At 64.9% G+C, this 55,023-nt stretch carries 58 protein-coding genes (2 of these 58 only partly in view); 33 read left to right on the forward strand and 25 right to left on the reverse strand.

The window, feature by feature from the left end; genetic code table 11:
* On the forward strand, nt 1-560 hold the 3' end of the coding sequence (locus ACTEK7_RS31390) for a DUF1522 domain-containing protein (protein WP_036013121.1). Its footprint begins 1,732 nt before the window's first position; only the last 560 of its 2,292 coding nucleotides appear in the window; its start codon lies off the left edge, out of view; its stop codon occupies nt 558-560.
* A 294-nt stretch (nt 561-854) separates the two neighbouring features.
* Nucleotides 855-1,223, forward strand: coding sequence for a flagellar biosynthesis regulator FlaF (flaF, locus tag ACTEK7_RS31395; RefSeq protein WP_018642830.1), 369 nt, complete (start codon nt 855-857; stop codon nt 1,221-1,223).
* Between the two features lie 157 nt (nt 1,224-1,380).
* Here flaF and ACTEK7_RS31400 read toward each other — a convergent pair whose 3' ends face one another.
* The 4 genes from ACTEK7_RS31400 to ACTEK7_RS31415 all read right to left on the reverse strand — a co-directional run bounded on the left by ACTEK7_RS31400 (nt 1,381) and on the right by ACTEK7_RS31415 (nt 3,900).
* On the reverse strand, nt 1,381-1,740 hold the full coding sequence (locus ACTEK7_RS31400) for a hypothetical protein (RefSeq protein ID WP_036027927.1): 360 nt from the start codon (nt 1,738-1,740) through the stop codon (nt 1,381-1,383).
* 158 nt (nt 1,741-1,898) lie between these two features.
* A complete protein-coding gene (locus ACTEK7_RS31405) occupies nt 1,899-2,396 on the reverse strand; it encodes a hypothetical protein (RefSeq protein ID WP_036013118.1) in 498 nt (165 codons plus the stop codon).
* Between the two features lie 11 nt (nt 2,397-2,407).
* The gene (flgJ, locus tag ACTEK7_RS31410) at nt 2,408-2,776 is read right to left on the reverse strand and encodes a flagellar assembly peptidoglycan hydrolase FlgJ (protein WP_036013115.1); all 369 of its coding nucleotides are present in this window, start codon (nt 2,774-2,776) and stop codon (nt 2,408-2,410) included.
* Entirely contained in the window at nt 2,776-3,900 is a 1,125-nt protein-coding gene (locus tag ACTEK7_RS31415; RefSeq protein ID WP_036027924.1) for a flagellar basal body P-ring protein FlgI, read from the reverse strand. Before ACTEK7_RS31415 ends, flgJ begins: the two co-directional genes overlap by 1 nt.
* Before the next feature lie 283 nt (nt 3,901-4,183).
* On the opposite strand from ACTEK7_RS31415, the gene ACTEK7_RS31420 reads away from it, so the two are divergent.
* Nucleotides 4,184-4,597, forward strand: a complete 414-nt coding sequence (locus ACTEK7_RS31420; protein WP_036027923.1) for a flagellar assembly protein FliX — start codon at nt 4,184-4,186, stop codon at nt 4,595-4,597.
* 12 nt (nt 4,598-4,609) lie between these two features.
* Here ACTEK7_RS31420 and ACTEK7_RS31425 read toward each other — a convergent pair whose 3' ends face one another.
* Nucleotides 4,610-4,981, reverse strand: a complete 372-nt coding sequence (locus ACTEK7_RS31425) for a winged helix-turn-helix transcriptional regulator (protein ID WP_025037390.1) — start codon at nt 4,979-4,981, stop codon at nt 4,610-4,612.
* Between the two features lie 163 nt (nt 4,982-5,144).
* On the opposite strand from ACTEK7_RS31425, the gene ACTEK7_RS31430 reads away from it, so the two are divergent.
* The 5 genes from ACTEK7_RS31430 to ACTEK7_RS31450 all read left to right on the forward strand — a co-directional run bounded on the left by ACTEK7_RS31430 (nt 5,145) and on the right by ACTEK7_RS31450 (nt 10,196).
* A complete protein-coding gene (locus ACTEK7_RS31430; protein ID WP_036013109.1) occupies nt 5,145-5,756 on the forward strand; it encodes an NAD(P)-dependent oxidoreductase in 612 nt (203 codons plus the stop codon).
* Between the two features lie 217 nt (nt 5,757-5,973).
* Nucleotides 5,974-6,339, forward strand: a complete 366-nt coding sequence (dksA, locus tag ACTEK7_RS31435) for an RNA polymerase-binding protein DksA (protein WP_085966600.1) — start codon at nt 5,974-5,976, stop codon at nt 6,337-6,339.
* A gap of 456 nt (nt 6,340-6,795) precedes the next feature.
* The gene (locus ACTEK7_RS31440; RefSeq protein WP_225147601.1) at nt 6,796-7,821 is read left to right on the forward strand and encodes an SDR family oxidoreductase; all 1,026 of its coding nucleotides are present in this window, start codon (nt 6,796-6,798) and stop codon (nt 7,819-7,821) included.
* An 82-nt stretch (nt 7,822-7,903) separates the two neighbouring features.
* Nucleotides 7,904-8,683, forward strand: a complete 780-nt coding sequence (locus tag ACTEK7_RS31445; RefSeq protein ID WP_225147600.1) for a 2-keto-4-pentenoate hydratase — start codon at nt 7,904-7,906, stop codon at nt 8,681-8,683.
* 346 nt (nt 8,684-9,029) lie between these two features.
* Entirely contained in the window at nt 9,030-10,196 is a 1,167-nt protein-coding gene (locus ACTEK7_RS31450; RefSeq protein WP_225147599.1) for a PcfJ domain-containing protein, read from the forward strand.
* A gap of 134 nt (nt 10,197-10,330) precedes the next feature.
* Here ACTEK7_RS31450 and flgH read toward each other — a convergent pair whose 3' ends face one another.
* Genes flgH through flgF form a run of 4 tightly spaced genes read right to left on the reverse strand, consistent with a single transcriptional unit; the run spans nt 10,331 to nt 13,807 of the window.
* Entirely contained in the window at nt 10,331-11,095 is a 765-nt protein-coding gene (flgH, locus tag ACTEK7_RS31455; RefSeq protein WP_025037386.1) for a flagellar basal body L-ring protein FlgH, read from the reverse strand.
* Nucleotides 11,096-11,099: 4 nt separating this feature from the next.
* Complete coding sequence (gene flgA, locus ACTEK7_RS31460) at nt 11,100-12,230, reverse strand: flagellar basal body P-ring formation chaperone FlgA (RefSeq protein ID WP_225132775.1); 1,131 nt, start codon at nt 12,228-12,230, stop codon at nt 11,100-11,102.
* A 10-nt stretch (nt 12,231-12,240) separates the two neighbouring features.
* Nucleotides 12,241-13,029, reverse strand: a complete 789-nt coding sequence (gene flgG / locus ACTEK7_RS31465) for a flagellar basal-body rod protein FlgG (RefSeq protein ID WP_036013098.1) — start codon at nt 13,027-13,029, stop codon at nt 12,241-12,243.
* Nucleotides 13,030-13,045: 16 nt separating this feature from the next.
* A complete protein-coding gene (gene flgF / locus ACTEK7_RS31470; RefSeq protein WP_128264476.1) occupies nt 13,046-13,807 on the reverse strand; it encodes a flagellar basal-body rod protein FlgF in 762 nt (253 codons plus the stop codon).
* Between the two features lie 383 nt (nt 13,808-14,190).
* Between flgF and fliL the strand changes: the two genes are divergently transcribed.
* From fliL to ACTEK7_RS31495, 5 genes are all read left to right on the forward strand, one after another.
* Nucleotides 14,191-14,688 (forward strand): flagellar basal body-associated protein FliL, encoded by a 498-nt coding sequence (fliL, locus tag ACTEK7_RS31475; RefSeq protein WP_225147598.1) that lies wholly within the window; start codon nt 14,191-14,193, stop codon nt 14,686-14,688.
* A 19-nt stretch (nt 14,689-14,707) separates the two neighbouring features.
* A complete protein-coding gene (fliM, locus tag ACTEK7_RS31480; RefSeq protein ID WP_036027916.1) occupies nt 14,708-15,910 on the forward strand; it encodes a flagellar motor switch protein FliM in 1,203 nt (400 codons plus the stop codon).
* Complete coding sequence (locus tag ACTEK7_RS31485) at nt 15,907-16,353, forward strand: DUF6468 domain-containing protein (protein ID WP_074448249.1); 447 nt, start codon at nt 15,907-15,909, stop codon at nt 16,351-16,353. The genes fliM and ACTEK7_RS31485 overlap by 4 nt, the downstream gene beginning before the upstream one ends.
* 9 nt (nt 16,354-16,362) lie before the next feature.
* Nucleotides 16,363-17,124 (forward strand): MotE family protein, encoded by a 762-nt coding sequence (locus ACTEK7_RS31490; RefSeq protein ID WP_036043778.1) that lies wholly within the window; start codon nt 16,363-16,365, stop codon nt 17,122-17,124.
* A gap of 587 nt (nt 17,125-17,711) precedes the next feature.
* The gene (locus ACTEK7_RS31495) at nt 17,712-17,909 is read left to right on the forward strand and encodes a hypothetical protein (protein WP_074448248.1); all 198 of its coding nucleotides are present in this window, start codon (nt 17,712-17,714) and stop codon (nt 17,907-17,909) included.
* Between the two features lie 21 nt (nt 17,910-17,930).
* Here the strand turns inward: ACTEK7_RS31495 and ACTEK7_RS31500 are convergent, their stop codons facing one another.
* A complete protein-coding gene (locus ACTEK7_RS31500) occupies nt 17,931-22,022 on the reverse strand; it encodes a VCBS domain-containing protein (RefSeq protein WP_225147597.1) in 4,092 nt (1,363 codons plus the stop codon).
* Between the two features lie 409 nt (nt 22,023-22,431).
* Between ACTEK7_RS31500 and ACTEK7_RS31505 the strand changes: the two genes are divergently transcribed.
* The 3 genes from ACTEK7_RS31505 (at nt 22,432) to ACTEK7_RS31515 (ending at nt 27,960) form a co-directional block, all read left to right on the forward strand.
* A complete protein-coding gene (locus ACTEK7_RS31505; RefSeq protein WP_345944098.1) occupies nt 22,432-23,058 on the forward strand; it encodes a FecR family protein in 627 nt (208 codons plus the stop codon).
* 65 nt (nt 23,059-23,123) lie between these two features.
* The gene (locus tag ACTEK7_RS31510; protein WP_225147595.1) at nt 23,124-24,029 is read left to right on the forward strand and encodes a tetratricopeptide repeat protein; all 906 of its coding nucleotides are present in this window, start codon (nt 23,124-23,126) and stop codon (nt 24,027-24,029) included.
* A gap of 214 nt (nt 24,030-24,243) precedes the next feature.
* Entirely contained in the window at nt 24,244-27,960 is a 3,717-nt protein-coding gene (locus ACTEK7_RS31515; RefSeq protein WP_225147594.1) for a tetratricopeptide repeat protein, read from the forward strand.
* Between the two features lie 188 nt (nt 27,961-28,148).
* Here the strand turns inward: ACTEK7_RS31515 and fliP are convergent, their stop codons facing one another.
* Together fliP and ACTEK7_RS31525 are read right to left on the reverse strand one after the other, a co-directional pair.
* Complete coding sequence (gene fliP, locus ACTEK7_RS31520; protein ID WP_036027911.1) at nt 28,149-28,907, reverse strand: flagellar type III secretion system pore protein FliP; 759 nt, start codon at nt 28,905-28,907, stop codon at nt 28,149-28,151.
* Nucleotides 28,904-29,878 carry a flagellar biosynthetic protein FliO gene (locus ACTEK7_RS31525; protein WP_225147593.1) on the reverse strand — a complete coding sequence of 325 codons (975 nt, stop codon included), beginning with the start codon at nt 29,876-29,878 and terminating at the stop codon, nt 28,904-28,906. The genes fliP and ACTEK7_RS31525 overlap by 4 nt, the downstream gene beginning before the upstream one ends.
* Before the next feature lie 350 nt (nt 29,879-30,228).
* Here ACTEK7_RS31525 and flgB point away from each other — a divergent pair, with 350 nt between their 5' ends.
* The 10 genes from flgB to ACTEK7_RS31575 all read left to right on the forward strand — a co-directional run bounded on the left by flgB (nt 30,229) and on the right by ACTEK7_RS31575 (nt 39,388).
* A complete protein-coding gene (gene flgB / locus ACTEK7_RS31530; protein WP_036013075.1) occupies nt 30,229-30,633 on the forward strand; it encodes a flagellar basal body rod protein FlgB in 405 nt (134 codons plus the stop codon).
* 19 nt (nt 30,634-30,652) lie between these two features.
* Entirely contained in the window at nt 30,653-31,078 is a 426-nt protein-coding gene (gene flgC, locus ACTEK7_RS31535; RefSeq protein ID WP_036013073.1) for a flagellar basal body rod protein FlgC, read from the forward strand.
* 16 nt (nt 31,079-31,094) lie between these two features.
* Entirely contained in the window at nt 31,095-31,409 is a 315-nt protein-coding gene (fliE, locus tag ACTEK7_RS31540) for a flagellar hook-basal body complex protein FliE (RefSeq protein WP_157280796.1), read from the forward strand.
* Between the two features lie 107 nt (nt 31,410-31,516).
* Nucleotides 31,517-31,780, forward strand: a complete 264-nt coding sequence (gene fliQ, locus ACTEK7_RS31545) for a flagellar biosynthesis protein FliQ (protein ID WP_025037372.1) — start codon at nt 31,517-31,519, stop codon at nt 31,778-31,780.
* A gap of 17 nt (nt 31,781-31,797) precedes the next feature.
* Entirely contained in the window at nt 31,798-32,568 is a 771-nt protein-coding gene (gene fliR / locus ACTEK7_RS31550) for a flagellar biosynthetic protein FliR (protein ID WP_027575944.1), read from the forward strand.
* 13 nt (nt 32,569-32,581) lie between these two features.
* Nucleotides 32,582-33,661, forward strand: coding sequence for a flagellar biosynthesis protein FlhB (gene flhB, locus ACTEK7_RS31555; RefSeq protein ID WP_036013070.1), 1,080 nt, complete (start codon nt 32,582-32,584; stop codon nt 33,659-33,661).
* A gap of 155 nt (nt 33,662-33,816) precedes the next feature.
* On the forward strand, nt 33,817-36,405 hold the full coding sequence (gene cckA, locus ACTEK7_RS31560) for a cell cycle histidine kinase CckA (protein WP_036013067.1): 2,589 nt from the start codon (nt 33,817-33,819) through the stop codon (nt 36,403-36,405).
* A gap of 230 nt (nt 36,406-36,635) precedes the next feature.
* Entirely contained in the window at nt 36,636-37,649 is a 1,014-nt protein-coding gene (locus ACTEK7_RS31565; RefSeq protein ID WP_036013065.1) for a Tim44 domain-containing protein, read from the forward strand.
* Nucleotides 37,650-37,793: 144 nt separating this feature from the next.
* Nucleotides 37,794-38,474, forward strand: a complete 681-nt coding sequence (locus ACTEK7_RS31570; RefSeq protein ID WP_036013064.1) for a lectin — start codon at nt 37,794-37,796, stop codon at nt 38,472-38,474.
* Between the two features lie 206 nt (nt 38,475-38,680).
* On the forward strand, nt 38,681-39,388 hold the full coding sequence (locus ACTEK7_RS31575) for a glutathione S-transferase (RefSeq protein ID WP_036013061.1): 708 nt from the start codon (nt 38,681-38,683) through the stop codon (nt 39,386-39,388).
* 22 nt (nt 39,389-39,410) lie between these two features.
* On the opposite strand, the gene ACTEK7_RS31580 is transcribed toward ACTEK7_RS31575, so the two are convergent.
* From ACTEK7_RS31580 to ACTEK7_RS31590, 3 genes are all read right to left on the reverse strand, one after another.
* Complete coding sequence (locus ACTEK7_RS31580; protein ID WP_036013059.1) at nt 39,411-40,085, reverse strand: methyltransferase family protein; 675 nt, start codon at nt 40,083-40,085, stop codon at nt 39,411-39,413.
* A 116-nt stretch (nt 40,086-40,201) separates the two neighbouring features.
* Nucleotides 40,202-40,375, reverse strand: a complete 174-nt coding sequence (locus tag ACTEK7_RS31585; RefSeq protein WP_167361693.1) for a hypothetical protein — start codon at nt 40,373-40,375, stop codon at nt 40,202-40,204.
* Nucleotides 40,376-40,676: 301 nt separating this feature from the next.
* Nucleotides 40,677-41,150, reverse strand: a complete 474-nt coding sequence (locus ACTEK7_RS31590; RefSeq protein WP_036013057.1) for a hypothetical protein — start codon at nt 41,148-41,150, stop codon at nt 40,677-40,679.
* Nucleotides 41,151-41,362: 212 nt separating this feature from the next.
* Between ACTEK7_RS31590 and ACTEK7_RS31595 the strand changes: the two genes are divergently transcribed.
* Entirely contained in the window at nt 41,363-43,018 is a 1,656-nt protein-coding gene (locus ACTEK7_RS31595; RefSeq protein WP_225139741.1) for a fumarate hydratase, read from the forward strand.
* A gap of 196 nt (nt 43,019-43,214) precedes the next feature.
* Here ACTEK7_RS31595 and ACTEK7_RS31600 read toward each other — a convergent pair whose 3' ends face one another.
* The 5 genes from ACTEK7_RS31600 to ACTEK7_RS31620 all read right to left on the reverse strand — a co-directional run bounded on the left by ACTEK7_RS31600 (nt 43,215) and on the right by ACTEK7_RS31620 (nt 47,066).
* Nucleotides 43,215-44,135 carry an SH3 domain-containing protein gene (locus tag ACTEK7_RS31600; protein WP_225147592.1) on the reverse strand — a complete coding sequence of 307 codons (921 nt, stop codon included), beginning with the start codon at nt 44,133-44,135 and terminating at the stop codon, nt 43,215-43,217.
* A gap of 17 nt (nt 44,136-44,152) precedes the next feature.
* Nucleotides 44,153-44,449 (reverse strand): hypothetical protein, encoded by a 297-nt coding sequence (locus tag ACTEK7_RS31605; protein ID WP_036013050.1) that lies wholly within the window; start codon nt 44,447-44,449, stop codon nt 44,153-44,155.
* A 105-nt stretch (nt 44,450-44,554) separates the two neighbouring features.
* On the reverse strand, nt 44,555-45,109 hold the full coding sequence (locus tag ACTEK7_RS31610) for an inner membrane-spanning protein YciB (protein ID WP_225147591.1): 555 nt from the start codon (nt 45,107-45,109) through the stop codon (nt 44,555-44,557).
* 220 nt (nt 45,110-45,329) lie between these two features.
* The gene (locus ACTEK7_RS31615; RefSeq protein WP_225147590.1) at nt 45,330-45,593 is read right to left on the reverse strand and encodes a hypothetical protein; all 264 of its coding nucleotides are present in this window, start codon (nt 45,591-45,593) and stop codon (nt 45,330-45,332) included.
* 75 nt (nt 45,594-45,668) lie between these two features.
* Complete coding sequence (locus tag ACTEK7_RS31620; protein ID WP_225147589.1) at nt 45,669-47,066, reverse strand: carotenoid oxygenase family protein; 1,398 nt, start codon at nt 47,064-47,066, stop codon at nt 45,669-45,671.
* Between the two features lie 105 nt (nt 47,067-47,171).
* Here ACTEK7_RS31620 and ACTEK7_RS31625 point away from each other — a divergent pair, with 105 nt between their 5' ends.
* On the forward strand, nt 47,172-47,900 hold the full coding sequence (locus tag ACTEK7_RS31625) for a TetR/AcrR family transcriptional regulator (protein ID WP_225147588.1): 729 nt from the start codon (nt 47,172-47,174) through the stop codon (nt 47,898-47,900).
* A gap of 4 nt (nt 47,901-47,904) precedes the next feature.
* On the opposite strand, the gene ACTEK7_RS31630 is transcribed toward ACTEK7_RS31625, so the two are convergent.
* Nucleotides 47,905-48,510, reverse strand: a complete 606-nt coding sequence (locus tag ACTEK7_RS31630) for a hypothetical protein (protein WP_036013042.1) — start codon at nt 48,508-48,510, stop codon at nt 47,905-47,907.
* Between the two features lie 162 nt (nt 48,511-48,672).
* On the opposite strand from ACTEK7_RS31630, the gene ACTEK7_RS31635 reads away from it, so the two are divergent.
* Entirely contained in the window at nt 48,673-49,236 is a 564-nt protein-coding gene (locus tag ACTEK7_RS31635) for an SET domain-containing protein (protein WP_036013055.1), read from the forward strand.
* A 411-nt stretch (nt 49,237-49,647) separates the two neighbouring features.
* On the forward strand, nt 49,648-50,040 hold the full coding sequence (locus ACTEK7_RS31640; protein ID WP_225147587.1) for a hypothetical protein: 393 nt from the start codon (nt 49,648-49,650) through the stop codon (nt 50,038-50,040).
* A gap of 835 nt (nt 50,041-50,875) precedes the next feature.
* Here ACTEK7_RS31640 and ACTEK7_RS31645 read toward each other — a convergent pair.
* Entirely contained in the window at nt 50,876-51,274 is a 399-nt protein-coding gene (locus tag ACTEK7_RS31645) for a hypothetical protein (protein WP_036013040.1), read from the reverse strand.
* A 34-nt stretch (nt 51,275-51,308) separates the two neighbouring features.
* Nucleotides 51,309-51,539: a hypothetical protein gene (locus ACTEK7_RS31650; RefSeq protein ID WP_193374993.1), complete on the reverse strand. Its 231-nt coding sequence runs from the start codon at nt 51,537-51,539 to the stop codon at nt 51,309-51,311.
* A 100-nt stretch (nt 51,540-51,639) separates the two neighbouring features.
* Here ACTEK7_RS31650 and ACTEK7_RS31655 point away from each other — a divergent pair, with 100 nt between their 5' ends.
* Nucleotides 51,640-52,461, forward strand: a complete 822-nt coding sequence (locus ACTEK7_RS31655; RefSeq protein ID WP_225124715.1) for a helix-turn-helix domain-containing protein — start codon at nt 51,640-51,642, stop codon at nt 52,459-52,461.
* 40 nt (nt 52,462-52,501) lie between these two features.
* Entirely contained in the window at nt 52,502-53,323 is an 822-nt protein-coding gene (locus ACTEK7_RS31660; RefSeq protein WP_225147586.1) for a helix-turn-helix domain-containing protein, read from the forward strand.
* Here the strand turns inward: ACTEK7_RS31660 and ACTEK7_RS31665 are convergent.
* A complete protein-coding gene (locus tag ACTEK7_RS31665) occupies nt 53,311-54,111 on the reverse strand; it encodes a thioesterase family protein (RefSeq protein WP_225114246.1) in 801 nt (266 codons plus the stop codon). The genes ACTEK7_RS31660 and ACTEK7_RS31665 overlap by 13 nt on opposite strands.
* 186 nt (nt 54,112-54,297) lie before the next feature.
* Here ACTEK7_RS31665 and ACTEK7_RS31670 point away from each other — a divergent pair, with 186 nt between their 5' ends.
* Nucleotides 54,298-54,963 carry a DsbA family oxidoreductase gene (locus tag ACTEK7_RS31670; RefSeq protein ID WP_036027879.1) on the forward strand — a complete coding sequence of 222 codons (666 nt, stop codon included), beginning with the start codon at nt 54,298-54,300 and terminating at the stop codon, nt 54,961-54,963.
* 4 nt (nt 54,964-54,967) lie between these two features.
* Here the strand turns inward: ACTEK7_RS31670 and ACTEK7_RS31675 are convergent, their stop codons facing one another.
* A protein-coding gene (locus ACTEK7_RS31675; protein WP_225147585.1) for a GNAT family N-acetyltransferase crosses the window boundary here: on the reverse strand, nt 54,968-55,023 show its 3' portion. 1,114 nt of this gene lie beyond the right edge of the window; 56 of the gene's 1,170 nt are visible here — the last part of the coding sequence; its start codon lies off the right edge, out of view; its stop codon occupies nt 54,968-54,970.

The raw sequence follows: 55,023 nt of genomic DNA on the forward strand, positions 1-55,023 counted from the left end.
GCGTTCTCGCCTTCACCACCGCGCAGCCGCCGGTCCAGGATCCCGTGGCGCAGACCGCGCGCTCCAACCTGGTCAACCAGTTCAACAACATTCTGGCCCAGATCGACACGACCTCGCAGGACTCCTCCTTCAACGGCGTCAACCTGCTCAATGGCGACACGCTGAAGCTGGTCTTCAACGAGACCGGCAGCTCCACGCTGAGCATCAACGGCGTGGTGTTCAATGCGGCGGGCCTCGGTCTCAGCAATCTCGTCAACGGCGTCGATTTCATCGACAACGGTGCCACCAACAGGGTGCTGGCCAGCCTGAACGCAGCCTCGAGCACGTTGCGTTCGCAAGGCTCCACGCTCGGTTCGAACCTGTCGATCGTGCAGGTGCGTCAGGACTTCTCCAAGAACCTGATCAACGTGCTGCAGACCGGCTCAGCCAACCTGACGCTTGCCGACACCAATGAGGAAGCGGCGAACAGCCAGGCGCTGTCGACGCGCCAGTCGATCGCGGTCTCCGCGCTGTCGCTGGCCAACCAGTCGCAACAGAGCGTGCTGCAACTGCTCCGCTAATTCCGCAGCGCAACTTCGCTATTCGAGATTACGCGGCGGAGCTGATGCTCCGCCGTTCTTTTGAGGAAGATCGCTAAGACGAGATTAGCCGAGATCGACGCGGATCACGCCAGGCGAGTTTACATCGTGCGTGCGTAGATCTAGCGTTGCGCTGACGAAGGACTCCGTGCCCCGTAATTCTGCGGAGTACTTCCAAGCACGATACGTAAGCAAATCTTAAGCGGTGCTGCCTAGGGTTGGGAAAGAAATCCTTAAGCGCGTACAACGCGCTAGGTAACCTCCAGGGTGTGATTGATGTCGAATTCCGCTGCCTCGGCTTATGCGCGTGTTGCAACCACCACCGCATCTCCTCGCGACATCGAGGCGCAGACTCTGCTCAAGGCCGCCAACAAGCTCCAGGACGCGGTGAACAACGCCGATCCGCTCAGCGAGCAGACCATGCAGGCCCTGATGTTCAACCGCAAGCTCTGGACCATCTTCCTGAGCGAGGCGATGCGCGACAGCAATCCGCAGCCGATCGACGTCCGGCAGAAGATCGCCAACATCAGCGTGTTCGTGTTGAGCCAGACCGCCGCGCTGCAGATGAGCCCGCAGTTCGATCACTTCCGTCCGCTGATCGAGATCAACCGCAATATCGCGGCAGGGCTGTCCGGACGGCCGTGACGGAATTCGTGATGGTCGCATCACGAGCACATCGGCGAAACTCGCAATTTAGGCAGGAGCTGATCGCGGCCAGTGGTCTTGCCTCGGCACGCGAACTCCGCGCTGACCGATGACGGCCAGACGCAGAGCAGAAACATCGGCATCGATCGCGTGATCGTTAGGCGCTGAGATCCGTGCTGAGCGGACGCGAGGGCTCGGACTTCATGTCCAGTGCGTGGAAATAGGCACGCCGGCGGAGCATCGCCTCGTCAGGGAACTGGTTCACCACCGTGTCGGTCTTGTCGTTGACGACCTGAAAGACGAACGACGCGGCCGCCTGGTCGAACACGACCTGGCGCGAGATGTTCTCGTGGTTCGGCAAATCATTGCGCACCGGCGCGCTCGTATCGCTCGCGGCGACCGTTTGCCTCACCGGAAGATCAGTTTGCACAGCCTCGTTCGCCGCCGAATTCGACGTCGGTACAATCTGCACGGGGGCCGGGATCCCCACCGGCCTGATGCTGAAATCTGTACTCATGGCAGCCTCCTGGTTGCCTTACGTGAGTCAAATCCCAACCCCTCTAATCACGCAAGCATGGAACACCAGGACTGAACACCCGGTAAGGAAACGTGCCTAACCGCGCGACGCCATCGCCGCGCGGTTTTTCCTAAAATTGTCGGTTGTTCTCGTGCTGCTCAGAGCGAGCGGCTGACCGCAAGCGGCGTGATATGGCGCGGACCTGGCGCTGCGCTGCGCCCGGCGGCGGTATAGGTGTTCGGCACGTTGCGCTTCTGGATCTCGGCGTTGACGCCGCGCACGACGCTTTCGGAAACCGCGTGCGCGGTCGCGAGCACGGTGAGATTGACCTGGAGCATCGCGCGGAACGCATCGTGGTGGCGATGCAGCGTCGAGAGGAGCTCCGGCGCGGACTTCGCGAGCTGGTCCTGGTTTGCCTTCAGCTGGCCGACTGCGCTGACGTAGCTGCGCGACAATTCCTGCTTCTTGCCCTCGAGCGTCATCGCCTCGCGGACCTTGCCGGCGCGGACGAGCTCTGTCTCGCGCTCGATCAATCCGAGCAGGGCGCTCATCGCGTCCATTAGGCCTTCGGCGAGCTTGCGCGCCTCGCTGCTGACGGGCGCGCTGCCCGGGCGCTGGGCCTGCATCGGCTGACGTGAGGCGTTGAAATGGTTCATCTCGTTTGACCTTATGCCGTGCGGATCGTTTTCGCCTGCTGCAGGATGAGGGTACGGTAGACGTCGCTGGCGATGCCGACGCCGCCGGCCTGGGCGAAGTTCTTGGAATATTGCTCGGTCAGCATCGAGCGCCATACGCCGGTGCCGGGCGTGTCGCCGAACGGGCCTTCGCCTTTCAGGCCCGAGGTCATCTGCGCGAACATGCTGTTGAGGAACATTGCCTCGAAGTCGGTGGCGGTCTTCTGGGCCTTGGCCTGTTGCTGCGGCGAGACCTTTTGCAGCGCGGCGGCGAGCTCGAAGTCCGGCCGGCCGTTCCGGCTCTCGACCGAGAAGGCCGAACTGGTGGCGAGGCGCGGGGTGTTGATAGCGCTGGTCTGCATCACATCACCTCGATGTCGGCTTCGATGGCGCCGGCGGCCTTGATCGCCTGGAGGATGCTGATCATGTCGCGGGGGCCGATGCCGAGGCCGTTGAGGCCGTCGACGAGCTGCTGGAGCGAGACGCCGTCCTTGACGAGCGCCAGCTTCTTGCCGTCCTCGGTGACGGTGACGCTGCTGCGCGGCGCGACCACGGTGCGGCCGCGTGACAGCGGATTGGGCTGGCTCACTTGCGGGCTCTCGGAGATGGTGACCGTGAGGTTGCCCTGCGCCACCGCGACGGTGGCGACGCGGACGTCGCGGCCCATCACGATGATGCCGCTGCGTTCGTCGATGACGATCTTGGCGGCGAGATCAGGGTCGACCTGGAGCTGCTCGATCTCGGTGAGGAAAGCGACGACGTTGCCCTTGAACTCGGGCGGGATCGACAGCTGCACCGTCGAGGGATCGATCGGCTCGGCGGTCTTGACGCCGAGATAGTCGTTGATTGCGGCCGCGATGCGCTTGGCGGTGGTGAAGTCGGGGTTGCGCAGCGCCAGGCGGACGTTCGGCAGCCGGTTGAGCGCGAACTCGATCTCGCGCTCGATGATGGCGCCGTTGGCGATGCGTCCCACCGTCGGCACGCCGCGCACGATCTTGGCGGCCTCGCCCTCGGCCTGGAAGCCGGAGATCGCGAGCGAGCCCTGCGCCACCGCATAGACGTTGCCGTCGGCGCCGAGCAGGGGGGTGACCAGCAGGGTGCCGCCCTGGAGGTTCTTGGCGTCGCCGAGCGCGGACACCGTGACGTCCATGCGCGTGCCCTGAGTGGCGAAGGCCGGCAGGTTGCCCGTGACCATGACGGCGGCGACGTTGCCGGTGCGGATGGTGGCGCCGCGGATGTTGACGCCCATGCGCTCGAGCATCGCCTGCAGCGACTGCTTGGTGAAGGGGATGTTGTTGAGCGTGTCGCCGGTGCCGTTGAGGCCGACGACGAGGCCATAACCGATGAGCTGGTTCTGCCGCACGCCCTCGATATTGGCGAGGTCCTTGATGCGCGAGGTCGCCGCCGCCGAGGTGACCGACAGCGCCAGCGCCGACAGCGCGGCGCAGGCCAACCCAACAATCCTCACCCAACGAACGCCTGGCATCTCTGCTCCCCAAGGCCCCTAGAAAAGGCTCCTCAAATCGGACAGGACTTGCACGACACTCCCATGACGAGCTGGTCCGGCGCTTTCCTTGCGAGCGCTGTGCCAACGCCTGGTGGCGAGCTAGGTGGCTGAATAGCTTGAATAAATCTGTTGCGTCCGCTGTCAGCACTCGTTCGCCCTGGGGAGCGAAACTGCCGCCTGTCGGCAGATTTTGCCGGGCCGTTTACGCACCGTTAACCATAAGACAGCGAAGGTGAGGCATCGATCACCCGGATTCTTTCCGATGCGCATCTACGGACCGAACGGTACGACGCTTGGCACGCCGGCCAGCCAGGCCAAGCGGACGGGCTCCGGCAGTTTCGTGCTGCCCGACACCTCATCGGCGCAGGAGACGCGGAGCGCTGCCGCACCGAAGGCGGCCGCCAACATCGATGCGCTGCTAGCGTTGCAGGGTGTCGAGGAGGATCCGGTCGAGCGCCGCAAGCGCTCGGTCGCCCGCGGCAGGACTGCGCTCGACGTGCTCGACGATCTCAAGATGGGCCTGTTGTCCGGCAATCTCGACGCCTCGACCGTGATGCGGCTGCGTGATGCGGCGGCCCACCTGAAATCGTCCTCAGGCGATGCCGGTCTCGATGCGGTGCTCTCCGAGATCGAGCTGCGGGTCGAGGTCGAACTGGCGAAGGCCGGGCAGGCGTAGTCACGGAGGCTCTTACGCCGCTTCCTCCTTCAACTGCGCATCATAGCGGCGCTGGGCGGCGAGCACGTCTTTCAGATTTTGCTCGGCCCAATCGCGTAAGGGATCCACAGCCGCCGCCAGTGTCAGGCCGAGCTGGGTGATCGAATATTCCACCGTCACTGGCACGGTCGCGATGGCGCGGCGCCTGATCAGGCCGTCGCGTTCGAGCGACTTGAGCACCTGGCTCAGCATCTTCTGCGAGATGCCTTCAATCGTGCGGCGCAATTGATTGAAGCGCATCGGCTCCTCGCGCAGGAGCAAGAGGATCAGCACCGCCCATTTGTCGCCGACGCGATCGAGGATTTGGCGGGTGGGGCAGTTCGCTGCGTAGACGTCGGGTTTCATCGTCGGTTCTCGGAAATCCATACCGTTGCTTGGCATCCGCGTGCCGGTTGTACGCGATCAGTTACCTCAGCGTAATCAGGTAAGCACAAAGTGCTCTCTTAACACCAGCATTCTTTGCGATATCTAGTCTCTGTCAGTTACCATAGAAGCAAAGGAGCCTTCCATGAAAATCGCAGTCGCCGGCGCCTCGGGCCGGGCGGGGTCGGAGATCACCAGGGAACTGTCCCGCCGCGGCCACACGGTCACGGCCATCGCCCGGAACCCGGAAAAGATTGCGGCCCTGCCGAACGTCACGCCAACCAAGGGGGATGTGCTCGACCAGGCGGGCCTCGCCAAGCTGTGGGCCGGTCACGACGTCGCCGTGAGTTCCGTGCACTTCCTGGCCAGTGATCCGCTCAAGCTGATCGGTGCGGCGAAGGACTCTAAGGTCGGTCGCTACCTCGTGGTGGGCGGCGCCGGGAGCCTCGAGGTTGCCCCGGGCGTGAAGCTGGTCACGACTCCCAATTTTCCGGCCCAATACAAGGCCGAAGCGGAGGCGGGCTCGGCCTTCCTGGATCTGCTGCGGCAGGAAAAGGACCTGAACTGGACCTTCATCTCGCCCTCGGCGCTGTTCGAGGAGGGGGAGCGCACCGGCAAGTTCCGGCTCGGGACCGACCAGCTTCTCGCAGATGCGAACGGCAAGAGCTGGATCACCTTCGCCGACTACGCCATTGCGCTCGCCGACGAGATCGAAAAGCCGGCCCACCTGAAGCAGCGCTTCACGGTCGGCTATTAAGGGCGGCCAGCTGCCTCCAAGCCCTCAAGGATAAACCTTCCTGTGCAAGGGCTTGGGGGCGCGGATCGGGCGGTGAGGGAAATATTGTCTGTCACGGGAGGCCACTATATAAGGCCCGGCTCAACGGACCCCGGTCCGTCCGCGAGTCGTTGCTTAAGAAGATAGGCCTCCCTTGGAAAAGTTGAAAAACTACCGACCGACCGACAAAGAGCCTTTCATGAACGACCGGCAGAAGGAGTACTTCCGTTTGAAGCTCCTCGCCTGGAAGGATGAGATCCTCAAAGAATCCAAGCTCACCCTGCAGGCTCTGCAGGAGGAGAACGTGAACCACCCCGATCTCGCCGATCGGGCCTCGTCCGAAACCGACCGTGCCATCGAACTCCGCGCCCGCGACCGCCAGCGCAAATTGATCGCCAAGATCGATGCCGCGCTCCAGCGTATCGAGGACAACACCTACGGCTATTGCGAGGAAACCGGCGAGCCGATCTCGTTGAAGCGGCTCGAGGCCCGGCCCATCGCGACGCTCTCGGTGGAAGCGCAGGAGCGCCACGAGAAACGCGAGAAGGTCTATCGCGACGAATAAGGTCCGAGCCGCAGAGATGCGGCTCTTTGTTTTTGGACGCAGGGCGCCATTTCGCGCCATGCTCCGCATATTGCCCACAGCTTGCCGTCGCGCCCACCATGGCGACAGCGCGATCGCGAAAAGTGAATCGCGATCAACGGGCTAGACCGGATTGCTCCGAGCTCACGTGAGTTCGGATGAGAAACAGCCTTCACTTCAGGTGCGGGAGATTTTGCGAGTCGCATCAACGAGATCAACTCTGAAGTTGAGACGCTGATCCAGCTGCATCAAGCATCGCTGCAATCAGGCCTGCTGCGACGTCCCAAGCCGGGTATCCCCATTAAGCCTGGGCCAGCTCAATATTTCCTTAAACGCCGGCAGCAGGCCGTACGCCGATCGAGCGCCGCAAAGGCGCCAACACGAAGCGCGCCGTTCTTCAGCGCTAACAGAGTCTCCAGCTTGCGGGGAACGTGGGTCATGAGCACTGTTCTGGTCACCGGCGGGTCGGGCTTCGTCGGCATCCATGTCGTCCTGCAACTTCTGGCCGCCGGCCATGCCGTGCGGACGACGGTGCGCCGGCCAGAGCGCCAGGCCGATGTGCTCGCCATGCTGCGCGAGGGCGAGGCGGCGACGCCCGAGAGCGTGGCCTTCGTCACCGCCGATCTGACCCGGGACGACGGCTGGGCGGCGGCGGTCGCGGGCTGCGACTACGTTCTCCATGTGGCGTCCCCGCTCTCGACCACCGTCCCCACGGACGAGAACGAGATGATCATCCCCGCCCGCGACGGAACGATCCGGGTGCTCCGGGCCGCGCGCGCGGCCGGTGTCAAGAGAGTCGTCATCACCTCGTCGCTGGGCGCGATCGGCTATGGCCATCCGCCGCGCGACAAGCCGTTCGATGAGACCGAATGGACCAATCTCGCCGGTGTCGACGGCCAACCCTACGTCAAGTCCAAGACGCTGGCCGAGCGGGCGGCTTGGGATTTCGTCGCGCGCGAGGGCGATGGGCTGGAGCTGTCGGTGATCAACCCCGCCGGCATTTTCGGGCCCGTGCTGGGGCCGGACTTTTCCGGCTCGATCGAGATCGTCAGATCGCTGCTCGACGGCGCCATGCCGGCCGTGCCGCGGGTCTATTTCGGCGTGGTCGACGTCCGCGACGCCGAGCTGCACCTGCGGGCGATGACTGCGCCGGAGGCGAAAGGCGAGCGCTTCATCGCGGTCTCCGGCGAGACGATGTCGATCCTCGACATCGCCCGCGTGCTGCGGCGGGAACTCGGGCCGCGGGCGCGCCGGGTTCCGTGGCTCCAGGCGCCGGACTGGCTGGTGCGGCTGGCCGCGCGCCGGATTCCGCTGCTGCGTGCGGTCGTGCCGATGCTCGGAAAAGTCAGGCATTCCACCAGCGCCAAGGCCAAGTCGCTGCTCGGCTGGCAGGCCCGCTCCAACGAGGAGGCGATCCTTGCGACCGCCGAGAGCCTGATCCGGCTCGGCCTCGTCAAGGGGTGAGGGCATGCCGCCCGCGCTTGTCAGGCCGGAGCGGGGATGCTGAAGTGCCGCCTTGGACTGCGTAGCGTGGGAGGCGGCGCCGATGGACAAGATTCTCGAAGCCGCAAAGGCGATCGCGCTGGCGCGCCGCAACCACGCCCCGCTCGCGGCGCTGGAGCGGCCCCCTGCGGACGAAGCCGAGGGCTATCAGGTCCAGCGCACCCTGCACGATCTGCTGCTGCCGCATGTCGGCCCGCTCGTCGGCTACAAGATCGGCTGCACCAGCCAGGTGATGCAGGACTATATCGGCATCCCGCACCCTTGCGGCGGCGGCGTGTTCCAGAAGGGCGTCCATGACAGCGGCGCCAAGCTCGCCGCCTCCAATTATGTCCGCGTCGGCGTCGAATGCGAGATCGCGGTGCGGCTGAAGCGGGACCTTGCCGCCGGCGAAGCGCCCTTCACGGCCGAATGGGTCGGCGAGGCGGTCGAGTCCTATCATCCCGCCATCGAGATCGTCGACGACCGCTACGTGAAATGGGAGACGATGGGCGCGCCGACCTTGATCGCCGACGATTTCTTCGCCGCCGGCTGCGTGCTGGGTCCCTCGGTCCCGCGCTCGTTGGTGCCGGACCTCAAGGCGGTCAAGGGCCGCGCCATCGTCAACGGCGAGGAGGTCAGCCACGGCACCGGCGCCGACGTGCTCGGCCATCCCCACAACGCGCTCGCCTGGCTCGCCAACCATCTCGCCGCCGAAGGCAAGGGGCTGCACGCCGGGCAGCTCGTGCTCACCGGCAGCCTGGTGAAGACGCTGTGGCTGAAGGCCGGCGACAAGGTGCGGATGGAGCTGGACGGGCTCGGCGTGGTGGAGGCGGAGTTTACGTGAGGGGTATTGGTCCTCTCCGCAGTCATTCCCCGCGAAGGCGGGGAATCCGGTACGTCGCGCCTTCGCCAAGGCTTCGGCGGACAAGTCGCTGCGCTCGCAATGACGGAGTGTGTTGTCGCGGCGTTGCAATAATGTCGCGGACCTGCCTCGCAGTACGCAGTTTCTGACACATCCCGACAAAGGCATCTTGCGCCCGCCGGCAATCGGGTCTATGAGCCCCGTCCCATTCAACCTGCGCGTTCAAAATTGAGGAGACCAGCCGTGAGTACTTTGTGGCGATCGACACATTCCGTGCCGACGCTCTCAGTGCGTCCGGCTGACAGTCATCCAATCATGTTGAACGACAATGGCACAGTCATTGATTCAGCGCCGGCGGGAGGCCGAGCGCACGCGGGTTGAAGCCTACGAGCTGTCGCTGCGGCACGTGGCGCAGCGGACGCGTCCTCCACCGGATTTCGAGAACGCGATCAAAGAGGCCAGGCGTGGCTTCGAGGCGAACGTCCTTCGCGATGCTTCGGCATGGAAGCCGCAGCTGAAAACTCGCGACGCGGCGCGTCTTCGTCTTGGCGCCGCCCGCTATCTCTTTGCGCGCTATCCTGTCGCTGAGCATCTGGAGCAGATCTGGATCGACAGCGCGGGACTGAGCCGCGACGAGATCATGTTGCGCAAGCGATGGTATGTCGTGGCGGCCGGCGGCGGTTCGCTCTACGCTGCCGGTGCGGCCGAATGGCTGTCTCGCAAGGAGGTCCATGCCTTCCTCAATCCGTTGGGGAAGGTCGGCTTCGAGGCTGCGATCTGGCAGGCGATTGCGCGTTCCTATGCGACCGATCCCGCTGTTGCGATGCGGATCGCGCGCACCAGGATCACGCAGACGCAGCGCGCTGAGCATCGCTTCTGGCGTGAGGTGGTGCGTTTCTTCTGCGCGCATGCCACCACGGTCGAGGACATGGATGACTTCCATGACTACCTCGCCGATTGCCACCGGCGTGATCCAGAGTACACCCTCAAGGGGCGTTCACTGATCTCGCTTGGGCGGCAGATGCGCGAATGGCATCGCGATCTCGATGCGATTGCTCGTATCGAGGCCGCACGCCGTCGCGCCGAGGCGGCGCGAAACCGTGCGCGGGGGCTGGCAGCAGGCCCCGAGCAGAGCGAGGACCGTTGGCCCGGTGCAGCGATCGCGGACTGGTCATGGACCAAGTCGTCCAAGGACCGCGCCAAGCGCGAAGAATATGTCGTGGTCCAGTTGCGGACCGCAGCCGATCTCGTGGCTGAGACGCGGGGCATGCGTCACTGCGTCGCCACTTACGCGACAAAGTGCATTGCCGGGCATGCCTCGATCTGGTCGCTCCGTCGCCGTGCCTCGGGTGACGTCCAGCGGCTGCTGACCATCGAGCTTGATACCCGTTCCAGGGCGGTTCAGGTTCGCGGGTTTGCGAACCGTCCGCCGTTTGCCGAGGAGTGCAAGATCCTCCAGCGATGGGCGCAAGCACGCGGGATCATGCTGCTGTGAGAGAAGCCTGCGCCGCTTCGCCGGCGCAGGCAAAATACATGCGGCCCTCGCCAGGGGAGCTAGCGAGGGCCGCGTAGTACATCGTCGTTCGCGCCTTTAGTTCGCGAGCACGATGTGGGAGCTCTTGAAGGCGCTTAGAAGGGCAGCAGCACGTCCATGACCTGCTGGCCGTAGCGCGGCTGCTGCACGTCGGTGATCTGGCCGCGGCCGCCATAGGCGATGCGGGCCTGGGCGATCTTGGTGGAGTCGATGGTGTTGTCGCTCTGGATGTCTTCGGGGCGGACGATGCCGGCGACGATCAGCTCGCGAATTTCGAAGTTGACGCGGATCTCCTGCTTGCCTTCGACCACCAAATTGCCGTTCGGCAGCACCTGGGTCACCACCGCGGCGACGTTGGTCTGCAAAGCTTCCTTGCGGTCGACGCTGCCCTTGCCCTCGCTCGAGGAGGTCGAGTCGGCGGTCAGAATGCGGCCGGGGAGGATCTTGTTGGCCTGAGTGATCGTCTGGGAGCCGATGAAGTCCGTGATCCCGGAATCTTCCTTGTTGCTGCGGCTGCGCGAGGTGTCGTTCTCGATGTTGGCCTTGTCGGTGATGTTCACGGCCACCGTCAGGAGATCGCCGACCTGGCGGGCGCGCTGGTCCTTGAAGAAGGCGCGGCTGCCGTTGCGCCACAGCGAGTTCGGATTGTAGGAGGCGACCTCGGGCTTCGGCATGGGCATCTGCACCGGCTTGTAGCCGGGCTGCGTCGTCGGGTTGTCGATCGCCGACAGCTTCGGCTGCTCGCCGATCTGCGACAGGCGGTCGATCGAGGAGCAGCCGCTCGCCAATGCGCAAGTCGCCAGCAGCAGGGCAGAGATCGCGATGCGACGAAGGCGGGAGGCCGAACTGAACGTGGACATGAATCTACTCTGACTTGGCTGGAGCTTGCGAGAGGCGAACTTGCGGAATCTGGGCTTGGGCGATCTCGGCTGCGGACGCGGGTGCCTGGACCAGGCTCTGCGCCAGGGCAGCGGCCGCCGGCACGGGGTCGCGCTTGACCGACGAGGTCTGCTCGACCGCCGGTGCCATCGGTGCGGACTGGCTGGCGCCCTGCACCGTGATCTGGCCGCGGCCGGTCACGATGCCGGTCAGCGTGCGCTTGGAGTGCAGATTGAGCACGCTGACGGTATCGCCCTCGGCGCCGCTCTCGATCGCCTTGCCGCGCGTGGTGAGATAAAGGCCGGGCACCTGGTAGATGATGGTGACCGCCTGGTCGCGCACCACGAAGTCGGGCCTGACGAGGTCGGCTGCGCGGATCGGCGTGCCCGCGCGCATTGCTCGGCGCAGCTGCATGCCGATGCTGCGGTCGCGCGAGGCAGGCTCGCCGGTGACCTCGGCCTTCGGCCGGCGCTCCAACGACAGGTCGGAAGATTTCAGAAGCTCGGCGCGGTCGATGTCGCGGGTCAGCACGGCGACCTCCACCGTCTCGATCGCGGTGCCGGTGAAGCGCAGCTTGGTCGGCGCGGCATTGCCGTCGTTGGCAATCTCGAAGGCGATGTCGAAACGGCCGCTGCGGGCATCATAGCGGGTTGCGACCGGCTGCAGCGCGCCGCTGTTGGAGGCGTCCAGCCGCATCTCGGCGACGCTGCGGTCGAACGTGATGGTGATGTTGGCGGCGTCTCCGAGGCCGAAGCGGCGCTCGAGCGCCGCGGCGACGGCGTTCTCGATATCCTTGCTCGCGAGCGTGCGGGCGAGGCGGGTGACCTGGACCTCCTTGATGTCCCCGGTCATGACGCCGATCACCTGTTTGGCCCGCAGCACCGACAGCACCTGGCCGACCGTCAGCGTGCCGGTGGTGCCGAGATCGGGCGAGCGGTAGACCGGGATCAGCGCGGCCGATCCGGCGTTGTCGATGAGATCGCCGATCCGCACCACGTCCGAGGTCACGGTGACGCTCGCGCGCAGCGTCGGCGCGGCGATGAAATCGTTGGCGGCCGCTGCCGGCAAGGCCAGCGCGAGAAGGATGGAGATGGCGGCGAGGGTGGCGCGGATCATCGTCATCACCTCAGCGGAACAGCGCCGTGGTCGATTGCATCATCTGGTCGGCGGCGCTGATCACCTTGGCGTTCATCTCGTAGGCGCGCTGGGCGGCGATCAGGTCGCTCATCTCCGAGACGACGTCGACATTGGCCTGCTCCAGGCTGCCTTGCGTGAGCTTGCCGTAGCCTTCGGTGTTCGCGGTGCCGTCCTGCGGCGCGCCGGACGAGGGCGTCTCGGTGAACTGGTTGTTGCCGACCGGCTGCAGGCCCGCCTTGTTGATGAAGCGCGTGACGCCGATCTGGCCGACGATCGAGGAGGTGGTTGAGCCCGGCAACGTCACCGAGACCTGGCCCTGCTCGCTCACGGAGATGCCCGAGGCGTTGTTGGGAATGGTGATGGTGGGCTGCACCGGATTGCCCTGCGCGGTGACGACGCGGCCCTGATTGTCCATCTGGAAGGTGCCGTCGCGGGTGTACTGGAAGGTGCCGTCGGGCATCAGAATCTTGAAGAAGCCCTCGCCCGAGATGGCGAGGTCGAGGTCGTTGCCGGTCTGCGACAGCGTGCCTTGCGTCATGCTGCGCGGCGTGCCGACGGTCTTGACGCCGCCGCCGATGTCGACGCCGACCGGCAGGATGGTGCCCTGGTCCGACGACTGGGCGCCGACGCGGCGGACGTGCTCGTAGATCAGGTCCTGGAACGCCGCCGTCTGCTTCTTGAAGCCGGTGGTGCGGAGGTTGGCGATGTTGTTGGAGATCACCTGAACGTTGAGTTCCTGTGCCGCCATTCCGGTCGCTGCGGTGTGAAGCGCCTGCATCTCAGTTCTCCTTCAATCAGGCCGGAACGTCGGCGAGCTTCTCGATCGCCGATTTGTGGAGGTCGCTCTGCTGCTGCAGCAGGTTGGCGACCGCGGCGTAGCTGCGCATCACCTCGACCATGCGGGTCATCTCGCCGACCGCATTCACGTTCGACTTCTCGACATAGCCCTGCTGCAGGGTGGACTTGGTGTCGGGCTGCTGGTTCGCCGAGCCGGCGGCATAGAGATTGGCGCCGAGCTTGGTCAGCTTGGCCGGATCGTCGAACGAGACCATGCGGATCTTGCCGCGGATCGAGTCGGTCCGCGCCGTGCCCTCGAGCACCGTGACGGTGCCGTCGGGCGCGACGTTGATGTCGTGGTCGGTCGGCTGAAAGGTGATCGGGCCGGCATTGCCAAGCACGAGATTGCCGTCGGCGGTGACGAGCTGGCCGGTGCTGTTGAGCGAGAACTTGCCGTCGCGGGTATAGAACTCGCCGCCATTGGCCTGCACTGCGAAATAGGCGCCGCCGTTGATCGCCATGTCGAGCGGATTGTTGGTCGGCTCCAGCGGCCCCTGGCTGATGTTGCGGAAGGTGCCGCGGTCCTGGACATAGGAGACCCGGCGGTCGCGGCCGATGAAATTGTCCTCACGCGCGTTCGAGTTCAGATATTCCTCGAACAGCGAATGGTCGGACTTGAAGCCGTTGGTGTTGGCATTGGCGACGTTGTTGGCGATGACATCCATCTGCCGTTCCAACGTCATCTGCCGTGACAAGCCGATCAGACGCGCGTTCTGCATCGGAAATCTCCCCTGAGCGGATCTGCCATTTCGCTCTCCCAAGCGCCTTGGCGGACCCTGTGGCCGAGACCGTCGGGCTCTCCCAAGCCGTGAGGTCTCGGGCCTGTCTCAGCGAAAGCCGTGCCAATCAGGAAAATCACGTAACTTCAATGTGTTGGCGACTTTCGAGGGGCGCGAGCAGGCGGCAGAAAGGTTCTGTTAGCCATGTTTGCCCGGCAGATTTTTCCTAGCGGCGGCCCAATCGAAAGATTCCGTTAACCATTATTACCGTAGCGTTTGCGCATCAGAGGAGCGCATTGCGCTGGGGCATTCGTATCGCGTCATTGTCTGCCAGGAGGCTTCGCTCTTTCGACCCCTTTGAGAGATAACCGGGCGCGGCAACCATGGCAGAGAACGAGGAAGGCGGCACAGCCGCCGAGGGCGCGGAAGCCGCTCCGCCGAAGAACAAGCTCAAGCTCATCATCATGGTCATCGGCGTGCTTGCCGTGCTCGGCGGCGGTGCTGCGACCTGGTTCTTTTTCTTCCGTCATGGCGGCGATGAGCATCATGCCGAGGCCGCGCCGCCGCCGAAGCCGCCTGCCTTCGTCGACGTTCCCGACCTGATGGTCAACCTCGCCGGTTCGCCGGGCGAGCGCGTACAATATCTGCGGCTGAAGATCGTGCTGGAGCTGAAGGAAGAGAAGCAGATCGAGGCGATCAAGCCCACGATGCCGCGCGTCACCGACATCTTCCAGACCTATGTGCGCGAGCTGCGCCCGTCCGACCTCAACGGTTCGGCCGGCATCTTCCGCCTCAAGGAGGAGCTGACCAAGCGCGTCAACGCGGCGGTCGCCCCGATCCAGGTCAGCGCCGTGCTGTTCAAGGAAGTCGTGGTCCAGTGAGCATGACGGACTAGGGATCATGGCGGGCAACGACCAAGTCGACCAGGATGCAATTGCCGCCCAGTGGGAGGCCTCGCTCGATAGCGAGGATCCCGCCGAGGCGGCAAAGGCTGCCGCCGAGAACGAGCTATCGGAGACGATGGCCCTGCAATGGGCCGCCATGGTCGAGGACGGCAGCCGCGATCTCGGCACCGGCAAGAATTCCGGCGAGCGGGTGTTGTCCCAGGAGGAGATCGACAATCTCCTCGGCTTCACCGTCGGTGACGTCACGCTCGACGACCATTCCGGCATTCGCGCGATCATCGATTCGGCGATGGTCTCCTACGAGCGCCTGCCGATGCTCGAAATCGTCTTCGACCGCCTGGTGCGGTTGATGACGACCTCCTTGCGCAATTTCACCTCCGACAACGTCGAAGTCTCGCTCGACCGCATCACCTCGGTGCGCTTCGGCGACTACATGAACTCGATCCCGCTGCCCGCCGTCCTCACCGTCTTCAAGGCCGAGGAGTGGGAGAACTTCGGCATGGCGACGGTCGATTCCAACCTGATCTATTCGATGATCGACGTGCTGCTCGGCGGCCGCCGCGGCACCAGCCAGCTGCGCATCGAGGGCCGGCCCTACACCACGATCGAGACCGAGCTGGTCAAGCGGCTGGTCGAGGTGGTGCTGGCCGACGCCGAGCAGGCGTTCCGGCCGCTGTCGCCGGTGACCTTCTCGATCGATCGGCTCGAGACCAATCCGCGTTTCGCCGCGATCAGCCGTCCCGCCAACGCCGCGATCCTGGTGCGCCTGCGCATCGACATGGAAGACCGCGGCGGCAACATCGAGCTGCTGCTGCCTTACGCGACCATCGAGCCGATCCGGGGCGTCCTGCTCCAGATGTTCATGGGCGAAAAGTTCGGCCGCGACCCGGTCTGGGAGGGCCACTTCGCCACCGAGATCGTGCAGGCCGAGATCGCCGTCGACGCCGTGCTCTACGAGGCCGACATTCCGCTCAAGCAGCTGATGCGGCTCAAGGTGGGCGACACGCTGCCGCTCGACATGCGCGCCGACGCCAACGTCACCGTGCGTTGCGGCGACGTCACGCTGACCGAGGGGCGGATGGGCCGGGTCGGCGACCGCGTCGCGATCCGTGTGACGAAACCCTTGCGCAAGCCAAGTACGACACTTGCGATGTTCGAGAAGGTGGACGAGCAGAACAAGATGATGGAGGCCCCATGAACCACTCCCTGGGAATGGCGATCGAGACGTTGGTGGCTATCCTGCTGATGCTGACGATCGTCTACTGCGTCACGCTCAACAAGCGCTTGAGGCGGCTGAAGGCGGACGAGCATTCGCTGAAGGCCGTCATCGCCGAGCTGATCACCGCGACCGAGATCGCCGAGCGCGCGATCGGCGGGCTGAAGCTCGCCGTGCGCGACGTCAACGAGAACCTCGGCAGCCAGCTCGCCGCCGCGACGCAGATGTCGGATCAGCTCTACAAGCAGCTCGGCGAGGCCGACAACGTGGTGCGGCGCCTGTCCAAGATCGCGATCGCCGCGCGTCCCGTCACCAATCCGGAGACGGTCGCCGCGCCCGCGCCCAAGCCGTCGTCCGCGAAGGCGGTGGCGGCGGCCGCCGAAGCCTTCTCCGAGCGCCGACGATCCAACGGCCTTGCCGCATGAAGCCTGGGTATGAAGTCCTTTCGTAACATCCGCGTCATTCCGGTCGTCCTGGTCGCCGTTGCCGGCCTCGCCACGCTGAAGGTGGCGGGCCTTGCGATCAACGGCGGCTATGTCTTCGACTACAAGCCGAACCAGGGCAAGAAATCCTGGGCGGAAGAGAACCTGAATTTCCCGACCGGCCGCGAGGATCCCGACATCACCGGCTCGACCCCTGCGCCGAAGGAAGCACCCAAGCCGGCAGCGCCCGAGACCAAGATGGAGGGTGGCACCGTCGTCAAGATCGACGAGGGCCAGCCGCAGGTCTCGGCCGCGGAGCGCGCGATCCTGGAACGGTTGCAGGCGCGGCGGCAGGAGATCGAGGCGCGCCAGCGCGAGATCGACATCCGCGAAAGCCTGCTCAAGTCCGCCGAGAAGCGCATTGAGAACAAGGTCGAGGAGATGAAGGCGGTGGAAACCCGCATCTCCGCGACCCAGGCCGAGCAGAAGGCCGCCGAAGCCCAGCGCATGAAGGGCCTCGTGACCATGTACGAGGGCATGAAGCCCAAGGATGCCGCGCGGGTGTTCGACCGGCTCGAAATGGGCGTGCTGATCGAGATCGCCTCGGCGATCGCGCCGCGCAAGATGTCGGACATCCTGGGCCTGATGTCATCGGAAGCCGCCGAGCGGCTGACCGTCGAGATGGCCCGCCGCGCCAATGGCGGCGGCGATCAGTCCGCCTCGGCCGGCGAATTGCCCAAGATCGACGGCAAGCCGACGCAAAAGCCGAATTGAGGGCTCGAGGAGAAGCGCGCTTTCAATCCGCGCGCTGTCGACTGAAGCCCAGAGAAATGCCTCGTGCGCCTAATTCGCGAAGGCCTGTTGCACCCTGCGAACAGGCGGGCGCAACTGCTGCTCCATCTGGGCGAGGATATTGACCTGCTGCTTGATCAGCGCCGCCTTTGAGACGCGGGTCACGAGCTGCAGGGTGCTGTGGCAACAGGCACATTCATATGTCTTCAGGGCATATCCTCTTGCAATCGGGACGATCGCGACGACCGCTCTTGCTCTGCTACACACAATGCAACCGGCTTCTCCGCTCATTGATTACCCCCAGAGCTAACCAATGCGATTTGCATCGCCGAGATTCACATCTGATTCAGAGTCGCGCGCGAACCGCAACGAGCCGAAGGTTGTGAGTGCGCGCGCTCAGCAACCCGTCAAGGTGGAAATCAGAATCCCGTGGCGGATGCAGCCGGGGCAGGCGGCATCCTCCGGGACTGCGATGACTTGACGCGCGCAGGTGTGAAGTGGCGTACAGTGGTGCTCAAGGCGCCGTCCTACGCTTCGGTCATTCGCAGTCGGCAGCGCAGGAGGAGGCCATGAACTACTCGTCCGCAGCAGAACGCGTCATCGAGGCCGTCAACCGGATGCTCATAGCGGCGATGACATCCGCATGGACATCCGCGCTAAGCCATCAGCATGCCGCGCCGCCGGATGGCGAGGCCGGCAACGATGATCAATCTTCTCTTGGCGAAGAGAGCTCCTCGGCGCCCGATGGCGCCGGGACGCAACACTGAAGAGCCCATTGGCTCGGGGCGTCACAAGATCAGATCGTGCAAGCCGTGGCCGTGAGCCGGACTTGGGCCATGAGGCGGATCAACATCGGGCGGAGATGGTTCAGGCGTGAACGCCAGTTCGAGCCCGTGGAATCCTCCAGCGTGGCCGGGATGACCGGCGAGGTCTAGATGATCCGGCACCACGCTGTGCTGTGAGCCCTGCGAAGCGTTATCCTTGAACTTGAACGACTCGCCGAGCTGCTGCGTCTCGCTTGCAAGCGAATGGTTGGCGCCTCCGCTCGACGACTTCAGAAGGCTCGGATTGAGCGTCGCCTCTGCCATTCCATCGTTGGCACGACCGTGGGCATGCGCCGCCTCGTCGGCGTTTCCTTGAGGCGAGGCGCCGTGATTCCCGGCATTGTTCCCCGGTGCAAGCCCGCGCCCGGCGTGCTGTTCGGCGGCATTCTGGTCAAAATTCAGCGCGGCGATGGCAATGTCAGGCATGTGGCCGCTTCCAGCAATCGCGCCACTTTTGGCCAGCAATGCTGTGTCGGGACCGGCCAGGTGGTCGAAGACAAAACTGGCCTCCGTCGGTGCGGCGACGTATTGCGACATCGTAGACGGTCCGCTGCCCGAAGGAGCTACCGCAACAATAGCGAGTGTTTCGGTCGAGGGCGTTTGCATCGGGTCCGAACTGGAGATGCTCGAATATTCAGTTTGTTCGATCTGGTCCGAAGGCGTATCCAGGTTGTGGAGTGGCTCGCTTGACTGGATGTCCGGACTCTCTGCGAGGAGCGTGCCGTCGCCGCTTCCGGAGTCGGACGAGATTTCGGAAGTGATCGTCATTAGCCCGGCCGCATCACTCTGCAGGGTTGCGGTGAGGTCGGTCAGCTCGCTGGCGACCGCCACTACAGGCGCCGCTGGCGCCAGGATGAAGTCCGAGGCATCGACGGTTGCAATCCCCTGCAAATGGATTTCGAGCAGACTGGAATCGCCGATGTGCAGGGTCTGGTCCGTTGAGTTGACGTACACGATGGTTTCGTTCGACGCGCTGTCATAGATCCAGGCGATCGTATGTGGCGGCACCGTCATGTTGGTTGAGCTCAACGCCAGGATGGCAAACCCGAGCGCGCCAAAGGCGGTCAGGTCGATCCTGTCCGCTCCCGATGCGAAGTCGGTGATGGTGTCGAACTGACCGGCACGGGAATCGGCAACGAACAAATATGCGAAACGATCGTTGCCATTGCTGCCGGTGAGTTGGTCCGCACCAAATCCGCCGGTTATGGTATCGGCGCCGTTGTTGCCGTTTACCGTATCGTTTCCCGAGCCGCCGTAGATGGCATCATTGCCATCGTTGCCCTTGATCGTGTCATTGCCTGAGCCGCCATAGAGAACGTCCGTCTTGCCGGTCCCATTGACCGTATCACTGCCGGCTCCCGCATAGATGACCTGACCTGTGTCGCCGCCGCCGGCGATGGTTTCGCTCCCCGGCGTTCCGTACACGTTCGGAGGATCGGAGATCACGACGGATCCGGTGGCCAGGTTGTCAAAATCGTTGGGGTCGGCATCACTGGCGCCATGAATGGCGACCGTCACCGTCTGCGTGGTACCGTCGATCGCGGTCACCGTGAATGTGTCGGTCAGGGTGTCGCCGGAATCGAGAGCCTCAACCACGCTGTTGTTGTTGTCGAGGGTGTACGTCCATGCGCCGGCTGCGGTCATCGTGAAGGTGCCGTATCCGTCGTCGCTCGCGGTCGGTGAAGAGATCGCGGTGAACGTATTCGGCGCGTTGTCGACGTCGGTACCGGTCAGCGTGCCAGTCGCGATGGGAGCGCCGGGCGAGAAGGTTCCTGCCTCGGTCACTGAGCCGGTCGTGGTGCCGGAAATGAGGGCCGCGTCGTTGCTGCCGTGAATGGTGATCGTCACCACCTGTGGCGTGCCGTCGAGGGTCGTGACAGTAAAACTGTCGGTGAGTGTGTCCCCGACATTCAGCGCCTGCACCGCGCCGCTCGCATTGTCGAGCATGTAGGTCCACGCGCCGGCGGCGGTTAGCGTAAAGGTGCCATAACCATTCGTGCTTGCCTTGGGCGAACTCACCGCAGTGAAGGTATTGGACGCATTGTCGACGTCGGCGGCAAACAGCGTGCCGGTTGCGCTCGGGCTGCCCGGTGTCGCATTGGCAACGCCGCCGGCCTCGGTCACCGCACCGGTCGTGGTGCCGGAAACGATGGCGGCATCGTTGGTGCCATGGATGGTGACCGTCACCACTTGGGCGGTTCCATCCAGAGTGGTCACCGTGAACGTGTCGGTCAGCGTTTCGCCGGTATTGAGCGCCTGCACCGCAGCGTTGGCGTTGTCGAGCGTGTAGGTCCACACGCCGGCAGCCGTCATGGTGAAGGTGCCGTAGCCGGCGGCGCTCTGCGTCGGCGAGCCGACGGCCGTGAATGCATTTGCGATCGTGTCCACGTCGGTATCGGTGAGGGTGCCGGTCGCGATGGGCGTGCCGGGGTTAGCACTGGCGACGCCGCCAGCCTCGATGACGGCGCCGGTCGTGTCGCCGGAGATGACCGCTGCATCACTGGCTCCCTGGATGGTGATCGTCACCACCTGGGGCGTGCCTCCGATCGTGGTCACCGTGAAGCTGTCGGTTAGCGTTTGGCCGGCATTGAGCCTCTGCACTGCGAGGTTCGAATTGTCCACGGTGTAGGTCCACACGCCGGCAGCCGTCATCGTGAAGGTGCCATAGCCGCCGGTGCTCGTCGTTGGCGAACTCACGGCCGTGAACGTATTTGGTGGGTCGTCGACGTCGGTATCGGAAAGCGTGCCGGTCGCAATCGGCGTGCCGGGCGTTCCATTGGCAATGCCGCCAGCCTCGACGATCGAGCCGGTCGTGGTGCCGGAGATGATTGCAGCGTCGTCGACACCGTTGATGGTGACTGTGAACGTCTGACTCGCAGAACTGAGGCCGTCGGAAACCGTGATGACGAAACTGTCGGTCGTGGGCGCCTTCAGCGCGTTGATCGCGATGCTGTCAGGCACGAACGTGTAGGCGCCGCTCGTACTGTTGACGTAGAGCGTTCCGTACGGACCGGGCTTTGACAGGTCGTATGTCACTCCGCCGAGGACCGTCTCGCCGGCGGTTGCCCCTATGACGCCAAAGGTCAGCTTGGCGCTGCCGCTGGTGCTGCTGGCAGCGAAGATTCCGCTCGTCGCAGTGAATGTATCAAACACCACCGTATCGAGCTCGGTCGGCCCCGCTCCGGTGCTGAGTGTCGGCGGTATGGGGTCGAAAACGGGAATGGCGAATGGCGACACAGGCGCCAGCAAATTCTGCAGCGAGGGCGGGTCGGGCTGAATGAAATTGATCGGCTGCAGCGATTGGGTTTTGACGAAGGGAGGCGTGCTCGAGCCATGCGGCCCCTGTCCGTCCAGATTGGCGAGCACGTCCTGCTGTGCGGCGCGCAACTCGTCCATGCGAGCGGCCGAGTTCGCGACCTGATTGACACTGATGGTGGATCCCACTTTCTTGACGATGATCGTTTCGCCGGGATCATCGACGATGATGTGCCGTGGGATCGGCTCCTTGGTCACGAGCTCAAATGCGCCGTGCGCAAGGTCCTTGTAAGTGATGGAGTCGTCATCCAGGAATGTGACGTCCGGGTCCGCGGCCTCGGCATTCTCCGCAACCGAGAAAGTCAATGCTGCAAGCGTCAGCATTCCGAAACCGCCCGCGTGACTTCGGGCGCGAATGCCTGCAATTGGCGTATTCAGCTGGAGAGACCCGGTTTCTGCCAGCCGACCTGGTACGAAACTGAAGCTGCCTCGGGTCACGTCGAACAGGGCTGTAGGTGGCGTGCCTTCGACGTCGAAGACGAATTCGCTCAGCGCGAGGCGAGTGTCGCAGGAGATGTTGAAGAAAGTACCGTCGATAAAGCGAATCGTGATCTGTCCGTCGGCGTCAGTCTCTATCACGTCAGCCCGGTAGACAGGCGCGCCGGCTACGGCCTGTGTGGCGACGCCACTGGCTCGCGTGAGCGTACCGCAGCCGATCGCTGTATGAATATGGCCAATGATTTGGACGGGCAGGGCCGCGGCGGCCCTATTGCCAACCTGGACATCGGATGCAACCAACATGGCTCGACCTCGCCTGGGTGATTAATTCAGGCTCGGCGTGCTGCCATGGTCTTTCGGGGCGGCCCTCGCCAAGGGACAAATATCCTGGGCGCTGGCAGCCGAAGGCTTGCCGCCGAAAATCATCAAGTCTGGGCCAGAGAGACGCATGGCGCGGGGACGGCGGCGCGTAATGCCATTCCCGGCGCGTATCCCTCCCGCTAAAGTGATTAAATTGACAAACGAGAGCTTATTTAATTTGTGGCGCTTCCGTAGCGTTACGGTAAATTAGGACGATTAAAATTATTAAACAAGAAATTTATTTATTGCGACCGCGCTTCGCGGTTCAAGAGCGGTTCAAGAAATGAGCCGCCGCTAGTCGATAGGATCTTCTCGGAAAGGGCGGATCATGTGCAGACCTACGACAGCCGCTTTGGCGACCGGCTTGGTCTTGGCGCTAGCCAATTTCTCGCCGAGTGCGGCTCAAGCGCAAGTCGATTCCACCGGGCCCGCCGTCGCCAGCTCGTCTTCCAAACCGATCGGGAAGGTGGCGACGGCCACAGGCTCCGTCACGATCGAACATGCGGGCGCAGTGATCGTTCAAGCGAATGTCTCAAGTGAGTCCGGCCTGGCCAAGAGGGGTGATCCCGTATATCTTGGTGACGTGGTGCTGACCGGAGACGACGGCCGGGTCGGAATAAATCTTAGCGACGGCAGCTCGTTCAATTTATCGAGCAACGCCCGTATGGTGCTGGATCACTATGTGTATGAGCCGGCCGGCAAGTCCAACGCGACCCTGTTCAGTCTTGCCAAGGGAACGTTCACTTTTGTTGCGGGCAATGTTGCGAAGACCGGCGATATGAAGGTCGATACGCCCGTTGCCACGTTGGGGATCCGAGGTACGACGCCGCACATCGAGATTTCTGATGACGGGTCAGCCAAATTTTCGACGCTGATCGAAGAGGGCAAAAGCAAGGTCCTGAAGAAGCCGCCGGCCGGCGCGGCGCCGGAGCCCGATCGAAGCGCCAATCGCAGGCTCATTATCTGTCGGGGATGCTGAGAAGTTTGCTCGGCCGAAGCCGCCGTGATGCCGGCGCAGCGTCCGGCCCGGCAGAGAGACGCAACATGAGTGCTTCGTTTCGCTCGCGGAGTTCGGCGCTTGGTGTGAAAATCGCACGGGCCAGTGTCATCAGGGCAGGGATGCTCATTCTGATCGTTGGACTCTCCGGTTCGTCAGGCTTGGCGCAGACGTCGAAGAAGAGCAGCTCACTCAAGAATATCGAGCTATGTAACGGGTCAGATCGGGTCTCGCCCGAAGCTCGCATCGAGGCCTGCACGGCCTTTATCGATGCGGGCGAGGGGAGCACAAATGGCTTTGCCGTCGCCCACAACAACAGGGGCAATGCCCATAGCGCCAAAGCCGACTACGAAGGCGCGATCAAGGATTTCGTCGCAGCGACCCGGCATAACCCGAATTATGCGAAGGCCTTCAACAACCTCGGAGTGGCCTATCTGAGGACGGGCTCGCACGACCTTGCCCTTGGCGCTTTTCAGGAGGCGCTGAAGCTCAACCCCAACTATGCCACTGCCTTTGCCAACCGTGCGGCAGCGTTCTTGAAGAGGAATGCGTACGACCGTGCAGCGCAGGACTATGACGAAGCAATTCGCCTTGACCCGAAGCTGGAGGCGGCCTGGAGCGGACGCTGTTGGGCCCGGGCCATCCTCGGCGCCTTGCAGGCTGCGATGGAGGATTGCGAGATGGTGCTTCGATCGGGAGCGGGTAACGCCGCGATATACGATTCGCGAGCCCTGATAAATCTGAAAATGGGACAACTCTCCGCGGCTATCGACGACTACAACGCGGCGCTGCGGTACGCCCCCAAGCTGGCGAGCGCGCTGTACGGTCGCGGGGTCGCCAGATTCAAGCTCGGCGACACAGACGGCGGCAATAGCGATATCTCGGCGGCCAGAAGGATCGAGGCCGGAATCGCCGAAGATTTTGTCCGCTATGGGGTGCCGCAAAGGGACTGACAGGCCGCGACATCGTGCAGCCGTTAACAACTGCTTAACCGCCTGCGTCTCAAATTCAAACTCGCGGAACGGCCCCCGCTCCATCCGGCACGGCATGCTGTTCCCGCAAATCAAGACATAGCATTAACAAGTCCTTAATTGGCGAGACCTACAGTCGACGGCACGGGCCGGCGCCAGTGCCGGCATGCCCGCCGAACCGGAAGAAATGCCGCCAATGGCGCGAGAGGCTGCCGCTGGATTTGTGTCGCGAGCCCGCGCATCGGCGCGGGGCTTGTCGCGTCACGCCCGCGCCGCGGCCTTGCTGGCGGCCTGTCTCCTGCTTGGCCTTGCGGCGCCCGGCCGGGCGGCCGATCCGATCAGGGGCGAGGCGACGTTTTCAGCCGGTGGCGGCTTTGCCCGTCTGGTCATCAAGCTCGGCGAGGACGTTCCCTCCGAGGTGACGACCGCGGGCTCGATCCTCGTCATCCGCTTCGACCGGCCCGTCGATGTGCCCGTCGAGCGCATTCCGGAAGGCGCGCCCGATTACGTCAATTCCGCCCGCCGCGACCCTGACGGCGGCGCCATCCGCCTGTCGCTGGCGCGGCGCGTCACCGTCAACACCATGAACGCCGGCGAGCGCACCTTCATCGACCTGCTGCCCGAGGGCTGGAAGGGGCCGCCGCCGAGCCTGCCCATGGACGTGGTCAAGGAGCTTGCCGAGCGGGCACGCGCGGCCGAGCGTGCGCTGCGCGCCCAGCGTGCCGCCGCGGAGTCCAGGAAGCGTCCGCCGATCCGCGTGCGCGCCTCGGTGCAGCCGACCTTCGTGCGCTTCGTGTTCGAGATGCCCGACGGGGTCGGCGTCTCCTCCGTGCTCAACGAGCAGAAGCTGACGCTCGTCTTCAACGCCAATCTCAATTTCGACCTGGCGGACGCGGTTCTCGCCGCGCCGCCGAACGTCGCCTCGATCAAGCAGAAGTCCGATATCGACCAGACCAATGTCGAGATCGCGCTGATCGGCGATGCCGACGTGCATTCGTTCCGCGACGAGAAGAACTACGTCGTCGACGTCTCCTTCCAGCCCGACAAGGGGAAGTTGGCGGCAACGCCCGAGGCGACGATCGCGCAGATGAAGCCGGTCGGTCGCGGGCCGGCGGCTGCCGCTGCCGCTGCACCTGCACCGGAAAAGCCCGCCGCCGAGAAGAAGGACGCCCATCGCGAGATCCCACCGCCGACCTCCGAGACGATCGCGCGCGAGGCCAGGATCGACATCAAGCCCGAGGTGAAGGTGGAAGCGCCCGCCGCGCTGCCGCCCGCCGAAGCGCCGAAACCGGCAGCCTCTCCCGCGGCCGAAGCGGCCCAACCGCCCAAGGAAGCTGCGAAGCCGGCGGCTGCGCCTGCGCACGTCGAAGCGCCCAGGGAGGTCGCGAAGGAACCGGTCAAGGATGCCGCCAAGGATGCTGGCAAGGATGCTGCCAAGGCTGTGCCGGCGGAGGTGCCGGTCGCGCCCGCGATTGCCAGCGTCGATGCGCGCCGCGACAGCGACGGCTTGCGCGTGACGTTCCCGTTTCAGGTCGCAACGCCGGCGGCGGCGTTCCGCCGCGGCGACACCGTGTGGCTGGTGTTCGATACGCCGAAGCTCGTCGATGTCGAGGCGATCCGCACCAAGGGCGGCGCGATGATCGGCGAGGTCGGCCGCGTCCCGCTCGACAAGGCGCAGGCGGTGCGCATCCGTCTCACCCGTCCGCTGGTCTATTCGCTGACGAGCGAGGAGGTCGGCAAGGAGACCAACTGGATGTTGACGCTCGCCGACAAGATCCAGGCGACGCCGCTGCCGCTGATGATGTCGCGCAACATCACCGATCCCGCGCTCGCCAATATCGCGATCCCCTTCGCCAATCCGGGCCAGCTGCACAAGCTCACCGATCCCGATGCCGGCGACACGCTCTATGTCGTCACCGCGCTGCGGCCGGTGCGCGGCTTCATCAAGCGGCAGGACCTCGTCGATCTCTCGCTGCTGGAATCCGCGCACGGCATCGCGATCCGGCCGAACTCCGACGAGATCGGCGTCGAGGTCGGCTCCGACAAGGTCATTCTCGGCAAGAAGGGCGGCTTGACCCTGTCGCCGGTCGACATCTCGGCCGAGCGGGCGCCGACCGCCGTGCGCCCGATCTTCAGTCCCGAAGGCTGGCGCAAGGGCCAGTCGGAAAACTTCATGGCGCGCCAGGGCGAACTGATGACGGCGATCTCGGCGGTCGAGCCGGCGCTGCGTTCGCTGCCGCGGCTCGATCTTGCGCAATTCTACATGTCGCGCGCCATGTATCACGAGGCCAAGGCCGTGACCGACGTGATGCTGAGCGATCCGCTCAACAAGGAGGAGAGCGGCGCGCTGATCATGCATGCGATCGCCAACATCCTGATCGGCCGGCCGGCGCAGGGCCTGAAGGATCTCGCCAATCCTGCGATCGGCAATAGTCACGATTCCCAGCTTTGGAAGGCGCTCGCCTATGCGCGCCAGGGCAAATGGGCCGATGCGCGCGAAAAGTTCAAGAACGTCGAATTCGCCATCGCCTCGCTGCCGCTCGACATCCAGCGCATCGTGACGATGGACGCGATGCGCGCATCCCTCGAGGTGAAGGACTATGCCGGCGCCTCCAAGCGCCGCAACGAGCTCGAGGTGGTCGGTGTCCCGCCCGAAGCCGCGCCAGGCTTCGCCGTGCTGCGCGGCCGGCTCGCCGAGGCGCTCGGCCACGACAAGGATGCGCTCGACGATTACAAGCTCGCGGTCGCCTCGAATGACCGTCCGGCTGCGGCCGAGGCCAAGCAGCTCGAGATCGCGCTGCGTCAGAAGCGCGACGAGATCGGCAAGGACGAGGCGCTGCGCGAGCTCGAGACGCTGTCGATGACCTGGCGCGGCGATGCGATCGAGGTCAAGACGCTGCAGATGCTGTCGCGCCTCTATGCCGAGAACGGGCGCTACCGAGATGCGCTCACCGCCGCGCGCACCGCGACGCGGCTGCAGCCGAACGCCGAAGCCTCGCGTCAGGCGCAGGATCTCGCCTCCGAGCTGTTCACGCAGCTCTTCCTCGGGCCGAAGGGCGACGAGCTGCCGCCGGTCGAGGCGCTCGGGATGTTCTACGAGTTCCGCGAGCTGACGCCGATCGGCCGCCGCGGCGACGAGCTGATCCGCCGTCTCGCCGACCGTCTCGCCTCGATCGATCTGCTCGACCAGGCCGCCGAGCTCCTGCAATACCAGATAGATCATCGCCTCGAAGGCGCCGCGCGCGCCCAGGTCGCCGCGCGCCTCGCCATGATCTATCTCGCCAACCGCAAGCCCGACTTGGCCATCACCGCGCTGCGCGCGAGCCGCATCAGCGATCTCTCCGGGGAGCTCCGGCAGCAGCGCCTGCTGCTGGAGGCGCGTGCGCAGAGCGACGTCGGCCGTCACGATCTTGCGCTCGACATTGTCTCCAACGTCGCCGGGCGGGAAGTGCTCCGCCTGCGCTCCGACATCTTCTGGGCGGCGCGGCGCTGGCGCGAGTCCGCCGAGCAGATCGAGCTCTATTACGGAGACCGCTTCCGCGACTTCAAGCCGCTCAATGCGGTCGAGAAGAGCGACATCATCCGCGCCGCCGTCGGCTACGCCCTCGCCGACGACTCGATCGGCCTGTCGCGCTTCCGCGAGAAATACGCCCCGCTGATGAGCGAGAGCGCCGACCGTCTCGCCTTCGACATTGCGAGCAAGCCGGCCGCAGCCTCCAGCGCCGAATTCGCCGAGATCGCCAAGCTCGCTGCCAGCGTCGACACGCTCGACGGCTTCCTGCGCGAGATGAGGCAGCGCTTCCCCGACGCCACCGCCCGCGCGCCCGGCGCGCCGCAGGCCAAAGATACGAGCGACCACACCGGCTCGCTGCCCACGATCCCGGTCGTGCGGCAGATCAAGATGACGCGGTAGAGCTCGGTGCCGCGCGAAGCGCGGCCCGTGACCGCGCCACAAACTCGTCATTGCGAGCGCAGCGAAGCAATCCAGACTCTTTCCGCGGCGGCAGTCTGGATTGCTTCGTCGCAAGGGCTCCTCGCAATGATGAGGAGGGAGCGGGGGCTGCCGCTGAGAGCGGCAAGGACGCAGCAGCGAACGAAGCCTTACCCCCCGTAACTCTGCACCAGGCTCCCCGCCACCAGCGACCAGCCGTCGACCAGCACGAAGAAGATCAGCTTGAACGGCAGCGAGATCGTCGCCGGTGGCAGCATCATCATGCCCATCGACATCAGCACGGAGGCGACGACGAGGTCTATGATCAGGAACGGCAGGAACAACAGGAAGCCGATCTCGAAGGCGCGCTTCAGCTCGGAGATCATGAAGGCGGGGACGAGGATGCGTAAGGCGAGATCGTCGGGCGTGGCCGGCGGCGCCTCGCCGGAGAGATCCAGGAACAGCTTCAGGTCCTTTTCGCGCACGTTCTTCTGCATGAAGCCGCGCAGCGGCACGGAGGCGCGCTGGAACGCGTCCTCGACGCCGATCTGGTTGGCGACGAGCGGGCGGATGCCCTCGTCGTAGGATTTCTGCAGCACCGGGCCCATCACGAAGAAGGTGAGGAACATCGCGAGCGCGATGATCACCGAGTTCGGCGGGGCGGTCGCAGTGCCCATCGCGGTGCGCAGCAGCGACAGCACCACCACGATGCGGGTGAACGACGTCATCATGATCAGGATCGACGGGGCGATCGAGAGCACCGTGAGCAGCGCGATCAGCTGGATCGCGCGCTCGGTGACGCCGCCGCCACCGGCGCCGCCGCCGAGATTGATGCTGATGTCCTGGGCATGCGACGGCATTGCGAGCGAAGCCGCGCCGACCAGGACAGAAAGGAAAAGAACTCTACGCGGGAGGGCGGGCAACCTCACGAAGACGGCTTCGGACGGCCGAGCAGGGAGGCCATCTCGTCTTCGAGATTTTCAAAGCTGGTCTTTTCCGCAGCCGGCTTCGCCGGCGTAGCGGGCGGTGCCGGCGGCTCGCTGCGGGCGGCGCGCGCCGGAGCGGGCGGCGGCTCCGGCGCAACCGGAGGCGCGACCGTTTCCCCGGCCGGGCGGCGCAGGGCAGCCTCGAGCCGCTGCGCCATTTCGGCGAGATTCTGCTCGGCGCTCGAGGGCGCGGCAGCCGCTGCCGGCGGCGGAACGGGCGCAGCCTGCGGCACGGGCGGAGGAGGCGGTGGTGCCGCGGCGCGCTCGGCTCGCACCGGCGGCATCTTCATCGGCTCACTGCCGCGCGGCGGACGCGGCATCAGCGGCGGCTCGCCGCGGGCGATGCGCGGCGGCAGCGGCTCGGGCCGCGGTTCGCGCTCGGGACGTGGCGCGATCGGCTCCGGCGTAAAGCCGCCCAGAGCCGGCTCGCTGCGGCGTTCGGCCAGTGCAGGCGCAGGCCGGCGCACCTCGTCGGCGAAGGATGGCCGCGCGGGCCGCGGCGGCGGCTCGGGCATTTGCGGCTCGGGATGATCGAGCAGCTCGGGCCGCGGCGCTTCGTCGGCCCAGCCGCCGGCATCGGGCATGGGGGCAAGGCGCGGCGGTTCGGCGGCACTCGGACGTTGCGGGATCTGGTCGCGGCTGGGCGCGGCGCGAACGATGTTGGGCTCGACGACGATGTCGGTCGGGCCGCCGATCATCAGCAGATGCTCGACATTGTCGCGCCGGACCAGGACCAGCCGGCGCCGGCCATCGACCGCAGCGGCGTCGATCACGGCGAGGCGGGGCATCCGGCCGCGCTGGGTGTTGGCGCCGATGCGGCTACCGGCGAATCGGCGAACCAGCCATGCAGCGACGCCGATCAACGCCAGAACGACGATGAACGCGACGATGAAGGTGATAGGGCTGCCTTGCATACTTGTCCCCGACAAATGGCGCTTTTTTCGTGCCCATGGTCAGTCGAATCGACCACCGGCGGACGATGCCCCAAACTGCGATTTCTTAACGTTCCACGGCAAGTTTTGCCGTCCCCAACTCTTAATAACCCATGAATCGCCCGATCCAAAACGACTTCTTGCCCTGTGCACGTCTCGCCAAACGGCTGGGTTAATGCCACTTTTCGCGGCGTCGAATGGCGGGGCGCAAGAATCAGTTTCGGCTGGGGACATGCATCACGACCGGTCCTTAACCAGCTGTTAACCATACAGGCGGCAAATTCTGCCTAGCGGCGGTCCCTAGGGCCGTCGGGGCGGAGGGAGCCGCGACCATGTCCATCAACGATATTCCGGAACTGTCGGTGCTTCGCACCAAGATGCAGTGGCATCAGGAGCGCCAGCGCGTCCTGTCCGAGAACGTCTCCAATTCCGACACGCCGAAATTCCGGCCGCGCGACCTGGTCGAGCCGAAGTTCGACAAGGCCGGCGCCGTCACCGGGTCCATGGGGCCCTTGGTCCTGACCCGGACCAGCGCCTCGCATTTGGCGCCGTCGGGGGCCCCTTCCGCCTTCGACCAGAACAAGAACGCGGGTTTCGAGACCCGCCCCGCCGGCAATGCCGTCAATCTCGAGGAGGAGATGATGAAGGCCGCCAGCAACCAGATGGACTACGCCGCGGTGACCTCGCTCTATTCGAAGAGCCTGCGCCTGCTCAAGACCGCGATCGGCAAAGGTTAGGCCCTAAAGGAGGCGGATCATGGCAAATGACAGCAGCGACTTCGCCCGCTCCATGGCAATCGCGACCTCGGGCCTGCGCGCGCAGGCCGGCCGCATGCGGGTGATCTCGGAGAACATCGCGAATGCGGACTCGACGGCGCAGACCGCCGGCGGCGATCCCTACCGGCGCAAGGTGCCGACCTTCTCATCCGCGCTCGACCGCACGCTCGACGCGCAGGTCGTCACCCTCGGCAGGATCAAGCCCGACCAGTCCGCCTTCCGCGTCCGATACGAGCCGAACAATCCGGCTGCGGATGCCAGCGGCAACGTCAAATATCCCAACGTGAACTCGGTGGTCGAGATGACCGACATGCGCGACGCGCAGCGGTCCTACGAGGCCAACCTCAACATCATCAGTGCGACGCGCCGGATGATCCAGCGCACGCTCGACATCCTCAAGAGCTGAACAGGACATTTGAGCCATGGCATCACCGACAATTGCCGCCAATGCTTACGCCAGCCTCGCCCGCGTGCTGGAGAACACCGGCACCGGCGCCGGCAAGGGCAGCGAACCGAACGGGCAATCCTTCGCCGCGCTGCTGAAGGACGCCGTCGGCAGCGTCGTGGAATCCGGTCGCAAGTCCGACGCGCAGACGGTGGCGATGGCCTCCGGCAAGGCCAACGTGATGGACGTGGTTACGGCGGTCGCCGACACCGATGTCGCGGTGTCCACGCTGGTCTCGGTCCGCGACCGCGTCATCGCGGCCTATGAAGACATCATGAAGATGCCGATCTGATTTGAAGCGAATGGCGAGTGGCGAATGGCGAGCTCTGGCCACCATACGCTACTCGCGATTCGCTACTCGCTTCTCGCGCCTTCCTCTAACCCCATCGGAACCTCCAAATGACCGGACCCGAGACCCTCGACGTCGCGCGCGATGCGATCTGGACCATCGTGATCGTGTCGTCGCCGCTGATGGTGGTCGGCCTCGTGGTCGGCGTCATCGTGTCGCTGTTCCAGGCGCTGACGCAGATCCAGGAGCAGACGCTGATCTACGTGCCGAAGATCCTCGCGATCTTTGCCACGATGCTGTTGGCGCTGCCGTTCATGGCCGATTCGATGCACGCCCACATGCTGCGGATATCGTCGCGAATCATAGGCGGCTGAGGCACTATGCGTGAATTATGCGCATCGACGTCTCGTTGCTGCCGGCGCTCGCCGCTTCCTTCATGCTCGCCTTCGCCCGGGTCGGCGCGATGGTGATGCTGCTGCCCGGCCTCGGCGAGACCAACATCCCGACGCGGATCAAGCTGTCGATCGCGCTGTTGCTCACGCTGATCATCCTGCCGCTGCATCGCAACGCCTATCAGGTCGACATGGGCTCGCTGGCGCCGCTGCTGGTGCTGATGCTGCATGAGATCGCGATCGGCATCGTGCTCGGCGCGACCGCGCGCGTGACGTTGTCGGCGCTCCAGGTTGCGGGATCCGTGATCGCGCAGCAGATGGGGCTCGGCTTCGTCACCTCGGTCGATCCGACGCAGGGCCAGCAGGGCGTGCTGGTCGGCAACTTCCTGACCATGCTGGGCGTGACGCTGCTGTTTGCCACCGACAGCCATCATCTGGTGATCGCGGCGCTGAACGACAGCTACACGATCTTCTCGCCGGGCGAGACCGTGTCGAGCGGCGACGTCGCCTCGCTTGCGACGCGTGCCTTCGCCGCCGCGTTCCGTCTCGGCCTGCAGCTCTCCGGGCCGTTCCTGGTGTTCGGCCTCGTCTTCAATATCGGACTGGGCGTGCTGGCGCGGCTGATGCCGCAGATGCAGGTCTATTTCGTCGGCGTGCCGCTGTCGATCTTCGCGGGCTTCCTGGTGCTTGCCGTGGTGCTCACCGCGATGATGGGCACCTTTCTCGACTACTTCATCGGTGTCATGCACCAGATGATGCCGCTCAAGTGAGGGGGATCGATCGGTGGCGGAAGACAACGATCCCGAAAGTCAAACAGAAGACCCGACGCAAAAGCGCCTCGACGATGCGCTCGAACGCGGCGACGTCGCCAAGAGCCAGGAGATCAACACCTGGTTCATGATGGCGGGCGGCACGCTCGTCGTCTCCACCTTCTCGGGCTCGGTCGGCAGCGGGCTGCTGACGCCGATGCGCAACCTGCTTGCCAATTCCTGGATGATCAAGACCGACGGCAAGGCCCTGCTGGCGCTGATGCAGCAGATCGAGCTCGCCGTGCTTGCCGCGGTCGGCGTGCCCCTGTTGATGCTGGTGCTGGCGGCCATCGCCGGCAACATGCTGCAGCACCGGCTGGTCTGGTCGGCCGAGTCCCTCAAGCCCAAATTCAACAAGATTTCGCCCGGCGCCGGCTTCAAACGCATCTTCGGCAAGCAGGCGGCCGCCAATTTTCTCAAAGGCATCGGCAAGCTCGTCGCCTTGGCCGTGGTCATGACCATGATCCTGTGGCCGGAGCGGCACCGCATGGAGGCGATGGTCAGGCTCGATCCGGCCGCCATGCTCGGCGCCAGCACCAGCATGACCATCCAACTGCTCGGCGCGGTGGTCGCCGCGCTCGCGATCGTCGCCATCGCCGACTATTTCTTCCAGTACCGAAGTTGGTTCCAGCGGCAGAAGATGTCGCTCCAGGAGATCAAGGAAGAGTACAAGCAGTCCGAAGGCGACCCCCACATCAAAGGCAAGATCAGGCAACTCCGGCAGCAGCGCGCCAAGAAGCGCATGATGGCGGCGGTTCCCAAGGCCTCCGTGATCATCACCAACCCAACCCACTATTCGGTAGCGCTGTCCTACGAGCGCGGCATGACCGCGCCGATCTGCGTCGCCAAGGGCGTCGACAATCTCGCCTTCAAGATCCGGGAGATCGCGCGCGAGCACGACATCCCGATCGTGGAGAACGTGCCGCTGGCCCGCGCGCTCTACGCCACAGTGGACATCGACCAGGAGATCCCGACCGAGCACTACCATGCCGTCGCCGAAGTCATCGGCTACGTCATGCGCCTGAAGCGCGGATTCAGCGCCGGGCGGGGATAAGATGCCCGAAAAGAACCGGAAATGGCCGTAATCTGGGAATCAGCGTACCTTTTGCCGCTGCTGCCCTTGCACCTCAGGGTCCGATTCAGGCAGGGAGGACCCCACGCGCCCGGTGGCGCGTTGATTCTCTGCCGACAGGCTGCGCCAGCTCGAGAATGACCGCCGAGACCGACCACGACCTCACACGCGAGCCCGTTGCGGCGCACGAGCCGTCGCCGCGCTCGGGCAGCATTGCGCTGGTGCTGCTGGTGGCCGCCGGCCTCGTCGCCGTGGCCGTCGGGCTGATGACGCTCGGGCGCGCGCAGGCGCAGCCCTATATCCTCGGTATCCTCGCCGTGCTGGCGATGGTCGGCCTGTTCAACCTGTTCGCCTTCGCCGCCGGCATCATCCGCTTCGCCGACCGCAATCTCGACGATCCCGTCATCGGCCGCATCTCCGATCACGCCTTCGACGGGCTCGCGGTCACCGACGCGCGCGGACACGTGGTCTACTCCAATGCTGCCTATCTGACGCTGACCGGCGCCACCGGCCCGCAGGACGTGCGCCCCGTCGAGCGCGTCTTCATCGGCAATCCCGACGTCTCGGAAGCCGTGTTCCGGCTGCTCAAGGCCGCCCGCGAGGGCAAGCGGCAGCAGGAAGAGGTGCGCATCTCCGGCCATGACGGCAATCAGGGCCGCTGGCTGCGCATGCGCGTGCGCCCGCTCGGCACCGGCAAGCGCGAGGCGAAATACGCGGTGTGGTCGATCGCTGACATCACGCGCGACCGCGAACGCCAGGAGGACGTGTTCCAGGAGCTCCAGCACGCGATCGAATATCTCGATCACGCCCCGTGCGGCTTCTTCTCGGTCAATCCGGCCGGCGAGCTCGCCTATGTCAACGCGACATTGGCGAACTGGCTCGACTACGACCTCGCCGAGATCGGCTCCGGCGGCCTGAAGCTTACCGATATCGTCTCCGGCGACGGCGCTTCGCTCTTGACCTCGATCGTGGCGGTGCCGGGCGAGGTGAAGACCGAGGTGTTCGACATCGACCTGCGCATGCGCACCGGCAAGACCATGCCGGTGCGGCTCTATCACAAGCTCGCCTTCGGCGCCGACGGCGCGCCGGGGCCCTCGCGCACGCTCGTGATCAGCCGCGCCCGCGACGAGCGCAGCGACCCTGATCGTGCCGCCGAAGTGCGCTTCATGCGCTTCTTCGACCACACGCCGATGGCGATCGCGACCGTCGATCGCGCCGGCAACGTGGTGCGCGCCAATGCGCGCTACGCCAAGCTCAGTCAGGCGCTGGGGCTCGACACCTCCTCCAAGTCGATCTTCCGCGCGGTCAATTCGCGCGACCGGCACCTCCTGATCGCGGCCATCAACCAGGCCGCCGAAGGCAAGGCCGATATCGCGCCGGTCGAGGTGGCGCTGGAAGGGGCCAAGGAACGCTGGGGCCAGTTCTTCGTGACGCCGGTCGATTCGGCCGAGACCGAGGCGGAAGCCGCCATCGTGCACATGCTCGAGACCACCGAGCGGCGCGCGCTGGAAAACCAGATCAACCAGTCGCAGAAGATGGAGACGGTCGGCCAGCTCGCCGGCGGCATCGCCCACGACTTCAACAACGTGCTGTCCGCCATCATGATGGCGAACGACTTCCTGCTGAACGCGCACAAGCCGACCGACCCGTCGTTCCAGGACATCATGCAGATCAAGCAGAACGCAACGCGCGCCGCCACCCTGGTGCGGCAGTTGCTGGCGTTCTCGCGGCGGCAGACGCTGCGGCCGCAGGTGCTCGATCTCGGCGACGCGCTGTCCGATCTCACCATGCTGCTGCGCCGGCTGATCGGCGAGAAGGTCAAGCTCGACCTCGTCCACGGCCGCGACCTCTGGCCGGTGAAGGTCGACGTCTCCCAGTTCGAGCAGGTGATCGTCAACCTCGCGGTGAACGCGCGCGACGCCATGCCTGACGGCGGCAAGCTGATCATCCGCACCGCCAACGTCACCAGCGACGATTCGGGCAAGCTCGCCTACAAGGGTATGCCCGCCGCGGATTATGTCCGCATCGAGGTCGCCGACACCGGCACCGGCATCCCCGCCGACATCCGCGACAAGATCTTCGAGCCGTTCTTCTCGACGAAAGAGGTCGGCAAGGGCACGGGCCTCGGGCTCTCCACCGTCTACGGCATCGTCAAGCAGACCGGCGGCTTCATCTACGTCGATTCCGAGCCGGGGCAGGGCACCTCGTTCCACATCTTCCTGCCGCGCCACATCGCCGAACCGGAGGTGCAGGTCGAGCAGCCCGCAGCCGCAATCGGCGCGACCAGCGGAGCCGCGAAGGAAGCCGCGCCCGCTGCGGCGGCAGAGGCGAAGCCGCGTACCGACCTCACCGGGCAGGGCACCATCCTGCTGGTCGAGGACGAGGAGGGCCTGCGCGCGCTCAATGCCCGCGGCCTGCGCTCGCGCGGCTACACCGTGGTCGAGGCCGAGAACGGCGTCGAGGCCATGGAGGTGCTGGACGAGCAAAGTGGCGCGATCGATCTCGTCGTCTCCGACGTCGTCATGCCGGAGATGGACGGCCCGTCGCTGTTGAAGGCCATGCGCGAGAAGAACCCCGACATCAAGTTCATCTTCGTCTCCGGCTATGCCGAGGATGCCTTCGAGAAGAGCCTGCCCGAAGGCCAGCAGTTCGACTTCCTGCCAAAGCCCTTCACGCTCAGCCAGCTGGTCGCGGCGGTGAAGGAGACGATGACGAAGCAGGGGTGAGACCTGCCGCTCTCCTCGCAATGACGGCTGGTGGGCCAGCTCGGCTCGCGGACCCGGGGAAAAGCGGAAATCGGGTCGTAAACCCGGCGGTAAGCATCCTCCAATGGTTCCCGTAAAACCCCTGTCATATATGGGCTTTTGCCACATCCCCGCGACTGAGGGCCGCAGCCGCAAGTTCCGAAACCGGCTTCACTTTTCGGGAAGTCTGACCATCTTAGGGGCACGTCCCCATGCCGGGGATTTGGGAAACGCACATGACTTTCTCGCTTCGCTCCCGGAAATTCTTCAACACGATCGCCGTCGTGCTGGCGCTTGCGCTGCCGACCGCGCTGACGATCTCGTCGGCCGACGCCCGCGCGGGTGGCGGCATGTCGTCCGGTTCGCGCGGTACGCGCTCCTATTCGGCGCCGCCGTCGACCACGACCGCACCCGGCTCGGCCTCGCAGTTCAACCGCACCTACACCCAGCCGGGCGCAGGCATGAACTCGGCCGCGACCGCGCCGGCGCGCGGCGGCCTGTTTGGCCGCGCCGGCGGCTTCATGGGCGGCCTTGCGGCCGGCTTCCTCGGCGCCGGCCTGCTCGGCATGCTGTTCGGTGGCGGCCTGTTCGGCGGCCTCGGCGGCCTGTCCTCGATCATCGGCCTGATCATCCAGATCGCGCTGGTGGTGCTCGTGGTCCGGCTGGCAATGTCCTGGTGGCAGCGCCGTCACACTCCGCGGGCGGCTTACGCCAATGCTGAGGCCGGCGCAGCGCCCGGACCGCAGACGAACTATCGCAGCGGCCTCGGTGGCGGCCTTGGTAGCGGACTCGGCGGCTTCGGCTTCGGCGCCAACAACGCGCCGCTCGAGATCAAGCCGGACGACTATGAGGCGTTCGAGCGCCTGCTCGGCGACGTCCAGGCCGCCTGGTCGAACGAGGACGTGGCCAAGCTGCACACGCTCGCGACGCCGGAAATGGTCTCCTATTTCGAGCAGGACCTCGCCCAGAACCGCGCCCGCAACGTGGTCAACAAGGTCGCGGACGTGAAGCTGTTGCAGGGCGACCTCGCGGAAGCCTGGCGCGAAGGCGAGACCGACTATGCCACGGTGGCGCTGCGCTTCGCGCTCACCGACAAGACGGTGGATCGCAACACCGGCGCAATCGTCGCCGGCAGCGAGCAGCCGGGCGAGGCGACCGAGATCTGGACCTTCGCCCGCCGGCCGGGCACAGGCTGGGAATTGTCAGCGATTCAGCAGACCAACTGATCGCGGACGAGATGAGGAATCAGGGCGTCGTGCTTCGGCACGGCGCCCTTTTCTTTTGGGCCTCTCGCAGCACGGCATCGGAATAAGCGGGGGCGCCTCGGGTTGAAGTCAGGCGGCGAACAAAAAAAACGTTGGGAGGACAGGATGATCCGTATCGAGAAATCCATGACGATTTCCGGTGTTGCGCTGGCTATTGTCTTGCTTGCTGCCCCATCGGCGCAAGCGCAGTCGGCCGACATGACCTTCTTCGTGACGTCGAACGGGCCCGGCAAGGGCGCCGATCTCGGCGGTCTCGAAGGAGCCGACGCGCAATGCCAGAAGCTTGCACAAGCGGCCGGCGCCGGCACAAAGACTTGGCGCGCCTATCTGTCGACGCAGGCCGCCGACGGCAAGCCGGCCGTCAACGCCAAGGATCGCATCGGCAAGGGGCCGTGGCAGAACGCCAAGGGCACGGTGATCGCCAAGGACGTCGCCGAGCTGCACGGCGCGACGAACAATCTCACCAAGCAGACCGCGCTCAGCGAAAAGGGTGAGGTCATCAATGGTGCCGGCGACCAGCCGAACCGGCACGACATCCTCACGGGATCGCAACCGGACGGCACCGCGTTCGCCGGGCCGGACGATCGCACCTGCAAGAACTGGACGTCGAGCACGCAAGGCGCCGCGATGGTCGGCCATTTCGATCGCCGGGGTCTGCGCGACGACGAACCCTCGAAATCCTGGAATAGCTCTCACCCCTCGCGCGGTCCCGACGGCGGCTGCTCGCAGGCCGATTTGAAGACCACCGGCGGCGACGGGCTGCTGTACTGCTTCGCGGCGAATTGAGTTTAGGGCGCTAAGTTCTTTCCAGCCGTCATTGCGAGGAGCTCTTGCGACGAAGCAATCCAGAGTCTTTCCGCAGAGGCAGTCTGGATTGCTTCGCTGCGCTCGCAATGACGGGCAGGTCGCGCGGCCGTTCCGTCTCAACCTCACGGAACCTTCAGCCACGTGCTACATTGGTCCGATCGCCTCCACGCTCACGGACCTCCCCCATGACATACGAGCTCTACTACTGGCCCGAGATCCAGGGCCGCGGCGAATATGTGCGGCTGGCGCTGGAGGAGGCGGGCGCCGCTTACGTCGACGTCGCGCGCGGTCCGCGCGGATCGGCCGCGATGATGAAGATGATGGATGCGCAGAAGGGCACGCCGCCCTTTGCGCCGCCGTTCCTGAAAGCGGGCAAGCTCGTCATCGGCCAGACCGCCAACATCCTGCTCTATCTCGGCTCCCGCCATGGGCTTGCGCCGAAGACGGAAGCCGGCAGGCTCTGGGTGCACCAGCTTCAGCTCACGATCACCGACTTCGTCGTCGAGATCCACGACACCCATCATCCGCTCGGGCCCTCGCTCTATTATGAGGATCAGAAGGCGCCGGCGAAGAAGCGCACGGCCGACTTCTGGGACGAGCGCGTGCCGAAATATCTCGGCTATTTCGAGCGGCTCCTCGCCGGGAGCGGCGGCATTTACGTGACGGGCCGGCGCCTGACCTATGTCGACCTCTCGCTGTTCCAGCTCGTCGATGGGCTGCGTTATGCTTTCCCCAAGCGCATGAAGGCGTTCGAGAAGGATGTCCCGAGCCTCGTCGGCCTGCACGACCGCATCGCCGCACGGCCCAACATCCAGGCCTATCTCGCAAGCGAGCGCCGCATTCCCTTCAACGAGCAGGGCATCTTCCGCCGCTATCGCGAGCTGGACCGATAGCGGCTTCGTGCAGTTGGCGCGTTCACCAGACGCCGGGGATGAGGCGATGGCGCACCCGCGCCGTGTAATCGGTGTAACCGGGCAGACCCTCGCGCAGCGTGCGCTCCTCGATCGGGATGCGGACCGCGAGCAAGGCGAGGAGGAACGGCATCATCGCAAGTCCCCACCACGATCCCAGCAGCAACGGCACGCCGGTGAAGAACAGGATCATGCCGCTGTACATGGGATGGCGGACATAGGCATAGGGTCCGGTCGAGATCACGTGCTGCGCGCGCTCGGCTTGCAGCTTCACCACGGGCGCGGCGAACGAGTTCTCGCGGAACACCCACATGGTGAACAGTGTCGAGCCCAGGAACAGCCCGAGTCCGAGCACCTGCAACGCCGTCGACATGTCAGAGGATCGAACACGCCGGTCGAGCCCCATCAGGACAAGCCAGGCCAGGATGGCGACGATGAACAGCGCCATGAACATCTTGTCGGCGGCGGGCTGATCCTTTTGCAGCACCGGCCGCAGGCGTTCGGCGAGCAGCGCCGGATCGGTCCGGTAGAGCCACCAGCCGCAGAGTGGGCCGAGCAGGGCGGAGGTTGCGAGGAAGGCCCAGGCCGACGGCCAATGCAGCGTCCCCGCGCACGCGAACAGCAGCGCGCCCATGCCGACGACGAACACCGTGTTCCGCAATAGCAGCCGTGCGAACATGCGCAGGTCCCGAGTGAACGGCGCATGATCCTCGTGCAGCTATCCGGCAAAGATGCGGCCGGACACGCCAAAAGCCCGATCGACCGGATCGGGCGCTTCGGTCTCGGGACGCCTGATCAGGCGAGCTGATCGATCCGCGTGCCCTGACCCGGCGGCAGCGGCGCCGGCGGCTGCGGCTTGAAGGTCGGATTCTCGTCCTTGACCTTTGTCTGATCGTCCTGCGGCTTGGTCGTGTCGTAGTTCGGAACCACGATCGCGATCGGCGGGGGCGCAACGGTAGAAACCTTCATCCGCAAATCCTCACACATGGAAACAATCAAGCCTGCCCTGCGAGGAGCGAAATTTCCTTCAAGCCAATCGTTAAAATGTGAGGGAATTGGCGCGGTGAAGGCTGTGCACGCGTGGCATCCGCAAACCGAGACGACGAGGCCTCTCCCCGTCATTGCGAGGAGCCCTTGCGACGAAGCAATCCAGACTGCTTCCGCGGATACAGACTGGATTGCTTCGCTGCGCTCGCAATGACGGAGTATGCGGCGGACGCCATCGCGCGATACGCACCCCGCAAGGGTGCGGAAAGAGCTGGCGCGTGCCCTATTCGTCCTTGCCGCGCGTGATGGCGATGGACGCCTCTGTCTTGGTGCGGGTGCATTCCATGTTGAGCCGGCGGTAGCGCATGGTGACCTTGTCGCCGCGGAGTAGACCCATCCGCTTCAGGCAGCGCGTCGCGCCCGTCGTGGTGTCGTCCTTGGTCACGGTGAAGACGATCGCCGCCATCGAGCCGACCAGCGCGTAGAATTCCGGCTTCGGCTTGCGATCGCCCTTGGCGTAGAGCTCGATGGAATATTTGTCGCCGCGGCAACCCACGGACAGCTCCTTGGCCGCCGGGTGCGTCAGGTAAACGACATTGGCGGCGCGAAAATTCACCTTGAGGCGATCGACCTGGCTCGCCAGCTCCTTGGCGCTGTCGTCGCAGCGATCGGCGCGGGCAGGCGAAGCGAGAGCCACAAGGCCGGTGAAGGCGGCGGCGACCAGGATCGCGCCGCGGACGTTCAGTTTCAATGTCATGATGAAAAGCCCCTTAGGGCACGCATTCAAGCGTCGGCGGACGCGAATCGCAAGGGTGGGCAGAGGCATTTCCACGAGCTGTGCCAATGCCTTCCCGTGCCGAACCTACCCCTCCCATGCGCACCGCTCCCTTTCTTTTCTGGCTAGAATGCGCTTAGAACGCTTCTATGCTGAGAGGCCCGCCACGGCCCCAAAACCCCGAGATTTGCCCCATGAACGCTCCCACCGCCTTCCCCGACCAGTCCAAGCCCGTTCCGCCCTACAAGCACACCCCGCTGTTCCCGCTGGGCAAGGACGAGACGCCCTATAAGAAGATTTCGTCCGAGGGCGTCAGGGTCGAGAAGGTGCTCGGCAAGGACATGCTGGTGGTGTCGCGCGAGGCGCTGCGGGCGCTGTCGGAGGCGGCCTTTGGCGACATCAACCATTATCTGCGCCCCGGCCATCTGAAGCAGCTCCGCGCGATCCTGGAGGACGGCGAGGCGAGCCCGAACGACAAGTTTGTCGCGCTGGACTTCTTGAAGAACGCCAATATCGCGGCCGGCGGCGTGCTGCCGATGTGTCAGGACACCGGCACCGCGATCATCATGGGCAAGAAGGGCTGCAACGTCATCACCGACGGTGACGACGAGGCGGCGCTGTCCGAAGGCGCGCGTGACGCCTACCTGCGCCGCAATTTGCGCTACTCGCAGGTCGCGCCGCTCTCGATGTACGAGGAGAAGAACACCGCCAACAACATGCCGGCGCAGTGCGAGATCTACGCCGAGGGCGATGACGCCTACAAGTTCATGTTCATGGCCAAGGGCGGCGGCTCCGCCAACAAGAGCTTCCTGTTCCAGGCCACGCCCTCGGTGCTGACCAAGGACCGGCTGCTCGCGTTCCTGAAGGAAAAGATCCTCACCCTCGGCACCGCCGCGTGCCCGCCTTATCACCTCGCCATCGTGATCGGCGGTACCTCGGCCGAGCTGTGCATGAAGACGGTGAAGCTTGCCTCCGCCCGCTATCTCGATGCGTTGCCGACGCACGGCTCGCCCGACGGCAACGCCTTCCGCGACGTCGAGATGGAGAAGGAAATCCACAAGATGACGCAGTCACTCGGCGTCGGGGCGCAGTTCGGCGGCAAGTATTTCTGCCACGACGTGCGGGTGATCCGCATGCCGCGCCACGGCGCCTCGCTGCCGATCGGGCTTGGCGTGTCCTGCTCGGCCGACCGCCAGGTGCTCGGCAAGATCACCAGGGACGGCGTCTATCTCGAGGAGCTCGAGCACAATCCCGCGCAATACCTGCCGCAGGTCGAGCAGTCGCTCGGCGGTGAGGTCGTCAAGATCGACCTCAACCAGCCGATGAAGGACATTCTGGCGACCTTCTCGAAATATCCGATCAAGACTCGCGTCTCGATGACCGGCACCATGATCGTCGCGCGCGACAGCGCGCATGCCAAGCTGCGCGAGCGGCTGGAGAAGGGCGAGCCGCTGCCGGACTATTTCAAGAACCATCCGGTCTATTATGCCGGCCCCGCCAAGACGCCCGAGGGCTACGCCTCCGGCGCGTTCGGTCCGACCACCGCGGGCCGCATGGATTCCTTCGTCGACCAGTTCCAGGCCGCCGGCGGCTCGATGGTGATGGTCGCCAAGGGCAACCGCGCCCCTAGCGTGCGGGAGGCCTGCAAGAAATACGGCGGCTTCTATCTCGGCTCCATCGGCGGCGCCGCGGCGAACCTCGCCGAGCACTGCATCAAGAAGGTCGAGGTGCTCGAATATCCCGAGCTCGGCATGGAAGCGATCTGGCGCATCGAGGTCGTCGATTTTCCGGCGTTCATCATCATCGACGACAAGGGCAACGACTTCTTCAAGGAGTTGAATTTGGGCTAGTTGCTTCACCCGCACGCGCGCGGGGGAAGATGCTCGTGCCGTAACAATGATCGTCATGCCCGGGCTTGTCCCGCCTGCGCGGCCGAAGCCGCTTCGGCGAGGCGAAGGCCCGGGCATCCACGTTCTTAGTGCCGCAAAGAAGCCGTGGATGGCTGAACAACAAGCCCGGCCATGACGAAGCCAATGCTTCAGCGCCTCAACTGCAATTCGTGACCTGGTTGGAGCACAGCGCGCGCCACCAGCCGCGGACGCCGTCGTGGCTCTCGACCAGACCCCAGAGCCCACTGCAGGCGAAGATGCGCTTCGGGCCGCCGTCGGTGTCGAGCGGCCCGCCGAGCTCGCGCTGGGCCGGCATCCATTTGGCATCGATGAAGGGCGCCTGAAACAGCCCGCCCATGCGCGTGGTGCCATTGGCATAGTTCGCGCCGACCTTGTTCGAGGCGACCCAGCCGCGCCCGGCATAGGGCCTCGGCGCGCTGCGCGGATATCGCGTCTCGTCCTCATAGTCCTTGCCCGGCGGCCTCGCGTCTTCGATCAGGAACCAGCCGTCCCTGAAGCCGATGATGCGGAATTCGGTCAGCCAGCCGCCCTCGGGCGTGTTCTCGGCGCCGCCGAGCCTCAGCCGGTAGGGCGGCGGCAATGTGCCAAGCACGCGCGCCTTGATCGACGGCTCGGCGCGCACGTTGAGGCCGCTGGAATCCTTGTCGACGGACCAGGCGCCGAGATCGCAGGGCTCGGTGCCAGCAGGCAGCTTTGCGCGCTTGGCGGCGAGCTCGGCGTGCATCCCGGCGAAATCATTGTCGTCGTTATCAGGGGCCGGCCCGGTGCGCGGCTTCAGCTCGGCTGACGTCGCCCGCGTCGCGTCCGCAGTCAGCGTGACGACCAGAACCTGGCGCGCCGCAAAGACGCTCCCCGGTGTCTTCGGATCGTTCGATGTCGCGGGATAGACCGCGAGATAACCGGTCGACCCCTCGGTTCGGTAAGCGGTGCCGGCAACATAGCCTGCCGGCACCAAGGCGAGCGCGCTCGCGCGCCACGCCGGTTCGCTGTCACCTGCGCGCGCGGCCTGTGCTACGGCAGACAGGACTGCCGCCGCGATGAGGAGGAGCGCACGCATCGGTGCAGCGCGTGGCTTTATGCCCGCGCGCCCGTGAACGGGAAGCTGCCCATCGGGCCGATGCCCATCTCGCCACTGATGCTGTCGCCGGAGACCGTGCCGGTGAATTCGAGCGTGAGCGGCATCGGCTTGTCGATCGAGACCTTCCAGGAGACGTTGTCGCCGGAGACGGTGCCGTCGAAGATCTCGGTGGTATTGCCTTCCGCGCCCTGCGTGCCCGTGAGCGTGCCGCCCGCAGCCTTCAGGCTCAGCGTCGCCTGGCGCTCGCCCATCGGCGTCGTCATGGTCAGATTCCAGTTGCCGTCTACGGCCATTCCCGTCTCCCGAACAGATTGCGGCGGTCCGCGACGATCCGCGGCCGTTCCTAGCCGAGCCTATAGCCCAACTCGCAGCTCCTGCCTAACGCTCCGGTAGGGCATTTAGGCGCGGGCAGCGGCACGTCGGCGGTTGGTTACGATCAGCCGCAGAACGAAGTACTGCACGGCAAAAGCCAGGATCTTGGCGCCGCCTGCGACCACCATAAGATAGAACGCCCAGAGCTTCAGATCGCCGGTGGCGGCGACTGCCATCATGCCGGCGCCGATCACGAACATCAGCGCCGCCCAGGCATAGCCCGCGATGGTGACATATTCCGGGACGGTCTCGACGATGACGGGCGGCATGTAGCGCAGCATCCAGCCGCGCTTGAGCATGATCGCGCCGATCGCGAAATGTGCGATCGAGGGTTTTGCCAGCATGAAGCGCGGATCATTGGTCAGCAGCGTGATACCGCCGAGCACGATGACCAGAGCGAGGCTCGCATAGGTCATGTAGTGCAGCGGCTGTCCCTTGAGGCGCGCATAGACCACTTGCACGATCGCGCCAGCAATCGCCACCGCCGTTGCGAGGATCACGTTGTCTGTGAGGAGATAGATGGCCAGGAAGATGATAACGGAGAGGAGGTCGGAGGCGAGGCGGGCGAATACGTCCTTCATCGTCATTCCTGTTTCGCGGTCGTGGGCAGGGCGCAGTCTGCCGCACCCTACTTGATCCGGCGATGCCCGGCATATCACTTTGTGAAGACAACCGCGTACGAGATAGCGCATGGCAGCCCCCGACCAGAATGCCAGGCCGGGACCAGCAGCGCGGGATTCGGAACCGCAACAAGCAGGGCGCGATGCGCGAGACAGGGAGCCGCGCCGGACCACCCGTCTCTTACAATGTCAAGACGACGTAAACGAGCTCCAGAAAATGAAGTGCTGCAACGAGCTGGCTGGTCATCTCGTCGACCAACCCCGTCCAGGGCAGGCGCGACACCATCGGGAGTGCGGCCGCGAGTAGAAGGCCGGCAGCGAGCAGGGCGCCGCCTTCGAAGAACGTGAGGCTTCGCCGGCGCAGCCGTATCGCCAAGCATGCAAGTACGGCGCCGGCCGGGGCGATGACAGCGGTGGAATACGCGGTGATCGAGAGCATGTGCATCGGACTTTCTTTGACCACGCAATATCTACGTGGATTCCGGGGGCGCGATCTGCTCGCGTCCCGATTGGCGAGGGGCTACGCCGCGCCGACCCAATTGCCGTGGAAGCCGTCGGGGACGCGGTGGCCGAGCTGCACCAAGGCCGCGGGGCCGGCCTCGATGTCGGTGGCATTGAACACGGCGAGGTCGCTGCGGTTCTCGCGTGCGCGCCAGACCACAGCGAGCAGCCAGCCGTCGCCTTCGGCAGCATCCCTGGATCGCTCGACGAAAACAGGCTCGGAGATGGTGTCGCCGGCCGGCAGCAGGTATTGGCCGAGCCGCCTGCCGTTGCCGTCGACATGGACGATGCCTGCGAGCGCGCCGAACATCGGCAATTTCGGATTGGCACAGGCGTACCAGCCGTGACGGCTCTTCAGGCCGGCGCGGCGATCGTCGATGCGCGGGAATTCCCCAGTGAGATCGTCGAGATACGTTTGCTGGAAGCGGTCGGTATTGCCTGCGAGATCGAAAGTCCATCGGCAATGGCGGGCGCGCGACTTCTCGGGATCGGTGGGGCGGCCATCCGGATGCGGAAACAGCGGCGCTTCCTCGAACTGCATGACGTCGGCGACGATGCGGCTCCCGTCCTCCCACGCATTCATGACATGGAAGACGTAGCAGGCTTCGGCACGAAACCAGACGATGTCCTTGGCCGTGCCGCTGCGCTTCATCACGCCGACATAGGCACCCTTGTCCGGCTCCCAGGCATAGGGCGGCTTTCCGCTCATCGCGCGCTCCATGCTGCCCGTGATCGGCAGGATCGGAAACAGCACATGGTTCGCGGTGACGATGAAGTCGTGCACCATGCTGGCATAGGGCGCCTCGAACCGCTCGAACCGCGTCGCCTTGCCTGTTGCGTCGATCGATCCGTAGGAGAGGGCAGGCGTCAGCGGGCCCGCAGCGTTGTAGCCGAAGAACACCAGCTCGCCGGTGACGGGATCGATCTTGGGATGCGCGGTGAAACTGCCGGCGACGCGGCCCTGGTAGTTGTGATAGCCGCGCGTCGCCAGCGTGCCCGGCTCGATCTCCGTCGGCAGGTGCGCTTCTTCCAGCGCCAGCAGCTTGCCGGCGTGGAAGATGATGTTGGTGTTGGCGACGCCGCCATCGGTCAGGTTTGCCGGCGCATCCGGCAGCTTGCGGCCGAAGCCGCCGAACAGCGCGCGGCCGGCGTCGTGCTCGGCGAGCCATTTCGGCGTGCGGACCCAGCGGTTGCGGTAGCTGGCGCGGCCGTTCTCGAGATGGAAGGCGTGCAGCATCCCGTCGCCGACGAACCAGTGCGCGCCGGGCGAGTCGAACTGCGGATTGGGGCCGTTGCGATAGAGCGTGCCGTTCAGCTCGCGCGGCAATTCGCCGACGATCCTCAGGAAGGGCGCGTCGGCCTCGAACGGGATCGGCGCGATATTGTTGCTGCGCTCGGCCATGGCGTCGTGCTGCACGGCGAATCCTCCCTATCTTTACATCGTAAAGATTGGATAGACCCGATCGCAGCTTTCGTCAAGCGAAATCTTTACACTGTCAATATTGCGTCATATAGCTTGCAAATGGCCAAGACAGACACCAACGGCGACGCGGCGCGCAGCCCGCGTGCCCTAAGAAAAACCACCTCGACCGCGGCATCGCGCACCTCGCGGCGCGCGAGAAGCGCCAAGACCGAGACGCCGTATCATCACGGCGCGCTCCGTGAAGCGCTGCTCCAGGCCGCCGAACGGGTGCTGGAGCGCGACGGGCTTGCCGGCCTGACATTGCGTGCGGTGGCGCGCGAGGCCGGCGTCTCGCATGCCGCCCCAACCCATCATTTCGGCGACCTGACGGGCCTGCTCAGCGAGCTCGCGGCCGTCGGCTTCCGCCAGTTCAACGTGGTCATGGCCGCTTCGTGCGATGCCGCCACCACGCCGCTCGAAGCCGCGCTGGCGCGGCCGAAAGCCTACATCGCCTATGCGCAGGCCCATCCCGGCATGTACGGCATCATGTTCCGCACCGAGCGGCTGGACTATTCAAGGCCGTCGCTGCACGAGGCGGCGGAGGCATCTTTCGCCGGCCTTGCCAATGCCATCGGCATGATGCGGCAGGAGCAGATCAGCGGCGATGCGCTGACGCTGAACCAGGGCGCGGCAATCGCGCGGGCCTGGTCGCTGGTGCACGGCTTCACCATGCTGCTGCTCGACGGACGGCTGAAGGACATCCTTGCGCGGCTGCCGGAGGGAACGACCGCCGAGCGGCTGCTCGAGGCGATGCTGACGGTGCCTGTCACGCCGAGGCTTCCCATCTAGCTGATTATCGCATCGTGGCGAGCTCGACGGCGCGGCCGCGTGTGCCGATGATCTTGACCTCGTCCTTGCCGCAAGCGAAGCCGCGGGCGAGATCGTCGGCGGCCTTGCGCGCGAGCTCGTTGGCGTTCGGGTTGGCGATCGCGTCGACATAGGCGACGTGGCAGACCGGGCCCGGCGGCAGCCGGGTCACCACCAGCATGGCCTTGGTGTTCGGCCGCCCCTGCTTGTCGGGATCGGAATTGTCGGCGATGTGCCAGCGCTGGATGATCGCGAACGGCCTTGCGCCGTCAGCGCGCCATTCGATGGTCGTCTCCGACGAATTGAACGGGGCGAACCAGACTTTTGCCGCCGGTTCCTCAGCTGCTGCCTTGCGGTTGCGTCCGACCGCGACGATCTCGCGAAGGTCGTCCTCGGCGATCAGCACGATCAGGCCGTCCTTGCCCGGACAAACCCGCGTGCTGCTGCCGTCGAGCGCGCCGGGCTTGCCGATCTGCCGGCAATCTTTTGGTGCCGTCGAGGTGTAGCTGCTGCCCAGGGATTGGGCGTCGGCGCTGTTCAGGCCGATGCAAGCCATCAGGACGGCCAAGCCAATAGTAGTGATACGGTTCATGTGAGGCTTTGATGGACTGGGAACTTCGTTCCATCAGACGTCTTGATTGTGGGCAAGGTTCAAACAGGGTTGGGATATACCTGACAGAAGCGCGGAATCGTTCTACAAGAGCGGCTTCGCTTGGGCTCCTCCTGCCTCGTTCGCGTTCTCATTTTCTCGATCATGCCAGCCACCTCGAACAAACCTTATCGCGTCGGCCGCTCCAAGACCGGGCTCGGCCTCTTCGCCACCAAGCCGATCAAGAAGGGGACCCGGATCATCCGCTATTTCGGACCGATTCTGGACTCGCGGATTCCCGAGCACGACGAGATCGAGAACAAATATCTGTTCGAGCTCAACGGGCGCTGGACCATCGACGGCTCGGTGCGCAAGAACCTCGCCCGCTACATCAACCATTCCTGCCGGCCCAACGCCGAGTCCGACGTCCGCCCGCGCGAGCGCAAGGTGTTCATCCGCGCCATCAGGAACATCGAGCCGGGCGACGAGATCAACTACGATTACGGCACCGACTATTTCAAAGCCTATCTGAAGCCGATCGGCTGCAAATGCGATTCATGCGAGAAGAAGCGCAAGAAGCTGCGCGCTGAGGCGCGGGCGGAATCCGCCAAGGTGAAGGCGCGGGCCGAGCGCAAGGCGCAGAAGGCGGGGGCGAAAACCACCGCTACGAAAAAGAAGAAGCTGAACGGCAAGCACTTCCCCGGCAAGGTCGGCCGCGCCAAGGCGTAGCCTCGGATTGGTCGTCGCGCGCCTTCTGCCGCGCGAGCTGACAGGCTTCGCGCAAGGCCAAAGCTCTCGGCTCGCCCTCAGCCCGAGAACGACGTTCTCGTCTCCTCTCCGTCATTGCGAGCGAAAGCGACTTGTCCGCCGAAGCCTGGCGAAGGCGGAAGCAATCCAGAATCCTGCCGCGGAAAGATTCTTCGCTGCTCACCGCAGGCGTTGCTGGCCTCCATCTCGTTGCTCTGCATGACCAACCATTTCGGGCACAATTAAGCGAAACAACCGGAATAATCCCACCCACTTTGGATTGGAATTTGGAGCACCGGGGATTTATTTATTGCCGTACCCGACCGTGACCGTGAGACGACGATGCGAAGCTTTGGCATCCTATATCGAGATGTCTGCGCAGGAGTTGGATGTTTGTTCCTGTCGATGACCACGCTATGGCCGTCCGGGGCAATTGGCGGCGAAATGAGTTTGACGTGTGTTTATGAGATTATGACGTCCGCCCGAGAGGCCATGGTTCTTTGTGAAGGCACGCTCGATCGCAAGAGTGAGCATACTTATCAGGAATTCCGCGCGACCTTGAAAAGGTTCATCAACGAAAACGCAAAATTGGATAATGACAAAATCGCCGCCGACTATGATCGAGTGCGGAGCCTGTGGGCACGAGAGGAAGTCGCGAAGGGCTTTTGTGAGCTGCCAGAGTACCTGGCTTTCAAGGTGATGTTGCAGGAACTCTTGCAGCGAGAAGCAACGTTCCGCGAACGGCTTGAACGATCGGTGGATCCAACGGCGGGAGAATGCCTCTAGTCTTTCTGACGATCCAGTTGAGCCCCACTAGGTAATGAATTTAGCCCTTTGGATGGGTTGAGTCTTGCGAACCCATCGCTTTTCCGCGCAGCTCGCCGTTCTCGCTGCCTACCGGCGAGGCGTCGGGCAAAATACCCAAAGTCTGTCAATCTCGTCCGGCGAAAATATATCGCTTTTCCGAATTTCGGATTTGTGGCATGTGTTGCCTATCCCGGCCCTGCCAGAGGGGCGCTTCGCGATCGTCACGAGATGCGGGCCGGGGGTGCGGTGGACGCGGTAGCGCCGGCGCGATTGGCTTGAGGACAGGGCGGGCAACCGTGAGTCTCAGGCGATGCGCATACGACACGGCGCGGTCACAGCGGTTTGGTCGATGGTCTGGGGTGCGCACACCAAGCCCCGGGCGCTGAGGCCAAATCGTCCGCGGACGGAGAAGTCGTGTGGTCCTGACGCCCGGGGTCTGTGCGTCAAGGCTTGCGGTGATGCGGCGGCCCGACCGGGTGCGCGCATCAGAGAAGCCGCAAGGCGACGGGGGCAATAGTGCAACGCTCCCCGAGGAGAGCACGAAGGACACCGTTAAAACCATCCGCGCAGGGAAGGCCGGGCGACCGGCAACACCTGTGGTCCACCCCGTGTGCATGTCCTTGTACACGGACTCGGGTGCCGCCGGCGCCCGGCCTTCCCTGCGCCCTCCGGCAACCGAAGGGCGCAAGCAACGAAGCAAAGCTCGGGCGAAATCCGCCGCGAGAACGCGAGGTCATGCATGCATCCGGGTACGATCCCATATGACGAAGCCTTCGCGTTCCCCGGTTTGCGCCGCGGAGCTGGCACGCAAGGATCACGCCGCCACGGCGCGCCCGCTCTTCTTCAAGCCCACATATTGCAGCTCGGCGAACACGCCGGTGGCTATGGCTTGCGCGACGACCATGAGCTGACCGGCGAGGTTCGGCGACACCGCGCCCGAAAGCAGCAGCGCGATGCTGCCGACGGTCCAGGCGGCATTGCCGATCACGACCAGTAGCACCAGCGATTTCGCGACCGTGGCCCGCGAGGCGAGCCAGCCGACCAAGGCGGTGTAGGCGATCAGGAACAGACCGGTCTCGCGCAGCAGCGCTTCGGGCAGGTTGAACAGCGCTGCGAATGCGGTCGCGCCGAAGGTGAAGCCGAGTGCGGCGACGCCGCTGAAGACGGCGTCGGCGAACAGGGCGCGGCGCAGGAAGGTGGATGCATCGATCATCTCAGGGTCTCCTTGGTTGGGCTGGGGTGGAACTTTAGCGCCGACCGCGCCACCAGGCGCGGAGCAGACGGGCGAGCCGGAACGGGCAGAGGCTCCTGCCGACGCCGTGCTCGAAGGCGATGACCTGCGCGAGGACATAGTCGCCGGTCGAATGCACCAGCGGCTCGGGCATGTTGAGGCTGCGCGCCAGCATCCGCGTTGCGAACGCCATGGCCCAGGGCAAAACGTGGTCTGCGACGGTCCGGTAGAGCAGCAACGCGATCATGGTCATCTCCTGTTGCGACCAAAGATGCGCGGGCTCGTCCCCCATTTCGATTACCTCGGTGGTAATGGAAGCGCCTAAATTCGCGTGCTAGTTTTTGATCATGAACGCACATGCATCCACCGTACGTACCGAACGCAGCCAGCCGGTCCATATCGGCGACCATTTGCGCGAATGGCGGCAGCGCCGCCGCATGAGCCAGCTCGATCTCGCCGGCGAAGCCGAGATCTCGGCGCGGCATTTGAGCTTCGTCGAGACCGGTCGCGCCGCGCCCTCGCGCGACATGGTGCTCAGGCTCGCCGAGCGGCTCGACGTGCCCTTGCGCGAACGCAACGTGCTGCTGGTCGCAGCCGGTTTCGCTCCGGCCTTTCCGCAGCGCCCGCTGGAGGATCCCGCCTTGAAATCAGCCCGTGCGGCGATCGACCTCGTCTTGAAAGCACATGAGCCCAATCCGGCGCTCGCGGTGGACCGGCACTGGAACCTGGTCTCCGCCAACCGCATGGTGGCGCCGCTGCTCGACGGCATCCCGCAGCATCTGCTCGGCCAGCCCGTCAACGTGCTGAGGCTGGCTTTCCATCCCGAGGCGCTGGCACCGCGCACGGTCAATCTCGCGGAATGGTGCGGGCATCTCCTGGAGCGGCTGCACCGGCAGTGCGAGGCGACAGCGGATCCGGAGCTGATCAAGCTTTACAATGATCTGAAGAGCTATCCGATTCCAGCGCGCTCGGCCCCGCTGCCAGCCGACAACGTCGCGATCCCGTTCAAGCTGCGGCATGGCGGGGAGATCCTCAGCTTCTTCTCCACGACCATGGTGTTCGGCACGCCGGTCGACATCACCCTGTCGGAGCTGGCGCTGGAGACGTTCTTCCCGGCGGACGAGCGCACCGCCGAACGGCTGAAGCAGATGGCGGCCGGGCTGCGCTAGCGCCGTTTACAGGACGGAGCAGCACTCGCATAATCGGCGCATGGACACACGCGCGTTCCGGCGATTGCGGCCGGCCAATCCCGTCGGTGATCTCCTGCGCGGCTGGCGCAGCCGCCGCGCGTTGAGCCAGGCGGAGCTTGCGTTCGAGGCCGGCATTTCGATCAAGCATCTGAGCTATGTCGAGACCGGGAAGGCGGCGGCAAGCCGGGACATCCTGCTGCAGCTCGCGTCGGCGCTCGATCTGTCGTTGCGTGATCGCAATGCGCTGCTCGAGGCCGGCGGCTTCGCGCGGCAATATGGCGAGCGCGATCTGTCGGCGCCGGAGCTTGCCGAGGCGCGGCGTGCCATCGATCTTCTGCTTCTCCGTCACGAGCCGTTCCCGGCAATCGTCACCGACCGGCGCTGGAACGTGATGCAGGCCAATCGCGCCGCCTCGCGCCTGATGACCATGCTGCTTGGCCCTCTACGCATGCAGCGGCCGCTCAACCACATGCGCATGTTCCTCGCTCCCGACGAGCTCAAGCCGTTCGTCGAGAACTGGCCGATTGTTGCGGCCGCGCTGCTGGCACGGGCGCGGCATGAGGCGATGGCCGCGCCGCTCGATGAGGCCCTGCAATCGACCTGGCGCGAATTGATGCGGCTGCCGCAGCTGCCTGAGGCGACCGAGGACAACGCGGCCCCGGGGCCGCTCTGCGAGGTGCGCCTGCGCAAGGGCGATATCGGCGTTGGTTTGATCGGTGCGGTGCTGACGCTCGGCACCCCGCAGGACGTCACGCTGCAGGAGCTTCGCGTCGAGATGTTCATGCCTGTTGATGCCGCCTCCGAGGCCGCCTTGGTCGCGCTTGCAGATCAGGACGCTTGAGCCTGCACGGCTTCGCGCCGCTCGAAGCTCATGGCCTGCATCACCTCCGCGAACGGCCCGTTGCGGTCACTCAGTGTCGCCGTGGTGAGGCCCGCGCCATGGGCGCCGACGCGCGTCGCGGCGCGGATCAGGATCCATTCGCCCTCGGGCGGACGGAAGAAATAGAGGCTGATCTCCGGGTTGATGAAGGTCCATTGGCGCATGTCGACGATCTGCGCGACGCCGCTGGAGAAGTCCGCCGCCTGCACCGCCTGGAGCAGCGGCGTGTTCGGCTCGCCCTCGACCAGCGGCGCATCGAGCCGCATCCAGGCCGCGGCCGGGCCCGGCTTCTCCAGCGCGCCCTCAATGAGCCGCACCGACACGTTCTGGAAATAACGGCTCCATTTCTGCGCGAAGGCGGGCGGCGGGCTGCCGGCCTCGGGGCCCTTGTCGACGGGCGTGGGCCTCGCGAACGGATCGATGGGCGACTCGCCGCTCGGCGCCGTCAGCAGCGCCGTGCAGCGGCCGATCTCGGTCTCGCCGTCCATCAGCCGCACCTGCAGGGTCTTGGCCTTGCGACCGTCGCGCAGCAGCTCGCTGACCGCCCTGAACAGGCGCAGGCCCGCCGGCCGCCACAGATCGAAGGTCAGGCGCCGCACAGCAAAGCCGGATCTGGCGGCGAGGCGCTCGACCTCACGGGTCATCAGCGCGGTGGTGGCGCTTCCCTGCAGCATGTCCGGCGACCACGGCCCGCCGGCATGCTCGGTGGCCCGGAACAGTTCGCCGTCCGGCTTGAAAATGGCGCTCATCGCGGTCTCCCCTTTGGGCTTGATTGTGGCCGTAAGTATCGTGGCCGTAAGTATCGGGGCGGGGAGAACCGGTAACAATAACCGCAGAGGTGAAGTCGTGAGCCATGCAGGACGGGTGCCTTGCGCCGCCCCCGGTTCGGCTTATGTTCGGGCGGACCCTCGAAGTGCCCGAAGGAGGCGCCTGACATGAGCACGCTGAAACCGCTCCAGATCGACGTCGTCTCAGATGTGGTCTGCCCCTGGTGCTATATCGGCAAGCATCGCATCGAGAGCGCGCTGGGGCTGGTGCCTGACGTTCCGGTCAAGCTCAATTTCCGTCCCTTCTTCCTCAATCCCTGGGTGCCGCGCGAGGGCATCAGCCGCGAGGCCTATCTCACCCAGAAGTTCGGCTCGGTCGAAGCCTATAAGGGCATTGCGGGACGCGTCGTCGCGGCCGCGAGCGAGGAGGGGCTCGTCTACAAGCCGGAGCTCGTGGCGCGCCAGCCCAACACGACCGACTGCCACCGCCTGATCCTCTGGGCGGAAGCGATCGGCAAGGCGCCTGAGATGAAGCAGCGCCTGATGGAGCTGTACTTCCGCGACGGCGGCGATCTCACCGATGTGAACGTGCTGGTGCAGGCGGCAGCCGACATCGGCCTCGATGCCGACGACGTGCGCAAGCGCCTCGCCACCGACGAGGACGTCGCGCGCGTCTCGGCAGATGCGCAGGAAGCCGCCGACAAGGGCATCTCCGGCGTGCCGACCTACGTCTTTGCGCAGAAGTACGCCGTCTCCGGCGCGCAGGATCCGAACCTGCTTGCCCGCGCCATCCGACAGGTCTCCGAGGAGATCAATGCGCAGGCGGCGGAGTAGCTTTTTATTTTCGGAGCCGGCGAACCACGCCGCGCGCGGCCTCGTGCGCGGCGTTGAGGC

It is taken from the genome of Bradyrhizobium sp. JHI2711 (genome assembly GCF_056156565.1).

Excerpts from the sequence above, each read along its gene's own strand:
- flaF (WP_018642830.1), top strand. The coding sequence starts at position 855 with ATGTCGAATTCCGCTGCCTCGGCTTATGCGCGTGTTGCAACCACCACC.
- ACTEK7_RS31400 (WP_036027927.1), bottom strand. The coding sequence starts at position 1,740 with ATGAGTACAGATTTCAGCATCAGGCCGGTGGGGATCCCGGCCCCCGTG.
- ACTEK7_RS31405 (WP_036013118.1), bottom strand. The coding sequence starts at position 2,396 with ATGAACCATTTCAACGCCTCACGTCAGCCGATGCAGGCCCAGCGCCCG.
- flgJ (WP_036013115.1), bottom strand. The coding sequence starts at position 2,776 with ATGCAGACCAGCGCTATCAACACCCCGCGCCTCGCCACCAGTTCGGCC.
- ACTEK7_RS31415 (WP_036027924.1), bottom strand. The coding sequence starts at position 3,900 with ATGCCAGGCGTTCGTTGGGTGAGGATTGTTGGGTTGGCCTGCGCCGCG.
- ACTEK7_RS31420 (WP_036027923.1), top strand. The coding sequence starts at position 4,184 with ATGCGCATCTACGGACCGAACGGTACGACGCTTGGCACGCCGGCCAGC.
- ACTEK7_RS31425 (WP_025037390.1), bottom strand. The coding sequence starts at position 4,981 with ATGAAACCCGACGTCTACGCAGCGAACTGCCCCACCCGCCAAATCCTC.
- ACTEK7_RS31430 (WP_036013109.1), top strand. The coding sequence starts at position 5,145 with ATGAAAATCGCAGTCGCCGGCGCCTCGGGCCGGGCGGGGTCGGAGATC.
- dksA (WP_085966600.1), top strand. The coding sequence starts at position 5,974 with ATGAACGACCGGCAGAAGGAGTACTTCCGTTTGAAGCTCCTCGCCTGG.
- ACTEK7_RS31440 (WP_225147601.1), top strand. The coding sequence starts at position 6,796 with ATGAGCACTGTTCTGGTCACCGGCGGGTCGGGCTTCGTCGGCATCCAT.
- ACTEK7_RS31445 (WP_225147600.1), top strand. The coding sequence starts at position 7,904 with ATGGACAAGATTCTCGAAGCCGCAAAGGCGATCGCGCTGGCGCGCCGC.
- ACTEK7_RS31450 (WP_225147599.1), top strand. The coding sequence starts at position 9,030 with ATGGCACAGTCATTGATTCAGCGCCGGCGGGAGGCCGAGCGCACGCGG.
- flgH (WP_025037386.1), bottom strand. The coding sequence starts at position 11,095 with ATGTCCACGTTCAGTTCGGCCTCCCGCCTTCGTCGCATCGCGATCTCT.
- flgA (WP_225132775.1), bottom strand. The coding sequence starts at position 12,230 with ATGATCCGCGCCACCCTCGCCGCCATCTCCATCCTTCTCGCGCTGGCC.
- flgG (WP_036013098.1), bottom strand. The coding sequence starts at position 13,029 with ATGCAGGCGCTTCACACCGCAGCGACCGGAATGGCGGCACAGGAACTC.
- flgF (WP_128264476.1), bottom strand. The coding sequence starts at position 13,807 with ATGCAGAACGCGCGTCTGATCGGCTTGTCACGGCAGATGACGTTGGAA.
- fliL (WP_225147598.1), top strand. The coding sequence starts at position 14,191 with ATGGCAGAGAACGAGGAAGGCGGCACAGCCGCCGAGGGCGCGGAAGCC.
- fliM (WP_036027916.1), top strand. The coding sequence starts at position 14,708 with ATGGCGGGCAACGACCAAGTCGACCAGGATGCAATTGCCGCCCAGTGG.
- ACTEK7_RS31485 (WP_074448249.1), top strand. The coding sequence starts at position 15,907 with ATGAACCACTCCCTGGGAATGGCGATCGAGACGTTGGTGGCTATCCTG.
- ACTEK7_RS31490 (WP_036043778.1), top strand. The coding sequence starts at position 16,363 with ATGAAGTCCTTTCGTAACATCCGCGTCATTCCGGTCGTCCTGGTCGCC.
- ACTEK7_RS31495 (WP_074448248.1), top strand. The coding sequence starts at position 17,712 with ATGAACTACTCGTCCGCAGCAGAACGCGTCATCGAGGCCGTCAACCGG.
- ACTEK7_RS31500 (WP_225147597.1), bottom strand. The coding sequence starts at position 22,022 with ATGTTGGTTGCATCCGATGTCCAGGTTGGCAATAGGGCCGCCGCGGCC.
- ACTEK7_RS31510 (WP_225147595.1), top strand. The coding sequence starts at position 23,124 with ATGAGTGCTTCGTTTCGCTCGCGGAGTTCGGCGCTTGGTGTGAAAATC.
- ACTEK7_RS31515 (WP_225147594.1), top strand. The coding sequence starts at position 24,244 with ATGGCGCGAGAGGCTGCCGCTGGATTTGTGTCGCGAGCCCGCGCATCG.
- ACTEK7_RS31525 (WP_225147593.1), bottom strand. The coding sequence starts at position 29,878 with ATGCAAGGCAGCCCTATCACCTTCATCGTCGCGTTCATCGTCGTTCTG.
- flgB (WP_036013075.1), top strand. The coding sequence starts at position 30,229 with ATGTCCATCAACGATATTCCGGAACTGTCGGTGCTTCGCACCAAGATG.
- flgC (WP_036013073.1), top strand. The coding sequence starts at position 30,653 with ATGGCAAATGACAGCAGCGACTTCGCCCGCTCCATGGCAATCGCGACC.
- fliE (WP_157280796.1), top strand. The coding sequence starts at position 31,095 with ATGGCATCACCGACAATTGCCGCCAATGCTTACGCCAGCCTCGCCCGC.
- fliQ (WP_025037372.1), top strand. The coding sequence starts at position 31,517 with ATGACCGGACCCGAGACCCTCGACGTCGCGCGCGATGCGATCTGGACC.
- fliR (WP_027575944.1), top strand. The coding sequence starts at position 31,798 with ATGCGCATCGACGTCTCGTTGCTGCCGGCGCTCGCCGCTTCCTTCATG.
- cckA (WP_036013067.1), top strand. The coding sequence starts at position 33,817 with ATGACCGCCGAGACCGACCACGACCTCACACGCGAGCCCGTTGCGGCG.
- ACTEK7_RS31565 (WP_036013065.1), top strand. The coding sequence starts at position 36,636 with ATGCCGGGGATTTGGGAAACGCACATGACTTTCTCGCTTCGCTCCCGG.
- ACTEK7_RS31570 (WP_036013064.1), top strand. The coding sequence starts at position 37,794 with ATGATCCGTATCGAGAAATCCATGACGATTTCCGGTGTTGCGCTGGCT.
- ACTEK7_RS31575 (WP_036013061.1), top strand. The coding sequence starts at position 38,681 with ATGACATACGAGCTCTACTACTGGCCCGAGATCCAGGGCCGCGGCGAA.
- ACTEK7_RS31580 (WP_036013059.1), bottom strand. The coding sequence starts at position 40,085 with ATGTTCGCACGGCTGCTATTGCGGAACACGGTGTTCGTCGTCGGCATG.
- ACTEK7_RS31585 (WP_167361693.1), bottom strand. The coding sequence starts at position 40,375 with ATGAAGGTTTCTACCGTTGCGCCCCCGCCGATCGCGATCGTGGTTCCG.
- ACTEK7_RS31590 (WP_036013057.1), bottom strand. The coding sequence starts at position 41,150 with ATGACATTGAAACTGAACGTCCGCGGCGCGATCCTGGTCGCCGCCGCC.
- ACTEK7_RS31595 (WP_225139741.1), top strand. The coding sequence starts at position 41,363 with ATGAACGCTCCCACCGCCTTCCCCGACCAGTCCAAGCCCGTTCCGCCC.
- ACTEK7_RS31600 (WP_225147592.1), bottom strand. The coding sequence starts at position 44,135 with ATGCGTGCGCTCCTCCTCATCGCGGCGGCAGTCCTGTCTGCCGTAGCA.
- ACTEK7_RS31605 (WP_036013050.1), bottom strand. The coding sequence starts at position 44,449 with ATGGCCGTAGACGGCAACTGGAATCTGACCATGACGACGCCGATGGGC.
- ACTEK7_RS31610 (WP_225147591.1), bottom strand. The coding sequence starts at position 45,109 with ATGAAGGACGTATTCGCCCGCCTCGCCTCCGACCTCCTCTCCGTTATC.
- ACTEK7_RS31615 (WP_225147590.1), bottom strand. The coding sequence starts at position 45,593 with ATGCACATGCTCTCGATCACCGCGTATTCCACCGCTGTCATCGCCCCG.
- ACTEK7_RS31625 (WP_225147588.1), top strand. The coding sequence starts at position 47,172 with ATGGCCAAGACAGACACCAACGGCGACGCGGCGCGCAGCCCGCGTGCC.
- ACTEK7_RS31630 (WP_036013042.1), bottom strand. The coding sequence starts at position 48,510 with ATGAACCGTATCACTACTATTGGCTTGGCCGTCCTGATGGCTTGCATC.
- ACTEK7_RS31635 (WP_036013055.1), top strand. The coding sequence starts at position 48,673 with ATGCCAGCCACCTCGAACAAACCTTATCGCGTCGGCCGCTCCAAGACC.
- ACTEK7_RS31645 (WP_036013040.1), bottom strand. The coding sequence starts at position 51,274 with ATGATCGATGCATCCACCTTCCTGCGCCGCGCCCTGTTCGCCGACGCC.
- ACTEK7_RS31650 (WP_193374993.1), bottom strand. The coding sequence starts at position 51,539 with ATGATCGCGTTGCTGCTCTACCGGACCGTCGCAGACCACGTTTTGCCC.
- ACTEK7_RS31655 (WP_225124715.1), top strand. The coding sequence starts at position 51,640 with ATGAACGCACATGCATCCACCGTACGTACCGAACGCAGCCAGCCGGTC.
- ACTEK7_RS31660 (WP_225147586.1), top strand. The coding sequence starts at position 52,502 with ATGGACACACGCGCGTTCCGGCGATTGCGGCCGGCCAATCCCGTCGGT.
- ACTEK7_RS31665 (WP_225114246.1), bottom strand. The coding sequence starts at position 54,111 with ATGAGCGCCATTTTCAAGCCGGACGGCGAACTGTTCCGGGCCACCGAG.
- ACTEK7_RS31670 (WP_036027879.1), top strand. The coding sequence starts at position 54,298 with ATGAGCACGCTGAAACCGCTCCAGATCGACGTCGTCTCAGATGTGGTC.